The following is a 57,671-nucleotide window of genomic DNA, read 5'->3' as shown; positions in this document are numbered from 1 at the left end:
CGCACAGTGACTCACAATCCGTCGCCGGAATCTCTGGGAATCCATGAACCGGTTCCTCCCGAAGCCCTTTCCGGGAAGCACCGCAAAGGGTACTTCAACCGCCGTCGCCAGACCGACCCGCTGGGAGAAGGCGACCCGGACACGTGGCGATTACGATTCATCAAGGTGGCCGCTGAGGTGATCGTCAGCTCGCGCCGCGTGGTGGTGAAATTCTCCTCCAGCTGGCCCCACCTGCGTTACCTGACCGATGTGACAGGGCAAGTGCTGTCGTTCTCCCCGGATTGAGAATCTCTCCGGTCGTTGTGGTCATGGGGAACAGAGCAAAACGGCGATTGGGGAAGGGGAACTTGCGCCCCGAAGCCCTTCCCCAGGCATCCCAAGAAACCCGGTCACCAATAACACCACGGTGTGAATAATCCGGGCTAGCAGGTTGCTGAAGAAGTCGTGTTTCTCTGGTGAGCAGGGATATTTCTGGTGCGATGTTGTGTCATCGCAGTGTCCCTGTGTTTATTGGGCCCGGCTGAAAGCTCCGATTTCTTATCGAAATCGAGGCCCTCAGCCGGAACATCCCCTCAATTTGCCGGAACCAGACGCCTCATGCGTAACAGATTGTACGCCGCGGCTCTCAGTTCCAGTTGTTGTCTCAGTTTCCACCGACCCACGGTCCGGCACCGACCCAGACCCGCAATCTCTTTCAGCCAGCCGAAACATTCCTCAATCTTCTTCCGGCAACGCTGACTCATTTGATAGCCCTCTTCTTTCATTCTCTCCTTCATCCGATGGCGGGCCTGAACCCCGGGAATCCGGTTTTCGTGCCGCACCGTCGACACATCCACTGGAGGTTTCACCAAGGGAATGTGCGGCACGATCTCACGCGCTTCCAGTGCCTGAAAAAAGGTGCCGTCGTCATAACCTTTGTCGGCTCCCAGCGTGGCAGGGACAAGACCGTGCCGGCTCCGCAACTCATCCAGCATCTCACAGGTCGCCTCACGTTCAGCCGTGCCATTCGCTTCGCTGGCGGTGATCCCCAGGATCAGGCCATGTCGGTTCTCATTGAGAATATGCCCCATGTGAGCCAGTTTCGCCTCTTTTCCCCGCCCTTTACGATACAGCTTCGCTTCCGGATCTGTCCGACTGGCGTGAGTCTCATTGGTTCTCTTCTGACCATGAAAATCGACGTCCGGGTTGCTGGGCTTGAAGTCGTTGGTATCCTCGGGAACATCTCCTTTGGGACGAAAGCTCTTGGCTGAAGCGAAGCTTTCAATCAGCGTGCCATCGACCGAAAAATGCTCGCTGCACAGCCCTTGGGTTAAGGCTTCAAAGACGACCGCATCAAAGAAGGCCCGACTCAGGCCATGCGCTTCCAGACGCTGGCGGTTCTTGGTGAAAGTGGTGGCATCGAACGCTGTGTCTCCTGGCTGCAAATCCAGAAACCAGCGGTACAGCAGGTTGAGGTCAATCTGTTCACAGAGTTGCCGCTCGCTGCGAATGGAGTAGTGAAGTAGACCCCGTTCTTTGGACCACGGGGCGGGTGGATTAGGAGAGAGGCCGGGGCCGGGTGAGGTGGCCCGTGCGGTAGACTTCGGCGGGGGTTTGACGGTCCAGAGAACTGTGTTTCCGTTCCGTCGAATAGTACTTCAAATAAGTTCTCAGCCCCTGATTGAGATCGGCTGTGGTCTGATACTCCTTGAGATAGATCTCCTCATATTTCAAAGTCCGCCAAAGTCGTTCAATCATCACATTGTCGATCGCTCTTCCGCGCCCATCCATGCTGATCGCCACCTCATGATCCAGCAGCAGATTCGTAAACTGCCGACTGGTGAACTGCGACCCCTGATCCGTGTTCATGATCTCTGGCCTGGCCCGTTGAAAGGCTTCTTCCATCGCTTCCAGGCAGAAGTCCACATCCATGCTGTTCGACAATCGCCACGACAGAACATGACGACTGAACCAGTCCATCACCGCCACCAGATACATATACCCTCTGGCCATCGGGATGTATGTAATATCACTGCACCAGACCTGGTTGGGACGTTCAATCTACAACCCCCGCAGCAGATAGGGATAGACTCGATACCCCGCCACGGACAGTGTGGTGCGACGCTTCGGAGAAATCCCCTCCAGGCCCATTTGACGCATCAAACGCTGGGTTTTCTTACGATTGATGGGCCAGCCAAGCGTTGCCAGATGATCTGTCATCTGGCGAGAACCCCGAGCAGGATGACGTAAATGTTCTTCATCAATCAGACGCATCAGGTGCAGGTTGTCAGCAGATTCCGGGACCGGCTCGTAGTAGAGACTACTTCGATGCAGACCGAGGAGTTGGCATTGCCTGCGAATGCTCAGATCAGGATGGCCAGGCTCAATCCACAAGCGTGCTTCAGAGACTTTCGTCGGCCACTTTTTTTTGAGCCACTCCAGTTCCACTTTCAGTCGACCAATCTGCTCATAGAGTTCCGCCGCTTGTGGTTGATCGGAATCATCCGTGCTGACTTTTTTGGTGCGACCATCTTCAAAGAGGACTTCGACCCCTTCCAGCAGTTGCTTCTTCCAGAGGTTGATTTGAGTTGGGTGACGTTTGTGCTTTTGAGCGATTTCGTTGATCGTCTTGAGCTCACGGATCGCCTCTAAGGCCACCTTGGCCTTAAAAGAGGACGTGAATGATCGGCGTTTGCGTGTCACAGCATTCCTTTGAAATGATGACTCCAGAAAACCGCCAGATTCTACCGCTTCAAAACCATTCCTCTCTCTTATTCCGTGGTCCAAAGAACGGGGTCCACTTCATTGATCCGTGGCTTTTGGGCTGGTGAGTATAAGGTAATTAGACCCGAAATCAGGTTGACCATAAAGCCTGTCCGGCTGTGGTGACGGGTATGTTCGACTTGGCTGATGTTTTTCAACTGATCATTGATAATCTCGATCAGCGATCGTTTATACGGCAAGCTCCACCGCGCGGCATTGATTAGGCATGAAATGACAGAAGCTCTTTCATCAATGGAATGACGACATTACCTATAAGATCTTCAGGCATTAAGAGTCATGAATTTCTTACCACAATGAAAGTGGCAGTCCCTCAAATCCCGTTGAAAAGTGCACCGAAATATTACCACTTGAAGAAAGTTGCGAAAAATGCGAAACTCTTTAATGCATTTCCCACAAAGGATTTCGCGTTTCTTGGCATAGACCTCGGAGCCCTCCGAAGCCGAAGGTTAGTGGTTCGAACCCACTCGGGGACATTTCTCCTACGCCCACCGATTGCTGGGACTGGTGTATCGGTCTGTTCTCGGTAAATGGTTTGCAGTGCAGCGAGAATGGCGGATTCAGATCCGTTTTCGGATCAATGTGGCGGCGTATGTCCGTCTTTGTCCTGAAAAGCATGGGGCTTTACGCCGCCAGTGCGCTACAGTTAAGAGGGGAATCGCTTTAGAATTCGCCGACTGGGACACCATCAGCTTTGGACAGAATATTTTGCCAGAGTGAATTGTTCATATTCTCAGAGAGAAAACGAACAGAGCCATCTGAGAACAGGGCATGCGCGCCGCCGGTGTGGGCTGACAGGATCTTTGTATTACGAGCGGCTGTCGTTGTATTACCCGTATCACCGAGTTCAAAGTTGATATTCACTCGAACTGTTGTGATGCCATGTGACCATTGATTTCCACCAGCAGAACCTCCATTCCAAAGACCGCCGGCATGGCCAAATGCCCGGCAATCCTTTGTGGTCGTTGTGCATGAAGGGTCAGCGCTTGATTGTTCTGCGACCATGACCGTGTTTGAAGTGCCGTCTGTGATCTTGGCAAGATTAACGGGAGGCTGAAGAACTGGAGTGGCATCAGTGCTCGAATTGCCATGGAATGCAGATGACAAAGTGATGACACCACTCCAGCTTTGCCACCCTCCGGTTGGTACTCCAAGCCAGTGAGATGGGGAGTGGCGGCTATTTGTCGCCGGATCCAGGACAGATCCCGAAATGCCTGCGTAATCTGAAATCTGAATTGACGCCGTCGTGGTGGTGGGTAGTGAGAGGGCAGCAGCTGTCACGCTGTTGACAGTATGTTGTTTTGTCGTAGGCAGAGGGTTCGACGGGCAATTCACTCCAGGAATGTGTGTGGTGGTCATGGTGACCCAATTTCTGGTCACACCGTCCTGGGTACTGAAATCATTGGTGTTGATAAAATCCAGTGAATTAAATGCTGGCCCCTGATCCAACATCGGCAGTATCCGAACCAGCCATGAGGTTGATCGGATCACAGCAGGCCCAGGAATGGGCGTCTGAGGGAAAGCGGCAAACGGGAACTGGCGACTGGTCTCGTGATAGTTATGTAGCGCCAGGCCAATCTGCTTGAGGTTGTTACGGCACTGGGTTCGTCTTGATGCCTCACGCGCCTGCTGCACCGCCGGAAGGAGCAGGGCGATCAGAATGGCAATAATCACAATGACGACCAGCAACTCAATCAATGTGAAGCCGCGATGCTTGCTGATCATGACCCAGTCTTTTAAGCCGTAGTGTTAATGAATATAAACACAGGAGTGTTCTGGTTGATGATGCTATGCGAGTGGCAAAGTCAATGCTAGTGGTTTATCGATATGATTTTGGCAGTTTTTGATTTTTCTATCATCACATCGATCGCTGGGAGTGATTCGGTGGGCCTGAAAACTTGTTTTATCGCATAGAATTCGGGGTGGTGTCTGGCTTGCCAGTGAAATCCGCGTTCGTTGACAAAGGGTCTCGGGGTCACGGCTACGAAGGCCCGGCTACGATTCACATCTCGGGAAGTTCCAGTTGTCATCTGAGCCGTACGATGAAGAAACGACGCCAGCGTCGCAGTGCGATTGAACCGAAGATCGGCCATTTGAAGCAGGATCATCGAATGGGCCGCTGTTTTCTGCGAGGACAGACAGGCGACGCGATCAACGCGGTGCTGGCGGGTGCGGGAAGCAACCTCCGCAAACTGCTGGGGCGGTTGTTTTTTGCCTGGATTTTGAACGTGTGGTGGGAGTTCACCAGCCGCATCCACCCCTTCGATTTGTGCCGCATGAGTTTTTGGATAACCTTCGGCATCACCAGCCACGCTCAACGCTCACCAAGTGCTCTCCGCAGGTCATGCACGGAGGCGGCGTTTGAGGGCTGTGTTTTTGTCATTGGTTAAACAGAGCGGAAGCCATTCGTGGAATCCCCGTTGCTTTCGGTGCGGTCGGGCGATAGCCTGTCAAGGGTCAAAAAGAATTTGTTTTAGTCAAGACAAGTCTTAGCGAGGGAGACGCGTTGGTTCTCCCGATCTGAATATGAATGAGGTAGTGCTCCCCGGATGGAGACAAAGACTGTTAGTTTTGAAGATATTGGGCTCAGTGAAATTACACTGGCGGCTGTCAGGAAAATGGGATTCGTCAATCCCAGCCCGATTCAGGCCGCCTTTGTTCCGATTGCGATGACGGGCAAAGATGTCATCGGTCAGGCACGCACCGGAACGGGGAAGACTGCCGCTTTCGTTCTTCCCATCCTTGAGCGGATCGATCACTATTCAGATCGCCCTCAAGCGCTGGTTCTCACTCCGACACGGGAATTGAGCCAGCAAGTCGCAGAGGAAGCTGGTCGCCTTTCATTGAAGCATCCGTTGCGATCTGTCTGTTGTGTGGGTGGGCGAAATATCCGACCACAAATCACGGAGTTGCGAAAAGGTTGCCAATTAGTCATTGGTACCCCTGGACGCATCATCGACCTGATGCAGCGCGGTGAACTTGATACCTCGAAGCTGAAAATGGTCGTTCTCGACGAAGCCGACCGGATGCTTGATATTGGGTTTCGTCCTGATATCGAGCGGATTTTGAGAAAGTGCCCAACGGAACGCCAGACATTGCTGCTTTCGGCAACGCTTCCTTCACCTGTCGCCCGGTTGGCCCAGAAGTATATGCAGTCCCCTGAGCGGGTGGATCTGTCAGAAGCCAGCGTCTCCCATAGTTCCATCGAGCAATACTATGTGCCGGTGGATCATGACAGGAAGTTCAGGACGTTAATTCGGCTCCTGGCTCAAGAGAAGCCGCAGCAGGTGCTGGTTTTCACACGCACCAAGCGTGGAGCTGAAGAAGTCTATCGAAAGTTCAATGGTCGCCTGCCGAGAATTGGCTTTATCCATGGTGACCTGTCACAGAACCTTCGCGAGGGCGTGCTCTCCCGGTTCCGAGATGGACGATTGCGTTTACTGATTGCCACCGACGTGATGGGCCGGGGGATCGATATCAGCGGGATTTCGCATATCATTAACTATGATGTCCCGCAAGATTGCGATGACTATGTCCATCGGATTGGCCGAACTGGACGGCTATCGTCCACTGAAAAAATTGGTTCGGCGATTACCTTCGTGACTCGAGAAGAAGGTGATCAACTGACGAACATAGAGATGCGAGTTAATAAAGAACTTGCTCGCTATGAAATTGATGGATTTGAAACTCAGCGACCACGCCAGGCGGCTCGCCATGTCAACGACTTTGTCTGAGACGAGCCACCTTATAAAATGGCGCGTTGAAAGTCGTCAAAAAATGCTTGCCCCAAAGCTGCAATCATGGCGCGCGGATCACTATTTCAAATGGGAATGCATCTGATTTCATGCCCGCTGGTTTAATACCAGCGGGACAGGTCGATTGGGCTATTCCTTTTTAGCACCGGCCAGAACCTTCAGCACTTTGACCCAGTTATTTCGCAATTCCTCTTCGCTGACTCCGCCAGAGTTATCGGCGTCGATCTTTTTGAGCATCTCACGATGTGGGCCCTGGACTTCTTCGAGATCAATCTGCCCGTTCTTATTTCGATCAAGCGTTTTGATCAGTTTTACCGGGCCTTGTTTGGCATCCAGCCAGTCAGTCATGAGATTTCCTTGACCTGCATTGGCTCGTGGAACGGCAATATCAAAATAGCCCAACAGCATTTCTTCCCAGGATTGATCACCCCAGACGACTGTTTTTGATGGGTCAGGATTAGCGAGGTTACCAGAAGAATTGTTGTAGGACGCGGTGCCATACAGCACAGTTCCTCTCGCGATCTTGATCGGCTGTTCGAGGCGATATTGTGTCTGCCAGTTGAAATCGTAGTGAGGGACGTTCAACACAACCTGCTTCTCGCGACCTGGTGCCTGAAGCTCATACTTGAATGACTTTCCTCGCAAGTGCATGTGAGGAGAAAATGACAGCAATTCAAGATCGACTGGGGCTGTCGTCGGGCGAGCTTCGATAATCTGATTATCTTTGTAAGGCTCCAGCCGCAATCGGAGTCCTGCGACACTTTCCGTCTTCACTTCATGGGTGACTTTTGATGGATCGGTGAAGACAAAACCCACTTTTGTGCGATCCTGTTGTGCTTCGCCATTGGGGGTGTAATGAATCTGAAAGATCAGCTTTGATCCCTTGGGGATCCTCTTGGCATATCCCTCGGGAAGCGACTTCAGACGCAAGCCGGGAACATAAGCCACAATAAACTGCTTGTCGTGGTCAAACTTCTTCCCGTCATCGCTCGCAAAGACAATCACGTGATGCACAACGGCTCGATTACCGGGCACAACTTCCGCGCCGGTAATCCACTTGTCTTCAGTAAACCCCGGATCTGCCGAGAAGTATTGATAACGAACCTCTCCCGTCTCTTTGACAGCAAAAGGCTTATCGCTCATCCAGGTGATCTGATCCGGCTGGCGCGATAACTGCCAGCCTTCGGTGAATTGCGGTACGGGAGGTCGGTCAGTGGGATTCCCCTGTGGTGTTCCTTCTTCGACCCACTTGCGTAAAACAGCCAGTTCATCCGGCTTCATTCGTCGTTCATTGAGAAATTTCCCATGCGCAGGATCGGCGTGCCAGGGTGGCATTCGCCCTTCGCTGGTCACTTCGACAATCATTTCCGCCCAGCCGGCGGCTTCCGCAAAATTAACCAGACTGAAAGGCCCGATTTCCCCGGGGCGATGACATTCCACACAATGCGTGTCCAGAATTGGTGCGACGTCTTTGGCCCAAGTGACTTGAGGAGAGCTTGAGGCTTTAGTGAGGCGTCCGATCAGACAACCGATGACTTCCGTTTTAGCCACAGCCACAGGCTTTCCCACAAGAATCTGCTCAATGGCGAGTGCCAGGTCTTCACGAAGCGGTGCCGGACGGGACTTGCCAATCCCATGCTGATCGTCAATTCGCCCGCTGTAACGGATCGAACGTTGAGCATCGAGCACAACGACTTGTGGTGTCCGGTCGGCGCCAAGAACATTCAGCCATTCCTGCCGAGTATCCTTGATCATGGGATAGCTGAGCTTTTGATTTCGGATTTGGGCCTGAATTTCCGTCAATGAATCCTGAGGATTCGCATTCACAGCCATGAAAGCGACCCCTCGTCCTTCATACCGCTTTTTGAGCGATTCGAGTGTTAATGCGTATTGCCGGGCGAGAGGGCATTCCGTTCCCAGAAAAGCCACCACAATGATCGGCTTTTCTGTTGAAAGAGGGGGCTTCCAGGACACTCCCCAGACATCCTTCCAAGGGCCGTCCACACCTTCGAGAAGCTTATCGATGGAGTGACTGGCGGAAGAAGAATTTGATCCAGTGGCTGGCAACACTTGGGCAACAGGTTTGTCGTTCGCACACAGCGGTGCCGCAGCGAACTGCCAAACCAGCAATGTGGCGACACACCCCCACAGAACACAACGACTTCCTGCCGGGTTACCTTCAAACAGGTTACCGGGAAGCTGTTGAAAAGCCGTACCCCATCCGTGGTCTTGTTGCCGCATTCCCGTTGCTCCCAAGAACAATGAATTGGGGATTCTGATTCAATAAGAGGCTTCTACCTGTACCCGGCCAGATTCCGCTCGGTTTCATGCTTTTACAGCACAATCGTCATCGATCCGTCAAGGCACGATGCTGGAAACGCATGAACAATACAACACTTCTGCAAAATCGTACCATGTCAGCTCATCGGTATTTTAGATACCTGTGTTTGGGCAAGGTGTCGACATCAATGCGATTGGCAGGAGACGTCGAGCAGTCGGCTTGCGGGAATCGGCTCAGCCTTCGTCTTCTGACATTGGGGATCGTTCGCCAGGATTCTGACTTGAAGTACCCGTGAGAAATTCAGGCCATGGCCGACCTTCCTTTTTGGCAATCGCCTGGAACAGACCATCCCAGGTGTAAGTCTCCGCTTCGGTAATAACATTCAAACCAACAGCGCGAGCGGCCTCTGCGGTCACGGGACTAATAGCCGCATATTTTAATGACTGACAGAGTTCAGACACGACAGCGGTGTCTCCAGCCGCATGAACCTCAAGTAGCCGTTTCCAATTGCGGGCCATCGAAGGGCTTCCCAACGGCACCCAATCGAGTTGCCTGCTGCGGACCAGTTCCCAGCCCTCGTCTGACCAGACCGCCACATCTTCGTTGCGATAAACGACTGCGGTTTGAACAGTCCAATTGGCTGCCTGTAGCCGCTCAATGATGACATCCCGCCCGCGGCTTGCACGTAGCCACAAGGCTTTTCCCGGTGAAAAGTGCACAGCCAGCTCATCAGCCAATGCTTCGCCACGATATTTTGTGGGAACAAAGTCAGCACGCAAATGCCATCTGGCCAGTTCAGCAGCCGTTGCTGGCCCAATGCAGGCGATGCGTGATCGCCCCAGTTTTCTGCTGTCCAACCCCAATTCCCACAAGCGGCCAAGAAACGCACTGACACCATTCGCGCTTGTGAAAATCAACCAGTCAAACTGATCCAGCTCATTGATCACCGGGTCAATCCCGGCCCAGTCGGTGACAGGCATGGTGGCAATGGTGGAAAGAATTGCTGCTGCGCCACCCAAGCGTTCGCAGGCCAAAGCCGTGGCTTCGGCCTGTGCCTGGGGGCGAGGGATTGCCAGTCGTAAGCCACGTAAGGGCCGATGCTCGAACCATCCCGGAGGTTGCCGCCATTTGACGGCGTCACCCACAATCGCCAACGAGGGAGCGACCAGTTGGGCATCTAATGCCAACTGCGCAATCGTTTGCAGTGTTCCTTCCACAACTTTCTGAAAGGGTGTCGTCGCACGACTGACGATTAAAACCGGTGTGGCGGGAGATTTTCCCGAAGTGATCAAGGCTTGAGAAATGCCCTCCAGTCGGTGCAGCCCCATATAGAACACCAATGTTCCGGGGAAACTGGCCAGTGCCGCATAATCGAGACGTTGTACGTCGCGACGAGGATCTTCGTGCCCCGTCACAAATGCCACTGCTGACGCACATTCACGGTGAGTGAGTGATAATCCGGCGTAGACGGCTGCTGCTGTGGCAGCGGTAATCCCCGGCACTACCTCATAGGGAATCCCGGCAGCTTCCAGGGCAGCGGCCTCTTCACTTCCACGACCGAAGATATAAGGATCACCACCTTTGAGCCGAACAACCGTCTGACCCGCACGGGCGGCTTCAATCAACCGGGCATTAATTTCGTTCTGAGGAACCCAACCGGGATGAGTGCTGATCGCTCCTTGAGTAGGCTCGCCAGGGAGAAGAGAACCAGGGCGCGGCGAGCCAGCGCGACAACTGCGAATCACTTCCCCTCGCGTCCAGGTCAGCAAGAGCGGGTTCGCTAAACCGTCGTATAAAACAAGGTCTGCTTCGCGGAGGCACTCCAGTCCTCGCACGGTCAGCAATCCCGCTTCACCGGGGCCTGCACCAACGAGATAGACTTTGCCGATTGCTGTGGCCATCAATCCTCAGTGTCCGTTTAATGAGTCAATGTCCATGTGATGAAGCAGCTTCTAGTCAAACAGTCTCCCATCAAAAGTCGCGGCGAAATTCAAATTTGCGTGGAATCCCACGAAACTTGCCAGAATCACCACTGAAATTGAGAGACCTCCAGGTGACCATTGCCATTCCTCACGTTATGGTAAACACTCCTCAGAATGGTGTCTGCTCAGAAGCATTTGATACTGCCACAGTCACAGAGATTTGTTCTTTCGCTGGATCACGCTTGTGAAGCAGAACATCTCATTTTGACCGTTCAACAGAGACACAGTCAAAAGAGACATGAGTGACAGTTCAGTGAGAGAATTCCAGTTCAATTAGAGAAATAGAGAAATAGTGCCGTTATTCCAGTGAATACGTTTGGCTGGCCACGGTACGAAAGAATCAATTCATGCCTGATCATGTGCCTCAGCGTCAATCTTCCGATCCTGTAGAAAATGACTCCGTCGAATCGGCCTGGGAAAAGGCACGCAGCGTCAGGCGAGGAGATGTTTCTCCCGGGAGTCACACAGGTTCGTCATTGCATGGCGAAAAAAGCTCGCGTTCAAGGACTTCGCGCCCGTCGACATCTTCTGATCGAAAAGAGTCGACCGGCAAAGAACCTTCTTTTCGTGGTGGCACAAGAAAGCGGGCCTCAGAACAAGGCCAGGGCATCGGCCCCAAGCCGCTTCACGGCAGAGCTTCTTCAGCACGCAAAAGTGGGGCGAAACCAAGCCGCAGGGAGGCAATCGAAGCAATCGATTCGATGAATGAGTCTCTCTCGCGATTGACAGCACCCCAGAATTTTCGGGAAGGTTCAAAAGCTTCTGCGAAAGGAAGTCTGGAACTGGCGCTGTCTCACTTCCGTGAATCGGTGAATCGATCCCCTTCTAATCTGCAGTATCGAAAAACATTGCGGGCCACAGCGTGCCGCAAGCATCGGCAGAATCTCGTAGGATCAGCGACAGCTTCCAGCGTGATTATCCGGCTCATGGTTCTGATTGCTGATGCTCGTCGGAAAAGCGAGTGGAACCGCCTGGATCGACTCGCTGAAGAGGGACTCGCGCTCAATCCCTGGCACGATGAACTTCATGCGGCTGCCGCAGAAGCGTGCCTGGAACGCCGTTACTATGAAGTGGCCCTGTTTCTCGCTGAGACTGCCTGCCTGTTGACTCCCGGCAACAGTCAGTATTCCGACCTATTGCAACGAATTCAGTCTTCCAAACGCAATGAAGTGGTTCCTGCCCAAGGGTCAACAAAAAAGAAAGTTGGCCCCAAGGCTGGCGTGTCAAAGACGACTCCTGCAAACAGTCACGTTGCAAAAAAGACGACAAAGAAAACGGCTAAACCCTTGCTCAAAAAAACGAGTGCTGTACGAGAGACTGCACCAAAAACAAAGTCTGGTAATTCGTCGGGTGCGCCGAAAAAATCAAAAAAATCCTGAGCTGGCGTCAGCGTGGGGCTTCTTCAGGCAAGCTTCTTGAGACCGGCCTGTTGGAAAGCTTATCCGACAACATCGCCAGTAATGAAGACACAGGCTTTAATGTGCGCGCTGGATGCATTTGATAAGAGTTTTCAGCACCCTCGCCAGTAGCATCTTTCGAGGCGTCAGGGAAATGTCTATGCTGACGCCGTCTCATCGGGTTGTGACAACATCTGTGTTGAGTTTGATACCACCATTGAAAAGGCCTGTGTGATGCGCGTGACTGATGTCGATCTGGCCTGCAAACCGTCAGTCTGCGGCAGAGAATCAACTGAATTGGCTCTCATGTCCCGCCCACAGATCAACAATTCCCTGGCCATGTCGCTGGCTTGGATGATTCTTATCGGTGGCCTGATATTTCAGTCTTCCGTGCAAGCAGAAGGCCCAGCGCCAGAAGCTCTCGTCAAGTTGGGAGAGTTGATCCCCGATACGGCCAATCTCGTCGCTGTGATCAGAGTTCAGGAACTTCATGAGAGTCCCATGGGGCGCTCGGCCAATTGGCGACAGGCACACACTTCTGCATTTTTGAACGGAGCAGTGACAGTCCCTTCTAACGCGACAATGCTGGTTCGTGCTGCCCATGTCCAGCCAGATCAGAACCGTGTGGTCTGGGCATTGGCGTTAGGCCAGATGCAAGGGACGTGGACACTGCGCACGCTCAGTCAGCCGACAGGCGGGGTCATTCAGCAGGTCAGTAATCATCCCGTGGTTGTCCTGGGGGCGGAAGCGATTGCCACACAATTGCCGGGCAATCGACTGGCCATTCTTTCACCAGCCTCTCGTCATGATCTTGGTCGATTTATTCGATCGGCAACCAACGTTCTTGCCGGTGGATCGACTGAGAAATCCTGGGCTGAAGAGATCATCAATGCGTCGACCAATCAGGTCGTTCTGGCCATTGATATGCGGGACTCATTTGATCCCGTGGTGGCAGCCAACTATCTGCAATCCACTCTCCCCTTTGCCGGCAAACCCAATGAAGCCCGGATTATGGGACAGATCCTTTCTGACTTACAAACGATTGAATTTGATGTGGATGCGACTAACCAACTGGACATGACGATCAAAATCAGTTTTTCTCGTACACCCACTCGCCCTGCCACTGAATTGCAACAAGTTTTCGTCAACTATCTGAATGATTACGGCTTCCATATCGATGAAATTGAAACGGCTAAGGCCGTACTCAATGGCCGCGAGCTTCGATTGACTAGTCCGATCAGTGACCCCAGCCTTCGCATGGTGTTGTCTCTGATTCAAGGGGTCGGAGCCGGCACACTGCTTCCAGAGGCCCAGTCATCACAGACACCAGAAGAAGCCACGCTGGCCGCTTCGATCGCTTACTTCCAGACGGTGAACCAGATGGTTGACGATCTGTACCGCCAGGCGTCGCGTGGCCACGATTTCCAGCGGGTTGCCTCCTGGTACGATAATTTTGCCCGCCGCATTGATGAGCTTCCGATCCGAAATGTTGACCCGGATCTGCTGCGGTATGGCCGCTCAGTGAGTGCGCGATTACGGCAGATCGGCATGTCACTTCGTGGTGTGAAGCTCGAAATGGGACGTGTGCAAAGTTATGCCGAATACCGGGTCGACGTTACGCCTCCCCATTATCAATGGAACGGCGGCTGGGGTGGTTGGGGATGGGGCGGTATCTGGATGACTCCAGGTTCGGTCAATGTGGAAACAAATTTCCCCGAGATTCGCGGAAAGCAGGCCGATGCGATTGCTCGTGGAACTGTTGAGCGGGAAACCATCTGGAAGTCACTTAACAATGATCGAAATGACGTCCGCCAGGACATGATGAAACGATTCAACGTCGATTTCCTGAACCCGCCACGCCGCTAACATAAACCTTCCCAGCGTCCCCTACCAACGAGCCGGAAGCGTCAGCGACGGACACTCACATTTGTGTTCTCACAATAGGGAGCCACCTGCAACACGAGGAAAGCCGCCTTACCAGCAGACGGACACTGCATTTGTGATCTCACAATAAGGAGCGAGATGGATTCACGAAAAACGTCGATTTCCTGAACCCGCTACGCCGTTAACATAAACTTTCCCAGGACATGCTATCGCAGTTGGTTACTGATAGGGATCGGGGATAAGAATCATTGATGTTGATCAGGTGGTCATAACGATGCTGTGACTTCAGCAAGACTTTCTTCAACGCTTCTGAGTAATTCCCGAACCAGTTCCAGCGGCATGGCAGGGGCGGGATAGATGACGACAGAGTCGCCCAGGTTACGAAGAAGAAGATTTCGTTTCCGGCAAGCGAGCGTCACCTGATGGCCCACACGGTGCTCACTTGCATAACGCTGATAAGGCTGTCGGGAAGCCACCAGATCGATAGCCGCCATGGTTCCCCGATGGCGAATTTCATGAACCTGGTTCATCCATCGAGGAAATTCAACTCGCCAGCGAACAAAGGTTAATCCAAGTAGTTTTTCAATCGCTTGTGCGTTCTCCAATACCCGATGAGTTCGGATTCGCTTGAGAGATGCAATCGCTGCCGCACAGGCTAAAGGGTTTCCTGTGTACGTGTGCCCGTGGTAGAAAGTTCTCCCCTTCCAGGGTGGGCCGGAGAACGCCTCAAAAATTGTTTCTGTTGCCAGTGTGGCTGCCAGAGGCAGATAACCTCCCGTCAAACCTTTGGACAGCACCAGAATATCGGGAACGACTTTTTCATGCTCACAGGCTAACAGTGTTCCCGTTCGTCCAAACCCCACCGCAATTTCATCAGCAATCAGTAACACGCCATGCCGCGACGTGATCTCGCGCAGTCCTTTCAGATATCCAGCAGGGTGGACAAGAATCCCTGCCGCACATTGAACCAGCGGCTCAACAATCACGGCTGCCAGTTGAGTGGCATGCTGTGAAATAACCTCTTCTGTTTGTGCCAGCAGATGGCTCAATGATTCCGTTTTATTGTCACCAAAAGAAGTCTTTGATAACACCGATGCTGGCGATGGGAGCTTGAGGCAAGGGAACGTCAGTCCGCCAAAAAGGCTATGAAACTGATCAATCCCCCCCACACTTACGGCTCCCACTGTGTCGCCGTGATAGCTTTGGTCGAGATAGCCAAAGAGTCGGCGATCTTCTGGCACGGCCTTTTGTCGATGATATTGCCAGGCCATCTTCAGCGCAGCTTCTACCCCCGCAGCACCGCAATCGGTGTAGAAAACCCGAGTCAGCCCCGCAGGCGCTAATTCGACCAGTGCTGCAGCAAGTTCAATCGAGCGATCGTTGGCAATTCCTAGCAACGTGGAGTGGGAAACTCTCCCGACCTGTTCGATGATGGCCTGATCGATCTCGGGAACCCGATGGCCATGAACATTGCACCACAGAGAGGAATGCCCATCGAGATAGCGGCGTCCCTCTTCATCAACAAGATGGAATCCCTCGCCTTCAACAATAATGGGTGCGTTCTCTTCGATGTAAGTCGTCATGGCGGTAAAGGGATGCCAGACATGCGCGTTATCGAGTTGTCGCAAAGAAGGCTCGGTCACCATTCGACGATTTCACCGGGAATTCAAAAGGCTGAGTCGTTCGTATCACAGAGCATTAAAGTCTATCAGGCAGGTGGGAAATTTGCCTGAATGTCTGACGAGCCTCTGTTGGGCGCTGGTACTTTTTTGCAAAGCGATCATTAATAAAAAATGCCGCCTGCCGCAGAACGACAGACAGCATTTCTGAGTTTGATCCAATCACCAACAGCGATTGGCTCGAAGATCGGCTCGAAACTTTTCCCGGTCAAGCGGCCTTAGAACTCGCCAGTCACTTCGTTTCCGGCGCGTGTTCCCAAAGCCCCCCAGATACCATGAGGGCTGGGGCCGCCAAATGTATTCGCTGTCGCGCCCAATGAACCCGAGTTGATGTTATCCGAGACAAATCGGACAGCGCCATCGGCCATCAGAGCATGCGCTCCCCCGGTATGGTAGCTGCTGACCGAGAGCACAGTGCTGGGAGCATCGGAGTTCCCCGTCCCATCGGAAGCGCAACTGGGTGAGTTAGGAGGCAGGATTGAGGTGAAGCCGACGTTTTCTGCTTGTCCATCCGTCCACACGGCGCTGAATCGGGTTTTCACGTTGGTTGAGGTTGTAAAACGGCGATTTGAACTGACAAGAGCCACTGAGCTGACGCAACTACCAGGGTTCGTGGTGATCGTGCCCACGCTTTGGAGTTGACCCAGGCGAATATCCAGATTAGCCGTTGAACTCGCGCTCACGCAACGTTCTGATAAAGCGAGCGTATTGCTGGTTCCGTCGGTAATGTCCCGAATCCCATAACAGGTGTCATAAGCGAACAAGCCGTTGCTGCGGCGTTCATTCAAGTTATTGGTGACCACGTCTCCCATGTTGAATGCGTAATTGCAAAGCCCGCGAGCCGGAGCAGTCCCCGGATCCGAAGGGCATCGCAGACCGGCATAGTTGAGATTGTACGCACTCCAACCGCCCCAGGGAGCCGCACCGCCACGAGGAATTGGAGGTGTCGCTCCCGCATCGCCCGCTTCAATGCGGTTGTAATAAGGGCCTTGATCCATGTATGGCATCAGCGAGATCATCCCCGAACGACGGTTGTAATTGCCGTCGTTTCGTGAGGTGTCACCACCGCCATTCGTCCCTCCTTTGCGGAAGACAAACGTTCCGTACACGTCATGATAATTGTGAAGAGCCAGACCTAACTGCTTCAAATTGTTGCGACACTGTGTCCGACGAGCCGCTTCCCGCGCTTGCTGGACAGCCGGAAGTAACAGAGCGATCAATATCGCAATAATGGCAATAACAACCAACAGTTCAATCAGTGTAAACCCGGATCTGCGGCGCATGGAAACGACCTTTCCAAAAACAAGATGGGATGAGAAGCGAGAGAAAACCAAGAGATGTGAAAGAGAAAACTTCATTGAATGCGGGTAATTACGTTTTAGAGATGTGGTGTAATTACCTACTGTCTCTTTTATCGACTTTTGCTTGTGCGTGCCAGCGGAATTCTCAACTTTGGGATCAAAAAAACTTCAATTGTGCACATCCACTGATCTGACTTAATCTTGCGTCTTGTGGAAAACGTTTTAGCCTTCAAACAGCATCAATGGGTTTTCCCGGAAATGCCAGAACAGTCCTGGTGCGTTTGAGTGCAAGGCATATCTGCACGGAAATCTTTAACAGTCAAACGCTTGTGTCGCTTGGTCAGAGTGAAGACATACCCATGAACGCCTCCTCTCCCGAGACTCCGGCCACACAACCGATTCTTTTTCCCATCGGGCAACTCTGGTTGCTGGCTATCGGAACGGTCTTTGCGCACCTGGCTATTATTTATTTGTGGGCAGGATCCCCTGAGGATTCCCCAGCGCGTCGCGCGAGAATTGCAGATGCGAGGTATGGCCTGACAAACTCTCTACATGATCAGACATTGATCCATGAGACCAACGCCAAAGGCCGGCGCTCTTCATCGCAATCCCATTCGGGTTTGAACGGGATTGGAGATGCCGTTCTGACTTCCACAGAGCCAGCCCCTTTTCGCCCGACAGAAACGCCATTACCGCTCGATGCCACCGACAGTACGGCGAATGGTGCGACAGAAAAGAAAAGTACCACCGACCCCTTGTTGGCAAATGATGCTGAAAACGCCCCTCAAACGAACTCGGTTCCCACCGAAGGCAAGGCCAATCGTTCTCTCTCTCCCAGGCAGCAGGCCGCTCGTCGTGATTTGCGAGAAGCCATTTTGAAGGAACTCCCCACTGCCAGCGAGGAAGAATTAGTGATCTGGATGGATCAGTTTGAAGACGTTCCCCTGCAAGCTGTCAGAGATCTGGTTCGTTTAAGGCAAGAGTTCCCTGTTGCGATGCCCAAACTGAGTAACGATCTGGGATCACCACTAAAAATACTGGAAACGCCTCAAGGTGATTCCGCGATCACACTGTCTCCGACAACTGATGATGCTGGAACTTCTGTCCCAATAGACACACCGGCATTGCCGCAATTGCCACCTCTCGATCCAGGACGAATACTCACTCAGGAGGCACCTGGGCACCTGGAACTGGAGGCCACATCCTCATCACCTTCCCAGGATGAGATGTTACGCACAGGTGACGTCATTGAGACCGTCTCACCAGAGATTCGCCTGTTGCGCCGTGCGCAGCAGATTTTGCGTTCCAACATGTCGCAGGCCACCTCTCTGGGATATCGTCGGCAAGTTGTTGTTCTTGAACCCTCGACAAACGACGAATCGTCGGGTGACCTGATGCCATCACGGCTTCGAATTTTGATCGATCCTTCCCCAGGAAAATGGGCGATCACCGAACGGGAATTGGATGTCGCTATTCAAGGGTATGGCTGGTTTGTTGTGCGCGACGGCGAACAACGCCTGCTGACCAGAAGAGGCCAACTGACTCTCAATGACGATCGGCAACTGTGTGTAATCGCAGGTGGTAAAAACTTGCCACTTGATCCTCCCGTGACGCTTCCCGAACAGAGCCAGCAGATTTTGATCGAAGAAACCGGAGCCGTAAGTTGCCGTGCCGCAGGTCATTCGGAACGAGTCGATGCAGGCCGCATTCAACTGGCAACAATTCGCGACGCCAGTTGGCTTAAACTTGTGCGTGCGGGATTTTTTCAGACCACAGCGGAATCGGGGGCTTTCACGCAAGATTCAGAGGACGCATCCCGGTCTGGAAAGCTGATCGCCGGCCGACTGGAGCTTTCCAATGTCGACCTGGAAACTGAGTTGGAGCGACATCGAGAGCTTGATGACCAGATTTCCGTCCTCCGCACCGCTTGGGAAGAATCACTCTCAAGATTGAACTGGCAGCGGTCACCATAGTGGTACGACCACTCTGTCCTGATCGGTTGTTGAGCTTGTCCGCAGGCTTGTTGGCCTGCTCGCCACTCCTGGCTTCACCTGCCAAATCAGAAGGGAAGCTTCAATAGTTTGCTGTGACCGATACTTCGTCGACATCCTGCAGTGTGCTTGCTCCTTGTGAATCCGAGAGAGCTGAGCCACACTGATGCTTTAGGCATCGATCAGCGATGTCTACTGACGTCGCTGCGCCTTAATGATCGTGGCGTGATCGGCAGTGATCATTCCTGAACCTTTTTGCCAGCCACGACTCTTTTTCTGAGAGATGTCGTCGCCTTCTGAATGGACTGTTTGTACATGGCGAAAAAGCCCAAGCCACAATTGCGGGCCGACCTGCTGAAAAACCGCAGTTCGCGGAGTCGGAAAAACGACTTCACCCGCGATATGGAGGTTGATGCTGATCGCGTGATGGACATGCGGGCCACCGAGCGGGTTCGTGGCCGCAATGAAATGAGCCGTAAACGGACTGTCCGCGGAGCTTCGATCCAGGGCGACCATATCGTTCTGGAGATTGATACTTCCAAAGCACTTTTCGGCCGGGTGCTTTCCTCTGTGGGTTCGACTCAATGCACGGTTCAGGTCGAAGATGGCCGTCGATTCATGTGCAGTGTCCGACGGATTGTCCGCACAATGGCGCGGGAAACGCGGAATGCCGTGGCTGCGGGTGATCGTGTCTGGATCACCACCTCTGATGAGAAGACCGGCGTGATTGAACGCGTGGAGCCACGACAGGGCGTTCTGTCACGTGGTCATCAAAATCGGCAGCATGTGCTTGTCGCAAATGTCACGCAGATGCTGATCGTTGGTTCGGCGTCCCAACCAAATCTCAAACCCGCGTTAATCGACCGGTTTCTGGTTAGTGCTGGCAAAGGTGATGTCCACCCGATCGTCTGCATCAATAAGATTGATCTGGTTGATCCCGTAGAATTACAACCAATCATCGGGTGGTATTCGCAGATTGGTTGTGACGTGGTCATCACCAGCGTCACCAATGGCTATGGGATTGATCGTCTCCGCTCGCTCCTTCAAGGAGAGCAAACTGTCTTTGCCGGGCAGAGTGGTGTAGGAAAATCCAGCCTGCTCAATGCTGTCCAGCCGGGGCTTTCACTCAGTACCGGCATCGTGAGCGACGTCACCCAGAAAGGAAAGCACACCACCCGCTACACGCAATTGCTGGCTCTGCATGGAGGCGGTTGGGTGGTTGATACTCCGGGTATCCGGCAAATGGAACTCTGGGATGTGCGTCCAGAGGAAATTGAAGGCTATTTTGTTGAGTTCCGCCCATTCGTTGCCTTATGCCGCTATCCCAATTGCCGGCATTATCGTGAAGAAGATTGCGCGATCCAGAGAGCCGTTCAAATGGATCTCATCCCACGACTCCGCTATGAGAGTTATCTGCGGATGATGCTTGGCGACGATGCCTGATCAGACAACGATGGCCTCGTCTCTGGTTTCCACAGCAATTGCCGGTTTTCAGAAAAATCGCAATCGGCAATAATCTCCAGAATGACATCCCGGAAAAGGTCGACAACTGACCTGAAAACTGCGACAACGGTGCGACTGCCAAAACATCGTATGTGTCATGTGGCACCTTTCTGAGAGAAACGCCCGCAAGCAGCACCATTGGGGCCTCCCTTTCTCTTCGTCAAATGCTCACTGACAACTGCGCTGATTCACTGACAATGCTGGTTCATTGACGATGACCGGTCATCAAGGATGACTGGGGAGAATTTGGAACATGTCACATTTCCGATCCAATCTGGAAGGCCCCCGTGCCATTCCTTTTCAGGCTCCCCAAGGTGACTTGGCCATTCTTGCAGGGACAGCGAATCCGCTTCTCGCTCAGCATGTCGCCACCGCATTGGGAGTCAGCTTGACCCCTTGCCGGGCACACGTCTTCAGCGAAGGGAATGTCTTTGTCCGCATCAAGGAAAATGTTCGCGGTAAAGACGCTTATATTATTCAGGGATGCCACTTCCCGGTGAACGACAATTTCATGGAACTCCTCTTCTGGATTGATGCCCTGCGCCGGGCCAGTGCCCAGAATGTGACAGCCGTGATCCCGTTCTTCAGTTATGCTCAAGGTGACAAGAAAGATGAGCCGCGGGTTTCGATCCGTGCCCGCGTGTGTGCAGATGCCATTGAGGCCGCAGGTGCTGATCGAGTTCTGACGATGGATTTGCACAGTCCTCAGATTCAGGGGTTTTTCCGTGTGCCGGTGGATCACCTCTATGGGCGACAGGTACTGGTTGAACATTTTCAGAAATTGAATGTTCCCGATCTGGTGGTTTGCAGCCCGGATGTGGGATTTGCCAAAGGCGCAGCGGCCTATGCCAACCTGCTGGGCACGCCGGTCGTCATCGGCAACAAGCAGAGGACGGACCATTCCGAAACTGTTGAAGTTCTGGAAGTCATCGGCGACGTGAAAGACAAGAACGTCCTGCTGGTCGATGATCTCGCGATTACCGGACGCTCACTGATCGCCATGGCCGAAACGCTGAAAAGGCGAGGGGCGAAAGACGTCTATGCGGCTGTCTCTCATGCCGTGCTCTCAAAGGGCGCCGGTGAACGTATCGCAGCCAGTCAGATCAAGCAGATGTTCGTGACCGACACTATTGAGAACTCCTTTGACCCGCTGCCGCCCAACGTCCAGGTCATCACCGTGGCACCACTGTTTGCTGAAGCCATTCGATCCATTCACGAACGCACCAGCATCAGCATGCTCTTTCCTGATGGAAAATCCTCCTGCCGCTAATCCCTGTTCCGGCGTATGTGACCGCGTATGGACAATGCTTGTCCGTCAACGAATGGAAAACTCTGCCGCCACACTGACCCGGAAACAGGTCTATTCATCCAGATCAATAACGGCCTTGATCGCACCGGTTTCGGGCCGGGTGAACTTCTCAAATTCGTTGATCACGTTGCTAAAGGGAACCGTGTGAGTAATCCACGGTCGCGTATCAATCTGACCCGCTTCGATATGACCAATAATGCGGCTGAAGTCTTTAGGCATGGCGTTGCGTGAACCCATAATCGTCATTTCCCGGCGGTGCATCAGCGGGTGAGCAAACGACAGCACATCCGTCGTAATTCCCACATAGACCAACCGCCCCGTATGTCCCACATACTGAAGCGCATGGGACATGGACTTGGCAGATCCAGTGGCATCGATGACAGCCATCGCCAGGTGGCCGTTGGTCAGTTCTTCCAGCTCTTTCAACTCTCGCCCATCTCCGGTTGCAAGAATCGTGTCATTGACGTTCATCACGTTTTTGCAGAAATCGAGCCGTTGGGCATTCATATCCATCACGATGGTTCGTGCCCCGGAAAGCTTCACAAATTCGATGACGGAAAGCCCAATCGGGCCGGCTCCAATCACCAGCACATCTTCTCCCGGCTGTGCCATTGACCGATCCACCGCATGGCAGCCAATCGCCAATGTCTCAACAAGTGCTAACTGCTCCCAGGATAATGTTTTGGCAGGATGAAGCTTCCGTGCAGGAACGATGAAACGCCGACGGAGTCCCCCATCGGTATGAACTCCCAGCACTTTGAGTTCTTCACAGCAGTTTCCCCGACCTCGTGAGCTGGCAAAGCTCTGGGGATTGTTGAGATATGGCTCGACAGAACACCGGTCTCCTGTCTGGATATTGGTCACTCCCTCACCGACCGCCAGAACCTGAACTCCCAGTTCGTGACCGGGAATACGTGGATAGGAAAAGAAGGGCATCTTCCCGAGATAACCGCTCAGATCGGTGCCGCAAATTCCCACGCGATGGACTTCAATAACAGCTTCGCCAGGAGCAGGTTCGGCAACCTCAGGGATTTCAATAAATCGAAATGACTTGGGTTCAGTCAGTTGAAGAGCGCGCATCTTCAGAATTCCCAATAGACTCTTGGTGATGATCACGTGGACATGGCAACGATTTCAGTGAACTTGAAAGCGTCAGAGATTGTCACTCCCTGTTAGACTACTGGAGCTTCAATTCTGATTTGACAGGTTAAGCAATAATCTGTGAGCAGGCCAATCACGTTTGTTGATCATTGCATTGAGGAATCATCATTTCATGGAAACATTGCCCGCCCTGGAATTGTTGGAAGCCATGCACACTTTTCCGTGTGTCTTCACCTTCAAGGTGATTGGCAAAGCCGAGGACGACTTCATCAACCGTGTTTTGGCTGCGGTTCAATCGGAACTGGATCACCCACATGTTCCCCAGCACTCAGTGCGCGAGACTAAACAGGGAAGACATATCTCGCTGACAGTCGAGCCACACGTAGGAAGCTCCTATCAAGTGCTCGCCATTTACCGAAAGATTCAGTCGGTCGAAGGGTTGGTCATGCTCTTTTGAGCACACCCGAAAGGACAACATCGCCAATGTCCATAAACATCTGACAAAACGGCTTGCGCAGATTTCAAGCGTGAAATGCTGCTCATCCAGCGGCATCAAAGGTTTTGTCAGAGCTTATTATCGTACCAGCCGATGGGCCAGAGGAACCGCAGGGTTCGGAATTGTTCGATTCGTCAGACCAGTAGTCTTCAAAGGAGAAACCGGCGACTGAGTCGCATTCTGCGGTTTTTCGTCCCACTCCCGTGCAACCCAGATAATAGCCGTGCCATCCCGGCTTCCCGTCAGAATCTGGCGGCCATCTGGTGAAAACGCGACACTGGTCACATCTTGTGTGTGCCGCGAAAGAGTGAGAATTTCGTTGGCTGTTCTTGTATCCCAAAGCTTAACCGATTCGTCCTGGCTTCCTGTCAGGAGTCGTGTGCCATCAGGAGAGATGTCAACGCTCGTTACAGGAGCCGTATGCCCCGCCAGTACGAAAAGCTCTTTTCCCGTAGCGAGTTCCCACAAGCGAGCCGACTTGTCTTCACTCCCGGTCAGCAACAGCTTGCCGGATTGACTGATTGCCGCTGTCAGAACGGGCCATTCATGCCCTTTGAATGTCTGGAGACACTTTCCAGTTTCCGTATCCCAAAGCCGTGCCGTCTTGTCGGAAGAAGTGGTCACAATTTTTGAGCCGTCACGACTGAAAATCGCCGATCGCACCCGACCTGTATGCTCAGCCAGCACTTTCACAACCTGAGGAGGCGTGGCCTTCCAGTTCCAAAGTTTAGCGGTTCCATCATCACTTGCCGTTAAAACAAATTGACCATCAGGAGAAAACTCGGCCATGTTCACAGCCGAAGTATGTCCTCCTTCCAGCCTCACGAAGGAAGCCCCAGTGGTAGCATTCCAGATCTTGACGGAGTTATCCCAGCTCCCCGTAACAATCCACTGGTTATCTCGTGAATAGCGAGCCGATGCCACAACACCATTCGGGCTGAACGTCATCATTTCCTGCCCATTGCGCAGGTTCCACAATCTGGCATCCGTCCCACCAATTGTCATCAGGGTTTCTGGTTGTGGGCCAAAAGCAGCCGCCCACAGCAGGCTACCATGACTCTTGAGATCAATCGCCATCCCTCCCATGCCTTCGGGGAGCAGTTTCATCGACGGAATTTCCAGCAATTCAGCCCGGCGTGTTTCCGAATTGGCAAGGGCCAGTAACTTTCCATCTCGTGAAATATCAAGCGAATTCACCACCCCCCGCGCAGGTTGATACTCACCCACAATTTGCGAGTTTGCCGTCGACCACAGTCGAATGACACGATCCGCAGCGCTGGTCGCCAATTGAAGACCATCCGCAGAAAGCGACATTGTGAGAACGCTTTCCGGATGCTTCATGACCGCCGTGCGAACTTCGGACATTGTCGCCAGATCCCAGACAGCCACCGTGTTGTCGGCACTCGCGCTATATGCTTTTCGGCCATCCGGAGAGAAAGCGATCTCCTGAACCCGGCGAGAGTGACCATCCAGCTTTCCCAGCACTGATCCATTATCGCGATCCCAAAGGATGATCTTGCCGCGAAGGTCACCGGAAAGCACCAATTTCCCATTAGGAGAAATGGCAATCGCAGAAGGTTCATGCTGATGGCCAGTCAGTTCTCTGACAATCGAATGATCTGTCAGACTCCACAGGCAAACCGCTTTGTGATCACTACCGGTTACCAGCCACTTCCCATCTTTAGAAACAGCCATGGCCGCACTCCGACCCGTATGTTCAAAGAGCTTTTGCTGTGTCCCTGTTTCGACTTCCCAAAGGCGTACGGTGTTATCAACCCCCGCTGTCGCCAGCCTTTTGCCCGCATCAAAGAAGATCGCGCGGGAAGCCAGAAACTCGTGGCCTTCCTTCAACTGCAATTGACGATGTCCCGTCGAGACATCCCAGGTGCGAGCCGTTCGATCTCGTCCGGCCGTCACAATGGATGCCTGATTGGGTGCCCATGCCGCAGACAGCACCGCGTCTTCGTGCCCTTCAAAGACACGCCCACTGAGGACCCGGAATTCCTCATATTTTTCCGTACTCCATTCGCAAACAGTCGAGTCGTAACTGGCCGTCAGAATACGGCGATCTCCTTCGCCAAACTCACTCGCACGAACCCACCCATCATGCCCGCGCAAGGTCAGTGAAAGCCGCCCTTGTGGCAGTTCCCAGAGCATGGCCGTGTTATCCTGCGCTCCGCTCAGCAGCAACGCCCCATCCTGGGAGAATCGCAGCGAACGGATGGCTCCCTGATGGCCTGTCAATATCTTGGAATTGGTCGCATTCTCGTTCACCGAAGATAAAACATCAGGTGTCTCGCTTGCGGCTGTTTCTTCTGCCGCTTTACGGAAGTCAAACGGCTTGATCGCCACGGGATCCCAGAACTGAATCTTCCGGTCGTAACCGCCACTGGCAATAAATCGGCCAGTAGGATCGAACGATGCGGTATAAACAGGCCCTTCGTGCCCGGTAAACGGAGGGAATTGCCGGCCAGACATCACATCCCACACCAGAACAATTCCATCCTGCCCCGCAGAAACAATTCGTTTTTCATCGGGAGAGAAGCGGGCCGACCAGACCCACCAGTTATGTCCATTATAAGTACGAATCAGACGGCCAGTCTCGACATCCCAGAGCTTGATCGACTTGTCGTACGATGAACTCAGTAATGATTTCCCATCTCGTGAAAACTGCACCGATAAAACACCATCTTCATGCCCGGAGAACGTTCTGACCGGATGCCCGGTTTCAATGTTCCAAAGCTGTAAATAAGCTCCGGCCTCACTTCCTCCCAGCGCCAGCATCGGACTGCCAGGCTGGAAAGCCACCGCATGGACATATTGCCCTTTTGTCTTGAAAACTTTCAGCGGCTGGCCATCTTTCAATTGAAAGATTCTGGCCGTTCCATCCCAGCCACCCGTTGCAAATCGCCCGTGAGAGTGGTCAATCGCCAGAGCATCCAGCGGCGATCCTGCCGAAATCTGCTGTGATTGCTGACTGCATAAGTGCATCAGCCGGCCCCACTCCCAGTTTCGCAAATAGACAGGGCAATCCAGCAGCAGCTGTTTAGCAGTTGCAAATGCGTTCTCGTTGATCTTGGCCGATGCCAGACCAATTCTGGCAATATAGGCTTCATATTCTTCGCTGGCTTTGGCCTTTTCAGCGGCAATTCGAGCCAACTCCGCTTTGGCACGCTCGCTCTCGGAAACAGCCTGAGCTTCACGGGCCTGCAATTCAGCCGTTTGGGCAGCCGTCCTCGCTGTAATGGCCTGTTCTTTCGCAAGTTCCGCCTCTTTGCGACGAACTTCCGCATCATCACGAGCCAGCTTGGCTTCCCCTTCGTTCTTGATTGCCACATCCCGCTGCTTCGTAGCATCAGCTTCAGCAAGCATCGCCCGATTGGCTTCAGCTCGAATCCAGAAAAACGCGATGGTCACAATAATTGCCACTGCGCCGGCTAATATCGAAGCCGTTCGCCGCAACAGACGAATGCGCTGTTGCCGTCCTTCCCGCTCAGCGACGGCTTCATCAATCAGTTTGATGAGTGGCTGATGGTCGGCATCCTTGGAGTGCAGTAACGATTTGGCGAGATCGTAGTCGCCTTTGTCGATGGAAAACTGGGCATAAGCCAATCGGGCTTTGCGTTCTCCCTGCTGAGCCGTCAGGTTGCCATTCCACAAGGCCACGGCTTCTTCAAAACCGAACAAAGCTTTGGCATAACCGTCATACCCACCCAGGCGATGGGCTTCGATCAGATCTTCCTCGGCACGAAGTGCCATCTGCACACTCTCAGAGTGCGAGAGATACTCTCGAATCGCCGACTGAAATTCTGTGACCGTCTGATGACGATCTTTTGTCTCAGTGGCCATGGCTTTACGAGCAATGTCGACGAGTTCGCCATCTTTTTCTGTCGCAACGATCTCATTTCGAGCCGCTGCCATCAGGCATTTCATGGCGGTCTTGCCAGCATGCGGCGGCAGCCCCGTCAAAATCTCGAAAAGAATCGCCCCCAGCAGATAGACATCACTTTGTGGTGTGACTTTAGTAATCGGGCCAGTTGCCATTTCCGGCGCCATATAGGCCGGTGTTCCGCCCATCGTCGTGTTTTCGACGATACTGTCCTTCCGGCGGAAAGCAGCCGATGGCTGGGCCAGACCCCAGTCCATCACCAGCACTTCACCGAATTCACCCAGCATCACGTTTTCGGGCTTAAGATCGCGATGAATCACCCCGCGTGCGTGAGCAAACGCCACTGCGTCTGCCACTTTCATCAGAATCTCAAGGTTCTCAAAAAGTGATTTCTTGCCGATCACCTTCAGCCAGGGGGTTCCCTGGACTTTTTTCATGGAATAAAACAGCGAGCCATCACGAGCCGAACCCACATCGTATATGGGCACAATATTAGGGTGTTCCAAATCCCCCGTGACCACAGCTTCTGCCAGAAACTTTTGACGCTGCCGCTCATTCTTGGCTGATTGCGCCTTCAGCATTTTCACAGCGACTTCGCGATCCACCGAAGTTTGCCGGGCTTCGTAAACGATGCCCATGCCCCCTTCGCCCAGCACCTTGATGACCTCGTATTCGGCCTGGTCATTCCCAACCTTTGGCCCTGGGCCATGAGTCAAAGCGCGATGCTTGATCACCAGCGTCTGTCGCGGGCCTGGAATGCGTTTGACATCCCGTCCTTTAAGCGTCATCCCTGGCCGGGCTTCAGGACTTTCCGGCTCATCTCCCCAGACCGAAGCCACAGTTTTAAGAATCGCCTCAGGAACCTCATCAGAGACAAACGTCGCAGCAGTATCTCCAGACTCCAGAGCATCCAGATCAGTCCCAACGATTGTCCGGCCAGCTTCTTCTCGTTGATCCAGAACCTCCTGCGCCTGATCATCAGCCACATACGTCGCCATGTAACTGTCAGCCTGCCCATCATCGTGCGACTCGATATTGGCCAGTGTCCGCGCGACTCCTGCTGCACTATCCCCTTCGGTCAGGAATTCTCCGGAAAAATCATCAGAGATCATTGTCTGGTCAGGAGGGCCAGAAAGATCCAGCCCCGCTTCTGTTTGCAACCGATCTTCTCTGCCGTTGCCCTCTTGACTATCTGCTCCTTGCTCAGATGATTCCTCACCTGAAAGAAAGGGGACAATATCATCTGAATCCGCGAAAAAGACAGAGCTGTCGGCAATCACCATTGTCCGTCCACCCTGATCAAGCTCATCAGGTGTCGGATAGCCGCTCACGGGAGGGCGGTTCAAGCTGCTATCGCTTGAATTTTCTTTAGGATTAACGGCCTGACTTTTCAGGGGTGGCAGTGTGTCTCGAGTCACAGGGACTGCAGCAGCTGATCGAGACAATTCTCCTTTTGCCGATAAACCCGTCGGGCCATCACCCGGCTTGTTCTGAACACCTGGTTTGTCGAAAGGGCCAGCGTTTTTCTCGGCTTCAGAGTCCTCTTGTGAGCCGGAACGTGACGATTCATCCACATCGGATTCAGCCATGCCAGGATCGGAGAGCATGGTGTCGAGAGTGTCGCTGTCCGTCTCCTCTCGATCCAGGTCAATGCTCAGTCGGTTATGACAGCGCGAACAGACCCCCGAGACGAGATCTTCGCCTGGCACGCGCGCATCACAAACCGGACATCTCAGCATGGCCCGACCAACCCCAACTGGTGATAATCACCAGTCATTACGCATCACCACCCCTCGACCGATGACACGTTCGTCAAAGAGGTGGCTTACTTTTTCAGAAATCTTCTTATAAGCCGCCGCCCGCGTGCCAGTGGAGAAACCTGTCCGGCCGCGGAATTCAGCCCTGTCATAGCAGCTAATACGATCGTACCGACAATAGCTGCTGGTGTGGTGACTCCCCTGAACAAAAATTCCGAGGAATTTACCGAGTCGGCCTTTTCATTACGATCGGCAAACTCACCGGATGTCTCCAGTTCTTCGCGACCGTTGAGGCAGTTCGCCCCAACCCCTTCCACAAGCGCCGATGAAGCCACCATATCCGTGGTAATTGTCCCAGTCCCTTCCTGTGGAATCATCCCTTCAATCGGTAGCGATTCCAGCGATGCCAGACGAACGCTCCAGGTTACGGAGTTGTTCTCCTCGCTGGCCAGTGCCGCGTCCACACGGGATTGCAACCATCGGGAACGATACCCCGACCCGATGTCAGACTCGGTCACCACGGGGCCGGCCTGAGCAGAAACCTGATCGTTGGAAACAGCAACTTCCTGCGGATCCATCCCATGCCCATCGTATTGAACAGATGAGCCTGGTGGAGGAATCGTCGTCTCGCGAGGTGGCCGATCCAGATCCAGTTCCTGCTCATTGACGATGCGACCCTGCCGCAATTCCAGTTCGAGAACCGTTCGTTCGATCGGTTCACCCGGTTCACGAACCACAATCCGATACTGACCATCTGGCAACTTCTTAAACAACTGCGGCAAGTCATCCAGGACATGCTCAGGAAGCACAACCTGCTGCAAAATTTCTCCGTCAGGGCCAAGCACAAGAATTACGACTTGAATCTCATCTTCCCCAACTTCTTCGGCTGCGCCCGTATCTTCAATCAAGGCGTCCGTCAGACTCAGTCCTGCCGTCTGCGATAGAGAAACATCGTCTATTCGAGTACGAACCTGCTCAGGGACTGGCTTAACAGGAGGCGTAAGATCAAACGGAATCCCGCCGGCCAACCCTTCACCGGGAACGCTGGCAAAACTGGTCACAGTCGTCGTGTTCTGTTCAACAGTTCTTGCCTCAAAGAAACGAATTTGTGGATCTTGCTCCACAGTCACCGTGATCGGAATCGGAGCAGCAGGATTCAACGGATCAGGATTACCGTTGTATTGATGGGTGAATACAAAATTCCCCGGCTGATCAAAGTAGAACGTTTCAACAGTTCCATCTCCCCAATCCACCGTGATAATAAAGTTCTTCTCACCAGGACGCCCAAACGTTCCTGAAACTTCCGCAGAGCCATCCGCCTGAACCTGTGGTGTTTGCACATCAATCAGCGAGGGTGGGACATCGGTGACCGCTCCTGTCTGGCTGACGACCTGCACGTTCGGTGCAAAATTGACATCACCACCAGCGACTCCGACAACTCGTCCCGTTCCTTGAACCAGAAGATCTGGCTGAGTCCCGGTATCGTTAAGATTGAGATCCTGATCAGCATCCAGCAGAATCGAACCGTTACCGCCAGTGGCAGCCAACCGCTGATTGACCGTCAGATTTCCAGTAAGCGAGGTCAGCTCAATCGTACCGCCAGCCGTATTGAAAATGGCTCCATTAATCAGAAGATCACCTGATGTCACCAGAGCGACCAACCCATTCGTACCCGCGTTAGCGATCCCGGTCAGACCATCCACCGTGCCAATGGTTAAACCTGTTCCAGTGGTATTGTCGATTTGAATTCCACCACTAGCTGTGTTCTGTGCAGCCAATGTCCCGACAGTCGTCTCCAGCGCATTGCCTGAACCAATCCCGTTAGCAGCTCGCATCACGAGAGTGCTCGCTTCAATATCCACTCCGCCACTGTCACCTGCGTCAACAATAGCCCCCTGACGCGAGGTAATAGAAACCGCAGTCCCTCCTGCGTTGGTTGTGATCAACCGGCTTAAGGCGATGTCGCCCGCGGCCGAGAGCGTGATCGTCCCTGTCCCCGCATTCACCACTGAACCATCCGCCAGCGTGATCGCGCCTGTGCCATTCACCTCACTGTCTGCCGCCAGAATCACATTCCCGCCCGACGTGCTCACTAAGGACGTCCCTGACACGAGAATGTCACCCGTCGCGGAAAGCGTGACCGCGCCCCCGCTGCTGGAAATCGACTGGTTCACGATGAGATCCGTCCCCGGATCACTGGAAGTCAGCGCAATCGCGCCTCCCTGGCTGCTGACACCGCTGCCTGTGGCCGTGACGGTCATCGTCCCGTTCGCCGTCACGGTGATGCTCCCGCTTCCCTGCTGGATCAGCCGCTCCACCAGCAGACCGCTGGCTTCCGTGATCTGAATGTTGCCACTGGTGGTGTTCACCGCCTCCAGACGCGCCACTCGCAGTTCCAGCGCATTGCCGCTGCCGATCCCCGTGACGGCAGCGAGGGTCACTAGCGCTCCCCCACTCTCCGCTTCAATATCCGCCCCGCCACTGTCCCCATTGTCGGTGATCGCTCCGCTGCGTGACGTGATCGAGACGGCGGCACTGGTGGCGTTGGTTGTGATCAACCGGCTTAAGGCGATGTCGCCCGCGGCCGAGAGCGTGATCGTCCCTGTCCCCGCATTCACCACTGAACCATCCGCCAGCGTGATCGCGCCTGTGCCATTCACCTCACTGTCTGCCGCCAGAATCACATTCCCGCCCGACGTGCTCACTAAGGACGTCCCTGACACGAGAATGTCACCCGTCGCGGAAAGCGTGACCGCGCCCCCGCTGCTGGAAATCGACTGGTTCACGATGAGATCCGTCCCCGGATCACTGGAAGTCAGCGCAATCGCGCCTCCCTGGCTGCTGACACCGCTGCCTGTGGCCGTGACGGTCATCGTCCCGTTCGCCGTCACGGTGATGCTCCCGCTTCCCTGCTGGATCAGCCGCTCCACCAGCAGACCGCTGGCTTCCGTGATCTGAATGTTGCCACTGGTGGTGTTCACCGCCTCCAGACGCGCCACTCGCAGTTCCAGCGCATTGCCGCTGCCGATCCCCGTGATGGCAGCGAGGGTCACCAGCGCTCCCCCACTCTCCGCTTCAATATCCGCCCCGCCACTGTCCCCATTGTCGGTGATCGCTCCGCTGCGTGACGTGATCGAGACGGCGGCACTGGTGGCGTTGGTTGTGATCAACCGGCTTAAGGCGATGTCGCCCGCAGCCGAGAGCGTGATCGTCCCCGCCCCTGCGTTCACCACCGAACCATCCGCCAGCGTGATCGCGCCTGTGCCATTCACATCACTGTCTGCCGCCAGAATCACATTCCCCGTCACACTCGTCACCAACCCTGTGCCTGACAAAGTGATGTCATCCGTCGCGTTCAGGGTCAGCGACCCATTCGTTGATGCCAGCGTCCCTTGCACATTCAAGTTACCACTGTTAACCAGCAAGGTGCTGCTGCCCAGCACCGTCAAAGATCCATTGACTGTGACTGTGCCCTGAGTCGTCAACTCCACCTGAGGCTGGGACAGCACAAGGGTCGCATTCGTCCTTACGGTGATACCTCCCGTGTTACTCGACGTCCCGATCACCAGTCGCTGCGAACTGATCGTATTCAGCTGAGCATTCGTGAAGTTCATCCCGATCGCATCATCTCCCAGTCCGATCGCTGTCCCAGCACTGCGCGTTTGCAGGAACACCGTGGCGCCCGTCGCCGTGATCCCCGTGCCAAGCAAATCAATGTCATTCGCCGTGAGAAGGACATTCTGACCACTCGAATTCACCGAACTCCCCACCGCCATCACAATCGCTTCCGCCGTGATGTCGACCCCATTCGCGGCCGTTGTCAGCACCTCTCCATTCAAGGTCACTGTGCCCGAACTGTCTTCCACCACCAACAGACGGGACGTCAGATCCTCCAGAGAGACATTTCCTGCCTGAGTAATCCGCAGATCTCGTAAGGCGGCGGTGTCCCCCACACTTTGCGTAAAGTTCACCAGTCCTGTGCCCGTGTTGATCGTCAGGTCTGAGGCAGACGCCAGCGAGCCATTCACCGTCCCGTGAAAGATCAGATCCCCGTTTTGCGTCTGGATGGTGACCGATTCGGTCAGTACCGCGTTTCCGTTGACTGTGATCGCGCCCCCATTCGTGGTGAGATCCGCACCGGAAGTCACCGCTCCCGTCAGCGTCAACGTCTCATCGACTCCATTCAGGCTGATGCTGCTGGCATCCGCCAGCACGATCGTCGGGCCGGTCAGATCCACGCTCCCGCTTGACACCGTCAGCGTGTTGCTCAACGTCAGCGTCGCACCCGACTCCAGTGCCACGTCACCCGTCACGGTCGTGGCTCCGTTCAGCGTCAGGTTACCTGCCGCCGTGATCGTCAGATCGCCGGTATCAACATCCACCGTTGACGCGAACTGCACGCTCCCGCTGGACACGATCTGCGTCGTTCCCCCCGAGCGGTAAGTCTCCTCGAACGTCACATCCCCACTGCTGATCGTGGCGGTGCTTCCCGTCTGGAAGGAGCCTTCCACCAGCAACGCGCCAACAGATGTCCACGTACTGGCCCCCGTCACGGTCACATCGTCGCGCAGCGTCAGGCTGCTCCCCGCATCCAGATCCAGCGTGCCGGACGTCAGCGTACCGCTGAATTCGATCAACCCGCCCGTAGTGACCGCCAGCAGAGCCGTCACTTGAGTCGCACCAGCGTTCCTGAAGTCGCCATCAAGCAGGAACGTTGCCGAATCGGCCACCAGACCAGCAGACCCGATCAGCACATCCCCCGTCACATCACCGGTCGCAAGGCCCACCACCACCGTCCCCACATTCAGGCTGCTGAAGCTGACATCCTGAGCCTGCTCCACCACCAGGCTACCAGCAGACCCCGAGACATCACCGGCTGTCACATCCCCCAATGTCCCAGCATCGATGGTCAGGGTCGATGTGGCCAGATCGATGTTCCCGTTGACCGTAACCGCCGCTCCCGTGTCGCTATCGGGCACGCCATCCGTATCGATCCGCAGATCTCCAGTCAGTAACACATCGCCATCAATGGTGATGGTTCCCCCATTGGTCAACAGATCCGCCGCACTGATCAGATCCCCTGTCAGCGCGATCGCACCGGTGGTCGAAGTGAGATTGGCAGCATCCTCCAATGTCATCGTCGCCAAGGCGTCCAGCGTGATGGCTCCACCAGCCGTTAAGGCCTGCACCAGACGGATACTGCTTCCGGTGGACGAGATACTGGCCGATCCCGCGACAGATTGCATTCCCTGAATATCGATGGCTCCCGCTGCGACGAGATCCAGCAGCCCCCCCACGGTGTTCTGACCTGTTTGTGTATAACTTCCGGCGCTCTGAATCAGCAGGTCTCCCGTGGTCACAACTGTCCCCACGGTCATATTTCCTGAAGCCAGAGTTTGCAGTGTGAGATCCCCTCCGTTGATGCTGGCGGTGGTGAGGGTCAGGGCGTCATCGGTGGTGAGGCTGGCGTTCCCGCTGCCGGTGGTCAGGGCCGTGACGATCAGGGACTGGCTGCCGGTCTGGGTGTAGTCGATGTCACCGCTGGTGAGAGCGGTGAGGCTGACACTGACGGGAGCGATCGCCGCGTTGTTCAGGAACAGGCCGCCGGTGGTGCTGCTGGCGGTGAGGCTGCCGGTCACCAGTTCCAGGCCATCCCCGCTGCTGCCGATCCCTGTGACGGCAGCCAGCGTCAGGAGCGGGGCGGTGAGCGTGCCGGATGTCCGGGTGATGGTGGTGAGGGTGGCGGTCAGCGCGGCACTGGTGGTGGCGGTGACGTTCCCATCCAGGATCAAGGCCGCACCACTGAGGGTCAGAACGTCAGCCGAGAGGGGACTGTCGACGGTCAGGGTGGCCTCGCTGGTCAGGCTGGCGGTGCCGGTGACGGTGACGCCGGAGCCACTGAGGAGCAGGTTCCCGGCAGCGTCGAGGGTCAGGTTCCCGTTGATGCTGGCGGTGGTGAGGGTCAGGGCGTCATCGGTGGTGAGGCTGGCGTTCCCGCTGCCGGTGGTCAGGGCCGTGACGGTCAGGGACTGGCTGCCGGTCTGGGTGTAGTCGATGTCACCGCCGGTGAGGGCGGTGAGGCTGACACTGACGGGAGCGCTGGCCGCGTTGCTCAGGAACAGGCCGCCGGTGGTGCTGCTGGCGGTGAGGCTGCTGGTCACCAGTTCCAGGCCATCCCCGCTGCTGCCGATCCCTGTGACGGCGGCCAGCGTCAGGAGCGGGGCGGTGAGGGTGCCGGAGGTCCGGGTGATGGTGGTGAGGGTGGCGGTCAGCGCGGCACTGGTGGTGGCGGTGACATCCCCATCCAGGATCAGGGCGTCGCCACTGAGGGTCAGGATGCTGGCCGAGAGGGGGCCGTCGACGGTCAGGGTGGCGTCGCTGGTCAGGCTGGCGGTGCCGGTGACGGTGACGCCGGGGCCACTGAGGAGGAGGTCCCCGGCAGCATCGAGGGTCAGGTTGCCGCTGATGCTGGCGGTGGTGAGGGTCAGGGTGCTGTCGGTGGTGAGGCTGGCGTTCCCGCTGCCGGTGGTCAGGGCCGTGACGATCAGGGACTGGCTGCCGGTCTGGGTGTAGTCAATGGCACCGCTGGTGAGAGCGGTGAGGCTGACGCTGACAGGAGCGAGGGCGTCGTTGTTCAGGAACAGGCCGCCGGTGGTGCTGCTGGCGGTGAGGCTGCTGGTCACCAGTTCCAGCGCATTGCCGCTGCCGATCCCCGTGACGGCAGCCAGCGTCAGGAGCGGGGCGGTGAGGGTGCCGGAGGTCTGGGTGATGCTGGTGAGGGTGGCGGTCAGCGCGGCACTGGTGGTGGCGGTGACATCCCCATCCAGGATCAGGGCGTCGCCACTGAGGGTCAGGATGTCGGCCGAGAGGGGGCCGTCGACGGTCAGGGTGGCATCGCTGGTCAGGCTGGCGGTGCCGGTGACGGTGACGCCGGAGCCACTGAGGAGGAGGTCCCCGGCAGCGTCCAGGGTCAGGTTGCCGCTGATGCTGGCGGTGGTGAGGGTCAGGGTGCTGTCGGTGGTGAGGCTGGCGTTCCCGCTGCCGGTGGTCAGGGCCGTGACGATCAGGGACTGGCTGCCGGTCTGGGTGTAGTCAATGGCACCGCTGGTGAGAGCGGTGAGGCTGACGCTGACAGGAGCGAGGGCGTCGTTGTTCAGGAACAGGCCGCCGGTGGTGCTGCTGGCGGTGAGGCTGCTGGTCACCAGTTCCAGCGCATTGCTGCTGCCGATCCCCGTGACGGCAGCGAGCGTCAGGAGCGGGGCGGTGAGGGTGCCGGAGGTCTGGGTGATGCTGGTGAGGGTGGCGGTCAGCGACGCACTGGTGGTGGCGGTGACCTCCCCATCCAGGATCAGGGCGTCGCCACTGAGGGTCAGGATGTTGGCCGATAACGGACTGTCGACGGTCAGGGTGGCCTCGCTGGTCAGGCTGGCGGTGCCGGTGACGGTGACGCCGGAGCCACTGAGGAGGAGGTCCCCGGCAGCGTCGAGGGTCAGGTTGCCGCTGATGCTGGCGGTGGTGAGGGTCAGGGTGCTGTCGGTGGTGAGGCTGGCGTTCCCGCTGCCGGTGGTCAGGGCCGTGACGGTCAGGGACTGGCTGCCGGTCTGGGTGTAGTCAATGTCGCCGCCGGTGAGGGCGGTGAGGCTGACACTGACGGGAGCGCTGGCCGCGTTGCTCAGGAACAGGCCGCCGGTGGTGCTGCTGGCGGTGAGGCTGCTGGTCACCAGCTCCAGGCCATCCCCGCTGCTGCCGATCCCCGTGACGGCAGCCAGCGTCAGGAGCGGGGCGGTGAGGGTGCCGGAGGTCTGGGTGATGCTGGTGAGGGTGGCGGTCAGCGCGGCACTGGTGGTGGCGGTGACATCCCCATCCAGGATCAGGGCGTCGCCACTGAGGGTCAGGATGTTGGCCGAGAGGGGGCCGTCGACGGTCAGGGTGGCCTCGCTGGTCAGGCTGGCGGTGCCGGTGACGGTGACGCCGGAGCCACTGAGGAGGAGGTGCCCCGGCGGCGTCCAGGGTCAGGTTGCCGCTGATGCTGGCGGTGGTGAGGGTCAGGGTGCTGTCGGTGGTGAGGCTGGCGTTCCCGCTGCCGGTGGTCAGGGCCGTGACGGTCAGGGACTGGCTGCCGGTCTGGGTGTAGTCGATGTCACCGCTGGTGAGAGCGGTGAGGCTGACACTGACGGGAGCGCTGGCCGCGTTGCTCAGGAACAGGCCGCCGGTGGTGCTGCTGGCGGTGAGGCTGCTGGTCACCAGCTCCAGGCCATCCCCGCTGCTGCCGATCCCTGTGACGGCAGCCAGCGTCAGGAGCGGCGCCGTGAGGGTGCCGGAGGTCTGGGTGATGCTGGTGAGGGTGGCGGTCAGCGACGCACTGGTGGTGGCGGTGACCTCCCCATCCAGGATCAGGGCGTCGCCACTGAGGGTCAGGATGCTGGCCGAGAGGGGGCCGTCGACGGTCAGGGTGGCCTCGCTGGTCAGGCTGGCGGTGCCGGTGACGGTGACGCCGGGGCCACTGAGGAGCAGGTTCCCGGCAGCGTCGAGGGTCAGGTTCCCGTTGATGCTGGCGGTGGTGAGGGTCAGGGCGTCATCGGTGGTGAGGCTGGCGTTCCCGCTGCCGGTGGTCAGGGCCGTGACGGTCAGGGACTGGCTGCCGGTCTGGGTGTAGTCGATGTCACCGCTGGTGAGGGCGGTGAGGCTGACGCTGACAGGAGCGAGGGCCGCGTTGTTCAGGAACAGGCCGCCGGTGGTGCTGCTGGCGGTGAGGCTGCCGGTCACCAGTTCCAGGCCATCCCCGCTGCTGCCGATCCCTGTGACGGCAGCCAGCGTCAGGAGCGGGGCGGTGAGCGTGCCGGAGGTCTGGGTGATGGTGGTGAGGGTGGCGGTCAGCGCGGCACTGGTGGTGGCGGTGACGTTCCCATCCAGGATCAGGGCCTCGCCACTGAGGGTCAGGATGCTGGCCGAGAGGGGGCCGTCGACGGTCAGGGTGGCCTCGCTGGTCAGGCTGGCGGTGCCGGTGACGGTGACGCCGGAGCCACTGAGGAGGAGGTCCCCGGCAGCGTCGAGGGTCAGGTTCCCGTTGATGCTGGCGGTGGTGAGGGTCAGGGCGTCATCGGTGGTGAGGCTGGCGTTCCCGCTGCCGGTGGTCAGGGCCGTGACGGTCAGGGACTGGCTGCCGGTCTGGGTGTAGTCAATGTCGCCGCCGGTGAGGGCGGTGAGGCTGACACTGACGGGAGCGCTGGCCGCGTTGCTCAGGAACAGGCCGCCGGTGGTGCTGCTGGCGGTGAGGCTGCTGGTCACCAGTTCCAGGCCATCCCCGCTGCTGCCGATCCCTGTGACGGCAGCGAGCGTCAGGAGCGGCGCCGTGAGGGTGCCGGAGGTCTGGGTGATGCTGGTGAGGGTGGCGGTCAGCGACGCACTGGTGGTGGCGGTGACCTCCCCATCCAGGATCAGGGCGTCGCCACTGAGGGTCAGGATGCTGGCCGATAACGGACTGTCGACGGTCAGGGTGGCATCGCTGGTCAGGCTGGCGGTGCCGGTGACGGTGACGCCGGAGCCACTGAGGAGGAGGTCCCCGGCGGCGTCCAGGGTCAGGTTGCCGCTGATGCTGGCGGTGGTGAGGGTCAGGGTGCTGTCGGTGGTGAGGCTGGCGTTCCCGCTGCCGGTGGTCAGGGCCGTGACGATCAGGGACTGGCTGCCGGTCTGGGTGTAGTCAATGGCACCGCTGGTGAGAGCGGTGAGGCTGACGCTGACAGGAGCGAGGGCGTCGTTGTTCAGGAACAGGCCGCCGGTGGTGCTGCTGGCGGTGAGGCTGCTGGTCACCAGTTCCAGCGCATTGCCGCTGCCGATCCCCGTGACGGCAGCCAGCGTCAGGAGCGGGGCGGTGAGGGTGCCGGAGGTCTGGGTGATGCTGGTGAGGGTGGCGGTCAGCGACGCACTGGTGGTGGCGGTGACCTCCCCATCCAGGATCAGGGCGTCGCCACTGAGGGTCAGGATGCTGGCCGAGAGGGGGCCGTCGACGGTCAGGGTGGCCTCGCTGGTCAGGCTGGCGGTGCCGGTGACGGTGACGCCGGAGCCACTGAGGAGGAGGTCCCCGGCAGCGTCGAGGGTCAGGTTCCCGTTGATGCTGGCGGTGGTGAGGGTCAGGGCGTCATCGGTGGTGAGGCTGGCGTTCCCGCTGCCGGTGGTCAGGGCCGTGACGATCAGGGACTGGCTGCCGGTCTGGGTATAGTCAATGTCGCCGCCGGTGAGGGCGGTGAGGCTGACACTGACGGGAGCGCTGGCGGCGTTGCTCAGGAACAGGCCGCCGGTGGTGCTGCTGGCGGTGAGGCTGCTGGTCACCAGCTCCAGGCCATCCCCGCTGCTGCCGATCCCTGTGACGGCAGCGAGCGTCAGGAGCGGGGCGGTGAGGGTGCCGGAGGTCTGGGTGATGCTGGTGAGGGTGGCGGTCAGCGACGCACTGGTGGTGGCGGTGACCTCCCCATCCAGGATCAGGGCGTCGCCACTGAGGGTCAGGATGTTGGCCGATAACGGACTGTCGACGGTCAGGGTGGCCTCGCTGGTCAGGCTGGCGGTGCCGGTGACGGTGACGCCGGAGCCACTGAGGAGGAGGTCCCCGGCAGCGTCGAGGGTCAGGTTGCCGCTGATGCTGGCGGTGGTGAGGGTCAGGGTGCTGTCGGTGGTGAGGCTGGCGTTCCCGCTGCCGGTGGTCAGGGCCGTGACGATCAGGGACTGGCTGCCGGTCTGGGTATAGTCAATGTCGCCGCCGGTGAGGGCGGTGAGGCTGACACTGACGGGAGCGCTGGCCGCGTTGCTCAGGAACAGGCCGCCGGTGGTGCTGCTGGCGGTGAGGCTGCTGGTCACCAGCTCCAGGCCATCCCCGCTGCTGCCGATCCCCGTGACGGCAGCCAGCGTCAGGAGCGGGGCGGTGAGGGTGCCGGAGGTCTGGGTGATGCTGGTGAGGGTGGCGGTCAGCGCGGCACTGGTGGTGGCGGTGACATCCCCATCCAGGATCAGGGCGTCGCCACTGAGGGTCAGGATGTTGGCCGATAACGGACTGTCGACGGTCAGGGTGGCCTCGCTGGTCAGGCTGGCGGTGCCGGTGACGGTGACGCCGGAGCCACTGAGGAGGAGGTCCCCGGCAGCGTCGAGGGTCAGGTTCCCGTTGATGCTGGCGGTGGTGAGGGTCAGGGCGTCATCGGTGGTGAGGCTGGCGTTCCCGCTGCCGGTGGTCAGGGCCGTGACGGTCAGGGACTGGCTGCCGGTCTGGGTGTAGTCGATGTCACCGCTGGTGAGAGCGGTGAGGCTGACACTGACGGGAGCGCTGGCCGCGTTGCTCAGGAACAGGCCGCCGGTGGTGCTGCTGGCGGTGAGGCTGCTGGTCACCAGCTCCAGGCCATCCCCGCTGCTGCCGATCCCTGTGACGGCAGCGAGCGTCAGGAGCGGCGCCGTGAGGGTGCCGGAGGTCTGGGTGATGCTGGTGAGGGTGGCGGTCAGCGACGCACTGGTGGTGGCGGTGACCTCCCCATCCAGGATCAGGGCGTCGCCACTGAGGGTCAGGATGCTGGCCGAGAGGGGGCCGTCGACGGTCAGGGTGGCCTCGCTGGTCAGGCTGGCGGTGCCGGTGACGGTGACGCCGGGGCCACTGAGGAGCAGGTTCCCGGCAGCGTCGAGGGTCAGGTTCCCGTTGATGCTGGCGGTGGTGAGGGTCAGGGCGTCATCGGTGGTGAGGCTGGCGTTCCCGCTGCCGGTGGTCAGGGCCGTGACGGTCAGGGACTGGCTGCCGGTCTGGGTGTAGTCGATGTCACCGCTGGTGAGGGCGGTGAGGCTGACGCTGACAGGAGCGAGGGCCGCGTTGTTCAGGAACAGGCCGCCGGTGGTGCTGCTGGCGGTGAGGCTGCCGGTCACCAGTTCCAGGCCATCCCCGCTGCTGCCGATCCCTGTGACGGCAGCCAGCGTCAGGAGCGGGGCGGTGAGCGTGCCGGAGGTCTGGGTGATGGTGGTGAGGGTGGCGGTCAGCGCGGCACTGGTGGTGGCGGTGACGTTCCCATCCAGGATCAGGGCCTCGCCACTGAGGGTCAGGATGCTGGCCGAGAGGGGGCCGTCGACGGTCAGGGTGTCGGCGCTGGTCAGGCTGGCGGTGCCGGTGACGGTGACGCCGGAGCCACTGAGGAGGAGGTGCCCCGGCAGCGTCGAGGGTCAGGTTCCCGTTGATGCTGGCGGTGGTGAGGGTCAGGGCGTCATCGGTGGTGAGGCTGGCGTTCCCGCTGCCGGTGGTCAGGGCGGTGACGGTCAGGGACTGGCTGCCGGTCTGGGTGTAGTCGATGTCACCGCTGGTGAGGGCGGTGAGGCTGACGCTGACGGGAGCGCTGGCCGCGTTGCTCAGGAACAGGCCGCCGGTGGTGCTGCTGGCGGTGAGGCTGCTGGTCACCAGTTCCAGGCCATCCCCGCTGCTGCCGATCCCTGTGACGGCAGCGAGCGTCAGGAGCGGCGCCGTGAGGGTGCCGGAGGTCTGGGTGATGCTGGTGAGGGTGGCGGTCAGCGACGCACTGGTGGTGGCGGTGACCTCCCCATCCAGGATCAGGGCGTCGCCACTGAGGGTCAGGATGCTGGCCGATAACGGACTGTCGACGGTCAGGGTGGCATCGCTGGTCAGGCTGGCGGTGCCGGTGACGGTGACGCCGGAGCCACTGAGGAGGAGGTCCCCGGCGGCGTCCAGGGTCAGGTTGCCGCTGATGCTGGCGGTGGTGAGGGTCAGGGTGCTGTCGGTGGTGAGGCTGGCGTTCCCGCTGCCGGTGGTCAGGGCCGTGACGATCAGGGACTGGCTGCCGGTCTGGGTGTAGTCAATGGCACCGCTGGTGAGAGCGGTGAGGCTGACGCTGACAGGAGCGAGGGCGTCGTTGTTCAGGAACAGGCCGCCGGTGGTGCTGCTGGCGGTGAGGCTGCTGGTCACCAGTTCCAGCGCATTGCCGCTGCCGATCCCCGTGACGGCAGCCAGCGTCAGGAGCGGGGCGGTGAGCGTGCCGGAGGTCCGGGTGATGCTGGTGAGGGTGGCGGTCAGCGACGCACTGGTGGTGGCGGTGACCTCCCCATCCAGGATCAGGGCGTCGCCACTGAGGGTCAGGATGTTGGCCGATAACGGACTGTCGACGGTCAGGGTGGCCTCGCTGGTCAGGCTGGCGGTGCCGGTGACGGTGACGCCGGAGCCACTGAGGAGGACTGGCCCCGGCAGCGTCGAGGGTCAGGTTCCCGTTGATGCTGGCGGTGGTGAGGGTCAGGGCGTCATCGGTGGTGAGGCTGGCGTTCCCGCTGCCGGTGGTCAGGGCCGTGACGATCAGGGACTGGCTGCCGGTCTGGGTATAGTCAATGTCGCCGCCGGTGAGGGCGGTGAGGCTGACACTGACGGGAGCGCTGGCCGCGTTGCTCAGGAACAGGCCGCCGGTGGTGCTGCTGGCGGTGAGGCTGCTGGTCACCAGCTCCAGGCCATCCCCGCTGCTGCCGATCCCTGTGACGGCAGCGAGCGTCAGGAGCGGGGCCGTGAGGGTGCCGGAGGTCTGGGTGATGCTGGTGAGGGTGGCGGTCAGCGACGCACTGGTGGTGGCGGTGACATCCCCATCCAGGATCAGGGCGTCGCCACTGAGGGTCAGGATGTTGGCCGATAACGGACTGTCGACGGTCAGGGTGGCCTCGCTGGTCAGGCTGGCGGTGCCGGTGACGGTGACGCCGGAGCCACTGAGGAGGAGGTCCCCGGCAGCGTCGAGGGTCAGGTTCCCGTTGATGCTGGCGGTGGTGAGGGTCAGGGCGTCATCGGTGGTGAGGCTGGCGTTCCCGCTGCCGGTGGTCAGGGCCGTGACGGTCAGGGACTGGCTGCCGGTCTGGGTGTAGTCAATGTCGCCGCCGGTGAGGGCGGTGAGGCTGACACTGACGGGAGCGCTGGCCGCGTTGCTCAGGAACAGGCCGCCGGTGGTGCTGCTGGCGGTGAGGCTGCTGGTCACCAGCTCCAGCGCATTGCCGCTGCCGATCCCCGTGACGGCAGCCAGCGTCAGGAGCGGGGCGGTGAGGGTGCCGGAGGTCTGGGTGATGCTGGTGAGGGTGGCGGTCAGCGACGCACTGGTGGTGGCGGTGACCTCCCCATCCAGGATCAGGGCGTCGCCACTGAGGGTCAGGATGCTGGCCGAGAGGGGGCCGTCGACGGTCAGGGTGGCCTCGCTGGTCAGGCTGGCGGTGCCGGTGACGGTGACGCCGGGGCCACTGAGGAGCAGGTTCCCGGCAGCGTCGAGGGTCAGGTTCCCGTTGATGCTGGCGGTGGTGAGGGTCAGGGCGTCATCGGTGGTGAGGCTGGCGTTCCCGCTGCCGGTGGTCAGGGCCGTGACGGTCAGGGACTGGCTGCCGGTCTGGGTGTAGTCGATGTCACCGCTGGTGAGAGCGGTGAGGCTGACACTGACGGGAGCGCTGGCCGCGTTGCTCAGGAACAGGCCGCCGGTGGTGCTGCTGGCGGTGAGGCTGCTGGTCACCAGTTCCAGGCCATCCCCGCTGCTGCCGATCCCTGTGACGGCAGCCAGCGTCAGGAGCGGGGCGGTGAGCGTGCCGGAGGTCCGGGTGATGGTGGTGAGGGTGGCGGTCAGCGCGGCACTGGTGGTGGCGGTGACGTTCCCATCCAGGATCAGGGCCTCGCCACTGAGGGTCAGGATGCTGGCCGAGAGGGGGCCGTCGACGGTCAGGGTGTCGGCGCTGGTCAGGCTGGCGGTGCCGGTGACGGTGACGCCGGGGCCACTGAGGAGCAGGTTCCCGGCAGCGTCGAGGGTCAGGTTCCCGTTGATGCTGGCGGTGGTGAGGGTCAGGGCGTCATCGGTGGTGAGGCTGGCGTTCCCGCTGCCGGTGGTCAGGGCCGTGACGATCAGGGACTGGCTGCCGGTCTGGGTGTAGTCGATGTCACCGCTGGTGAGAGCGGTGAGGCTGACACTGACGGGAGCGATCGCCGCGTTGTTCAGGAACAGGCCGCCGGTGGTGCTGCTGGCGGTGAGGCTGCCGGTCACCAGTTCCAGGCCATCCCCGCTGCTGCCGATCCCTGTGACGGCGGCCAGCGTCAGGAGCGGGGCGGTGAGGGTGCCGGAGGTCTGGGTGATGCTGGTGAGGGTGGCGGTCAGCGACGCACTGGTGGTGGCGGTGACCTCCCCATCCAGGATCAGGGCGTCGCCACTGAGGGTCAGGATGCTGGCCGATAACGGACTGTCGACGGTCAGGGTGGCATCGCTGGTCAGGCTGGCGGTGCCGGTGACGGTGACGCCGGAGCCACTGAGGAGGAGGTCCCCGGCGGCGTCCAGGGTCAGGTTGCCGCTGATGCTGGCGGTGGTGAGGGTCAGGGTGCTGTCGGTGGTGAGGCTGGCGTTCCCGCTGCCGGTGGTCAGGGCCGTGACGATCAGGGACTGGCTGCCGGTCTGGGTGTAGTCAATGGCACCGCTGGTGAGAGCGGTGAGGCTGACGCTGACAGGAGCGAGGGCGTCGTTGTTCAGGAACAGGCCGCCGGTGGTGCTGCTGGCGGTGAGGCTGCTGGTCACCAGTTCCAGCGCATTGCCGCTGCCGATCCCCGTGACGGCAGCCAGCGTCAGGAGCGGGGCGGTGAGGGTGCCGGAGGTCTGGGTGATGCTGGTGAGGGTGGCGGTCAGCGCGGCACTGGTGGTGGCGGTGACATCCCCATCCAGGATCAGGGCGTCGCCACTGAGGGTCAGGATGTCGGCCGAGAGGGGGCCGTCGACGGTCAGGGTGGCATCGCTGGTCAGGCTGGCGGTGCCGGTGACGGTGACGCCGGAGCCACTGAGGAGGAGGTCCCCGGCGGCGTCCAGGGTCAGGTTGCCGCTGATGCTGGCGGTGGTGAGGGTCAGGGTGCTGTCGGTGGTGAGGCTGGCGTTCCCGCTGCCGGTGGTCAGGGCCGTGACGATCAGGGACTGGCTGCCGGTCTGGGTGTAGTCAATGGCACCGCTGGTGAGAGCGGTGAGGCTGACGCTGACAGGAGCGAGGGCGTCGTTGTTCAGGAACAGGCCGCCGGTGGTGCTGCTGGCGGTGAGGCTGCTGGTCACCAGTTCCAGCGCATTGCCGCTGCCGATCCCTGTGACGGCAGCCAGCGTCAGGAGCGGGGCGGTGAGCGTGCCGGAGGTCCGGGTGATGCTGGTGAGGGTGGCGGTCAGCGACGCACTGGTGGTGGCGGTGACCTCCCCATCCAGGATCAGGGCGTCGCCACTGAGGGTCAGGATGTTGGCCGATAACGGACTGTCGACGGTCAGGGTGGCCTCGCTGGTCAGGCTGGCGGTGCCGGTGACGGTGACGCCGGAGCCACTGAGGAGGAGGTCCCCGGCAGCGTCGAGGGTCAGGTTCCCGTTGATGCTGGCGGTGGTGAGGGTCAGGGCGTCATCGGTGGTGAGGCTGGCGTTCCCGCTGCCGGTGGTCAGGGCCGTGACGATCAGGGACTGGCTGCCGGTCTGGGTATAGTCAATGTCGCCGCCGGTGAGGGCGGTGAGGCTGACACTGACGGGAGCGCTGGCCGCGTTGCTCAGGAACAGGCCGCCGGTGGTGCTGCTGGCGGTGAGGCTGCTGGTCACCAGCTCCAGGCCATCCCCGCTGCTGCCGATCCCCGTGACGGCAGCCAGCGTCAGGAGCGGGGCGGTGAGGGTGCCGGAGGTCTGGGTGATGCTGGTGAGGGTGGCGGTCAGCGCGGCACTGGTGGTGGCGGTGACATCCCCATCCAGGATCAGGGCGTCGCCACTGAGGGTCAGGATGTTGGCCGAGAGGGGGCCGTCGACGGTCAGGGTGGCCTCGCTGGTCAGGCTGGCGGTGCCGGTGACGGTGACGCCGGAGCCACTGAGGAGGAGGTCCCCGGCGGCGTCCAGGGTCAGGTTGCCGCTGATGCTGGCGGTGGTGAGGGTCAGGGTGCTGTCGGTGGTGAGGCTGGCGTTCCCGCTGCCGGTGGTCAGGGCCGTGACGGTCAGGGACTGGCTGCCGGTCTGGGTGTAGTCGATGTCACCGCTGGTGAGAGCGGTGAGGCTGACACTGACGGGAGCGCTGGCCGCGTTGCTCAGGAACAGGCCGCCGGTGGTGCTGCTGGCGGTGAGGCTGCTGGTCACCAGCTCCAGGCCATCCCCGCTGCTGCCGATCCCTGTGACGGCAGCCAGCGTCAGGAGCGGCGCCGTGAGGGTGCCGGAGGTCTGGGTGATGCTGGTGAGGGTGGCGGTCAGCGACGCACTGGTGGTGGCGGTGACCTCCCCATCCAGGATCAGGGCGTCGCCACTGAGGGTCAGGATGCTGGCCGAGAGGGGGCCGTCGACGGTCAGGGTGGCCTCGCTGGTCAGGCTGGCGGTGCCGGTGACGGTGACGCCGGGGCCACTGAGGAGCAGGTTCCCGGCAGCGTCGAGGGTCAGGTTCCCGTTGATGCTGGCGGTGGTGAGGGTCAGGGCGTCATCGGTGGTGAGGCTGGCGTTCCCGCTGCCGGTGGTCAGGGCCGTGACGGTCAGGGACTGGCTGCCGGTCTGGGTGTAGTCGATGTCACCGCTGGTGAGGGCGGTGAGGCTGACGCTGACAGGAGCGAGGGCCGCGTTGTTCAGGAACAGGCCGCCGGTGGTGCTGCTGGCGGTGAGGCTGCCGGTCACCAGTTCCAGGCCATCCCCGCTGCTGCCGATCCCTGTGACGGCAGCCAGCGTCAGGAGCGGGGCGGTGAGCGTGCCGGAGGTCTGGGTGATGGTGGTGAGGGTGGCGGTCAGCGCGGCACTGGTGGTGGCGGTGACGTTCCCATCCAGGATCAGGGCCTCGCCACTGAGGGTCAGGATGCTGGCCGAGAGGGGGCCGTCGACGGTCAGGGTGGCCTCGCTGGTCAGGCTGGCGGTGCCGGTGACGGTGACGCCGGAGCCACTGAGGAGGAGGTCCCCGGCAGCGTCGAGGGTCAGGTTCCCGTTGATGCTGGCGGTGGTGAGGGTCAGGGCGTCATCGGTGGTGAGGCTGGCGTTCCCGCTGCCGGTGGTCAGGGCCGTGACGGTCAGGGACTGGCTGCCGGTCTGGGTGTAGTCAATGTCGCCGCCGGTGAGGGCGGTGAGGCTGACACTGACGGGAGCGCTGGCCGCGTTGCTCAGGAACAGGCCGCCGGTGGTGCTGCTGGCGGTGAGGCTGCTGGTCACCAGTTCCAGGCCATCCCCGCTGCTGCCGATCCCCGTGATGGCAGCGAGGGTCACCAGCGCTCCCCCACTCTCCGCTTCAATATCCGCCCCGCCACTGTCCCCATTGTCGGTGATCGCTCCGCTGCGTGACGTGATCGAGACGGCGGCACTGGTGGCGTTGGTTGTGATCAACCGGCTTAAGGCGATGTCGCCCGCAGCCGAGAGCGTGATCGTCCCCGCCCCTGCGTTCACCACCGAACCATCCGCCAGCGTGATCGCGCCTGTGCCATTCACATCACTGTCTGCCGCCAGAATCACATTCCCCGTCACACTCGTCACCAACCCTGTGCCTGACAAAGTGATGTCATCCGTCGCGTTCAGGGTCAGCGACCCATTCGTTGATGCCAGCGTCCCTTGCACATTCAAGTTACCACTGTTAACCAGCAAGGTGCTGCTGCCCAGCACCGTCAAAGATCCATTGACTGTGACTGTGCCCTGAGTCGTCAACTCCACCTGAGGCTGGGACAGCACAAGGGTCGCATTCGTCCTTACGGTGATACCTCCCGTGTTACTCGACGTCCCGATCACCAGTCGCTGCGAACTGATCGTATTCAGCTGAGCATTCGTGAAGTTCATCCCGATCGCATCATCTCCCAGTCCGATCGCTGTCCCAGCACTGCGCGTTTGCAGGAACACCGTGGCGCCCGTCGCCGTGATCCCCGTGCCAAGCAAATCAATGTCATTCGCCGTGAGAAGGACATTCTGACCACTCGAATCCACCGAACTCCCCACCGCCATCACAATCGCTTCCGCCGTAATGTCGACCCCATTGACGGCTGTCGTCAGCACCTCTCCATTCAAGGTCACTGTGCCCGAACTGTCTTCCACCACCAACAGACGGGACGTCAGATCCTCCAGAGAGACATTTCCTGCCTGAGTAATCCGCAGATCTCGTAAGGCGGCGGTGTCCCCCACACTTTGCGTAAAGTTCACCAGTCCTGTGCCCGTGTTGATCGTCAGGTCTGAGGCATCCGCCAGCGAGCCATTCACCGTCCCGTGAAAGACCAGATCCCCGTCTTGTGTCTGAATGGTGACTGATTTGGTCAGTAACGTGTTCCCGTTGACTGTGATGTTCCCCCCATTGGTGGTGAGATTCGCACCGGACGTCACCGCTCCAGTCGCAGTCAGCGTCAACGACTCATCGACTCCATTCAGGCTGATGCTGCTGGCATCCGCCAGCACGATCGTCGGGCCGGTCAGATCCACGCTCCCGCTTGACACCGTCAGCGTGTTGTTCAACGTCAGCGTCGCACCCGACTCCAGTGCCACGTCACCCGTCACGGTCGTGGCTCCGTTCAGCGTCAGGCTGCTGCCGGCGTCGAGGTTGAGATCGCTCCCGACTAAAATGGTGCCACCGAGGGTGATACTGCCTGCGGTGGTGGCTGTTAAATGACTTCCCGCGTCCAGGCTTCCGTTGGCTGTGATATCGCCATCTGCGGCTGTGAGTGTGATGCTCTGACCGCTGGAAATCGTGGAATCCACATGAGTGGTAATCACAGGCCCGGAAGGAGTCAGGGCGGTGGATTCCAGAGAAATGTCCATTGTGCTGGAAAGATCAGCATTTGCTTCTACGGAAATGGTGTCGCTGACAACGATGTCAATTCCCGTTGCAGCGGAGAGTTCACCATTCAATGTGACAAATTCAACTTCGCCATTGATCTCCAGGTTGCCGGTCAGATTGATAGCAGCGTCGTTGTCAAAATTAACCGTCTGTGTGCCGCCGCTGGTGGCGTTAACTTCAATGGAGTTATACGAACCCAACGTGTCATCAATGGGAACCACATTATTCAGGCTGTCTGTAATGACGAGGTCACCATTGATGTCTGTGCTAATGGTTGCCGTTTCGCCATCACCATCGAGGAGAATCTGTAGCACCCCCCCGGCGTCGACCTCGGCAGTGACCGTGAAGACGCGGCGGTCTTCCAGAGGCTCAAAAGCCAACTGGACTGGGCGTGAGGGAGCCTGATGCAAAGACGGATTTTTTCCGCTTCGCGGCTTTTTTGCGACAAACCGTTGCAGCCATTGAGTCAACGACATGAACTTCCCCCAGGCCTGATGTTCGTATGAGCATCCTGCCCGTCACGAAACTGCTGGCCTCATTTTCCGTCACATGAAAAATCGAATTTTGCGGGATGCCGCTGGCAGGTTGTCGCGGAAACTTCACGATTTCCGGGATGATCACCACCGCCTGTGTCAGACCCTGTGTGTTCTGTCGATTGTGTCAATTACGACGAAACGTTCACTTTTCACGATCATGCGAGAATGCACTGTCCTGTTTTATCCATCCACATGCTTTGTTGCATTTTGCCCTATTTGCGCGGCACAGAGCGAGAAAAATCCGGTAACGCACGACCCGTACCAGAAAATTGCCTCCCTGAAAATTTCCCGAGAGAGGAACTGATCAAGCGGATATGTCTTTGAGAACTTTTTGATGGGCAATCATCATCACTGGAAAGTAAATATAGGAGGTCTGCAAAGAAGGCGAGAGGTGTGATTGACGAACTCTCAACCAGTTCATTGACAATTTCGATTCGACTTGAGCGGAAACCAAGGCAGAGACGACAACCCTGTGTGGTGGCCGGAATTGACTCTGGATTGTGAGGGCGACGCCCAGGACGGAGCGAGGTCGATGCGTCGCGATGTGCATCTCCCATCTGAATATGACCCTTCTTATCTCCGGGCTGTGCCACGGGGGAAGGATGCGTCATGTGATGATCGGCCTCATGGAACCGCTTTCAACAAGTGTCCCCGATTTTTCAAAGGGGCCAGAGCATTCGTGGTCACGTTGCTCTTGTGGAATAGCCTTACCGCCATGGCAGCCGAGACTTCCGCAGTCTCTGGGGATCTCTCCGCCAAACCCAAAATGTCTCCCGCTTTCGATTCCGTTGAAGCTGATCTCCCGCTCCCCGGAGCGAAAAAAGCTGCGATACCGGTTGTGACTGAGACGCTTGCGATTCAAGAAACACCATTTCTCAGGCCGGCATTTGATCCGGTGCCTGTGGCTCATGAGTCAAAGGTGCATGCGACAAGCCCTGCTGCTGAAGCCTTCCTGCTTATTCCAGATGACACTCATAAGTCAGTACCGGCATCGGATATTAAGAAAACATCTGACGAGACTGTCACTCAGGAATCGCCGACAGCCCTGCCGAAGTTCCCCTGGGATATTAATCAACGGCCGGTCGTTCGCATGCAAGCCAGCATAGCTCCCCCCGCCGGTGAGCTTCCGACCAATCGTGCCCGAGAGCTCTTCGCTCAAGAACCCTCCGAACTCATTGTCGCAGGTACCAGCCGTCCCTGGCTCTGGCAGGAAGTGGAGTGGGAGGCCGCTGCCACACGTCATCTGCCGCTCTATTTTGAAGAGCCGATGCTTGAACGGTTGGGTTACACGCATGGTTGGGGCCGAGAAAACTGTGACTATTGTGCAACCGATTGCGATCGACGGAAAGCAGAGGCTTTCCAGCCATTTGTATCGGCGGCAGCTTTCTTTGGCCGTGTGCCCATTCTCCCGTATGAGATGGGCGTTGATCTTCCATGGAAGCCTGTCTATACACTGGGACAACCGCTGCCTGGTTCTCCAGCTCCTTATGAAAAGCAGATGTTGCCACTGAGCTGGCGAGGAGCCCTCTTTCAAGCGGGAGCCGTGACAGGTGCAGCATTCATCATCCCCTGATCGATTGCTGATCGCTGAGCAATCTGCCCCGGAGAATTAGTGCCGTGTCACGGCTTTGTCTTCGTGTTGATGTCGCCGCAATGTCCTCCGTTGTCGGACTTAACAACAGAAGAGACCCGAATTTTATACTTTGATAATGCATTAGTAAGGCTTCAAGAATCCCTCTGCATCACTGTTTTTCAGCATCATTGAAGCCTTCCTGTCTCTCTCGGGAAGATGTTGTCTTCCCTTATCTCACGGATTGATGCCTTAACTCTGGTAGACATTGGCTCTCATCCGATGGAGAATGACGGGTGTTGCCGAGGCCAAGTTGTGAAACCGGTCTTCGGCTGAGAACAATGATTTGCGAAACAATCCCCTCAGAGATTCTTTCGCAATCTCTGCGAGTGCTGATTTTCCCAGGCATTTAGAGCGCTTCTCATAGGCACAACCCGTTGTGCCAGGCGTTCTTGGTAACAAGTTGACAGCGGTTTCTGTCCTGAGATTTCCCTACGTGAGCGATCTGTGAACATCCCTAATGACCACGCTGGCGGCTTTGATGACAATTGTATTTCCTCGCCGGGTGGTGAGGAGACACGGGATCAACATGAGTTTGAAGTTGTCCCGGCGTACTTATCTGGGGATGGAGAGATCTCCACGAAGGGCATCACAGGCAAAGCAACCGATCAGCCACCGGCTGTGCGTGAGATTTTACCAGAGCCGGATCTGCCAAGGATTCAACGGGCCGTCCGTGAGATTCTGATTGCGATTGGCGAGAACCCTGACCGGGAAGGGTTATTAGAAACACCTGCTCGTGTCGCGAGAATGTTTGCCGAGTTAACCTCAGGATTGCGGTGTGATCCAGCGCGTCATCTGGAACGCGTCTTTCCCGAGCAATACGATGAATTAGTTCTCGTCCGGGATATCAGCTTTAACAGCATGTGCGAGCACCACCTGCTCCCATTTATGGGAACAGCCCATATTGGATACCTCCCACGGGGTAAAGTTGTGGGGCTGAGTAAACTCGCGCGTATTGTCGACGAGATTTCGCATCAACCCCAGGTGCAGGAACGGATGACCCAGCAGATTGCGGATCTGATGCAAAACGTGCTTGACCCCAAGGGGGTCATTGTGGTGCTGGAAGCCACACACACCTGCATGACGATCCGCGGGATTCGCAAGCCCGGTTCATTGACAATCACCAGCGCAGTACGAGGGCTCTTTAAGACGAGCCATGCCAGCCGCGCCGAAGTGATGTCCTTAATACAGCAGCGACGCAGTTAATTTTGAAGATGCTGTTCTTACTTCACCTGTGCTAAATGGTGCGTGCAGCAGGAAGGTGAAGACCTTGCCGTGACAGGGCCTTTTGACGCTCCTCTTTGGTCAGATGCCAGACAGAGCGCAGCAATCGTTCTTGAGCGATGGTGAAATTCTGCCCGCGACGTGACATGGCAATCGCCGCTGTTTCCAGTGATGGTTCGAGCGTGGGAAGTTCCTGCAATTCACCGTGCCAGATACGGGCAAAGGAAGGAATATGCTTTGGCAATAATTCCCCAGCAGGAAGAATCATGCTCATCACACCGACGGCAGTGCCGGTGTTAAAGAGGCTTCCCAGTCCTGTTTTGACATGATCGGCCAGGAAGCAGCCGATTTTCTTCTCTCCGGTGGCTATCGATGTCCCGCCAATAGGAACGCTGACCGATGAGTAATCGTTTTTCAGGTCACTGTTGGTCGTGATCGCTCCGAGATTGACCCACGAACCGACATAACTATGACCAAGGAAACCGTCATGATATTTATTGGAATATCCCTGGAAGACTGAGTTTTCAATTTCGCCTCCCACTCGGCACATGGGGCCGAAACTGCTTCCGGCACGCAGATTGGTTCGGAAGAGTTGAGTGCCTGGCCCGACGTAACACGGCCCCTCAATGCGTGTGAACGCCTGAATCACAGCTTCGCGATCGATAAAGATCGGGCCACCAGTAGAGTCAAAGACGACAAACGGATCGACCTTGGCAGAGGGATCCACCCAGACATCTTTCGCTGGCCCGACAATGGTTAATGGAGAGGCGGGCTTAGCGGGATTTGGTGAAGCGTGCATCTGCCGGAAGGCATGATCCCACCGAAGTTGCTGATCGTTGTGCAGCACCAGATCCCACGGCCGCTTGATCAGGACGCCACTGGCGATAACTCGTTTTTTTGACTGTGCCAACCGAACAAGTGAATCATCCAGACGATGATCTGCCAGGAGACTGGCTTCCAGAGGATCGCAAACAATCCAGGCGATTTCCCCGTTGATGACCCCGACATTTTCGGAGCAAAAATCAGGGATCTCCGCAGGATTACAAAGCCAGCGGCCATTGATCAGGAGTGTGGGTTCACTGGCCAGCCAGCGGGTGTCGTTGACATAAGCATCCGGCGCCGATTCCCGGTAACTTTCGACAAGATGAGAGCGTACCAAGGCGCCCCATTCTTCGGGCTGAAGGGCTTTGAGCCATCGTTCGCGAAAAGAAAAATGACCCACCAACAGTTCGAAGACAGGACGAACCCACGAGACAGGCTCTAAGTCCTTGGCTCCGTCACCTTCAAAAAATGCCAGCCGCATTCCATGACTCCCTTCATGTCTGTACCTCATGGCTAAACCTTTGCCAGCACAGATTTCAGGATCCTATTTACGAGAATGCAGAGAGATGGTGAAGACGACTTTGAGGCACAGCAACAGAATTGCAACATTCCTTCAGGAATTTGTTCGCAATTCTGCCTTCTGCTTGATCAGATTGAGAAAAACCCCTTCATGAGCCAGCGGCACGTCTTGCCCAATGAGCAAATACTAAAAATTCTGTTTCGTCTCGAATTCCTTGCACCCTCGACACATCTCATGGGCTTGATCAATATGCCAGACCAAGCTCTGTCAATGAAAAACAGAAAGTCTTCCTTGATTCGCCGATCACAAGAGAACCGAACTATGATTCAAACAATGTCTTTGCGCACTCGAATTGTCGGTCAAGGTGGTTTGTTTCTCGGAGCGACCACCCAACTGCGGTCGGCATTGAAGATTTTCGTGCCGACACTGATTCTGGGCAACATGGCTCTTTCGACAGCCTTTGCACAAGGCCAGGCACCTGCGCGAATCCCTGGCAGACCCGCGCCCGTAGCTTCGCAGCCAGTTGCTCCAGTACCCGTAAATCCATTGCCCGCTGCTCCTGTACCAGTAGTACAGCCTGCCGCACCAACCGCTGCTTCGCCAGAGGATGAGGGGGCTTCTTCTCCCGCAGCCAAGTTCACTGAGTCTTATATTAGTGCCTATAACGCCCACAACGTTGAGGATCTTATTAAGCTCTGGCGGCAGGAAGGGGAATATGTTGATGTCACCGCCGGTGTGCGGCTCTCTGGAACCACGCAACTGAAAGAGGCTTTTGCAGAGGTTTTTAAGAACACTCCAGGAATTCGCCTGTCGATCAACCTGCAAGAGATTCGCCCGATCACAAAAGATGTGCACTTCATCACAGGATTGGCGAGCACGAGTTCTCCTGATTCAGAGCCGGACGTTGCCACCTTTGAAGCGGTGCTGGTGAAAGAGGCCTCCACTGACAAAGGGGAAGAAATCTGGCGGCTCGATTCTGTGAAAGAAACAACCGATGTCAGCGGCAAGTCCGTTTTGAAAAGTCTCGATTGGCTGGTCGGAAGCTGGAAAGATGAAAACGAGGGAGTCTCGATCGAAACCACTGTCCGCTGGTCAAGCCAGGAAGCCTTCCTGATCCGCTCCTATAAAGTACAAGTTGGTGATGAAGTTTCTCACGAAGGGAGCCAGATCATCGGTTGGGATGCTCATCGAAAGACGGTTCGTTCCTGGAACTTTGAATCCGATGGAAGCTTCGGCGAAGGGATCTGGACGCTCAATGATGGCGAATGGACAATTCGCAATACCATGACGCTGGCTGATGGGACCCGAGGGTCATCACGACAAATTCTGCGTCCGGAATCTGGGGATGCTTACACGATAGAAGCCGTGGGACGCGAGATTGCCAGTGTGCCACTCCCTTCGACAGGGGAAATTCGTGTTGTCCGGGTCAATGAAGAGATGGTGGATGTTCCTGCGTCCGAGGCAGTTCCCGCAAAGTGATGAATCGTTTTGAGAGCACTTCGATCGATCTCGTCATTTTCAGGAATTCATGAACATGAAAAAATACATCACATCTTTGCTCACGTTTTGTGCGGCTCTGGCAACGCTTGACCCTGCATTTGCGATTGGCGGCCGTGGTGGTGGAGGAGGAGGAGGCGGTGGTCGCCCCAATATTTCACGTCCATCAGGTGGTGGTGGAGCCAGGCCATCCATGCCGTCTCGCCCGAGCGCACCGGCAGCGAGGCCTTCTGCGCCGGCTGCACGTCCGTCGGCACCCGCTGCACGCCCTTCAGCTCCAGCCAATCGGCCCAATTCGCTACCTACAGCCGGGTTGAATCGTCCGAATGTCAGTCGGCCTTCCGCACCAGTCAATCGCCCCTCGATGCCAAGCCGGCCAACCACGCCAACGCTGCCCAATCGGCCGGTTACAGGTGGGAATGTGGCACAAAATCGCCCCAATCTCCCTCAAACTCGTCCCAGCGTGCCTCAAGCTCGCCCAACACCTCCAGGCAATATCACCGCCAACCGACCTGACCTTGGAGGAAATCGCCCCAACATTAACCAGCCCGGAGGAAATCGCCCAGGGGGAACCACGCCTGGGACATCGCTACCCGGAGGAATTGGAGGCATTAACCGCCCCGGCAATAACCTGCCGGGTGCCACACGTCCCAGCCTGCCGACAGCAGATAACTCGCGTCCAGGTATCAACCGTCCAGACTTGGGAGGGAACCGTCCAGATATCAACCGTCCAGACCTGGGGGGAAATCGCCCAGGAGTTAACCGGCCAGATCTCTCTCGTCCGGGCACTGGCCGACCAGATGTGACTCGCCCAGATATTTCCCGGCCAGGTATCACGCCGCCCGGTATCACGCGACCCGGTGACGGAGTGGCCACTGGCCGGCCTGGCCTTGGTGGGGGAGCGCGCCCTTCGCCTGGTGACTTAGGTGATTTTCTGGGCATGCAACGCCCCATTCGCCCCACAGACCCTCCTTCTCGCCCTGGAACAGGTAACCGTCCCGGCATTGGGGATCGCCCTGGCATTGGGGATCGTCCTGGCATTGGGGATCGTCCTGGCATCGGGGATCGTCCCGGCATCGGGGATCGTCCCGGCATCGGGGATCGTCCCGGTATTGGGGATCGTCCCGGCATCGGGGATCGCCCTGGCATCGGGGATCGTCCCGGTATTGGGGATCGTCCCGGCATTGGAGATCGTCCCGGCATTGGAGATCGTCCCGGCATTGGGGATCGTCCCGGCATTGGGGATCGTCCCGGCATTGGAGATCGACCCGGCATTGGAGATCGGCCCGGAACCGGTAATCGTCCTGGTATCGGAGATCGGCCCGGAAACCGTCCCGATTGGTCGCGTCCCGAAGATCGTCCCCGGCCCGGTCGACCTGGGAATATCAATATCAACAACCGGCCCAATTGGGTGAATATCAACAACAATCAAATCAACGTGATTCGGAATAATTGGGGGAACGCCATTCGTCCAGGGCCTAATCATCCTGGAATGGGGAACTGGCTGAATAACCATCCTCACCGCCGTGATTACTGGAATGGTTGGGGACGAGGAGTTCGTTCGTCGTGGCGATTCAACCACGTTCACCGTCATTGGTTTGGCCCGACATGGTGGGCGGGCCATCCCCACGCATGGGGTGGTTGGCATTTCCACCGTTGGAATACATGGCATAATCCCGGATTCTGGTGGCGAGTTCCGGTCTGGACAAGTTTTGCAACATGGTTTGCCTGGCGTCAGCCCCCTCCAGCTGTTGTGTGGGCGCAACCAGTCTTTTTCGATTACGGCACCAACGGGAATGTGGTGTTCACATCGAACAGTGTGGTCATCAACGGGCAAACTGTCGCGACGCCAGAGGAATTCGCTGAGAGCGCCGCGGTGCTGGCTACCGTTCCGCCTCCGGCCAATGATGAAGAGGCTGCAAACGTTGAATGGATGCCGCTGGGGACATTCGCAATCTCCACCAGTAAGGATGATACCTCAGGGGCTTGGAGCATCCAGCTGGCAGTCACTCGAACAGGTATTATCGGTGGCACTTTGTTTAATGCGGATACAGAAGAAGCAACAGCTGTTCAGGGACAAGTCGATTCAGAAACTCAGCGCGTGGCCTTCCGCATTGGCAGTACGGATGATCTTGTGATCGAAACGGGACTATACAATCTCACTCAAAGTGAAGTCCCCGTATTGGCCCATTTCGATACAAAAACGACTGAAAACTGGCTGTTCATTCGCCTCGATCCCCCTGAAGGCGAGGAGTACGACTGATCATGTTGCTCTCTCCAGGAATGACATGACCCACATGCTTATCTCATGGAGGCTTTGGCCTCACGATAAGAGCCAATGTTCGTTTGTGGTCATTGAGCAAGCGTCAGGTTCACCCTGCCGCTTGCTCGCGCCGCCGGACACGTATTGGACTTCCCCACGAGTGGTGGTCGCTGGGAGAAGACCTTGTTCTTGCCAGTGAGGAGGGCATTGCATGTCCCAGAGTCGTCATGATTTTACCGCCAAGTTCAAACGTGGGACGCTGCACATGACGCCGCGGTATCGTCATCAGGAGTGGGTCAAGTTCCTAAAGAAGATCGAAGCAGAAACTTCGTCACAATAACTGGA

The 57,671-nt window shown here is 57.6% G+C and carries 28 protein-coding genes and 2 pseudogenes (2 of these 30 running past the window's edge); 14 read left to right on the top strand and 16 right to left on the bottom strand.

The window, feature by feature from the left end; genetic code table 11:
- Nucleotides 1-285, top strand: the 3' portion of a protein-coding gene (locus tag SH287x_RS08705; RefSeq protein ID WP_479518308.1) for an IS1380 family transposase. The gene continues 1,158 nt to the left of window position 1, outside the view; 285 of the gene's 1,443 nt are visible here — the last part of the coding sequence; the start codon falls outside the window, past its left edge; the stop codon is at nt 283-285.
- A gap of 287 nt (nt 286-572) precedes the next feature.
- Here the strand turns inward: SH287x_RS08705 and SH287x_RS08700 are convergent, their stop codons facing one another.
- The 4 genes and pseudogenes from SH287x_RS08700 to SH287x_RS08685 form a co-directional block, all read right to left on the bottom strand.
- Nucleotides 573-1,490 carry an IS5 family transposase gene (locus SH287x_RS08700; protein ID WP_479518684.1) on the bottom strand — a complete coding sequence of 306 codons (918 nt, stop codon included), beginning with the start codon at nt 1,488-1,490 and terminating at the stop codon, nt 573-575.
- A gap of 46 nt (nt 1,491-1,536) precedes the next feature.
- Nucleotides 1,537-2,682: pseudogene (locus SH287x_RS08695) on the bottom strand (IS3 family transposase).
- Between the two features lie 68 nt (nt 2,683-2,750).
- Nucleotides 2,751-2,933: pseudogene (locus SH287x_RS08690) on the bottom strand (transposase); the annotation flags it as partial.
- Between the two features lie 490 nt (nt 2,934-3,423).
- The gene (locus SH287x_RS08685) at nt 3,424-4,485 is read right to left on the bottom strand and encodes a DUF1559 domain-containing protein (RefSeq protein WP_479518274.1); all 1,062 of its coding nucleotides are present in this window, start codon (nt 4,483-4,485) and stop codon (nt 3,424-3,426) included.
- Nucleotides 4,486-4,802: 317 nt separating this feature from the next.
- Between SH287x_RS08685 and SH287x_RS08680 the strand changes: the two genes are divergently transcribed.
- Entirely contained in the window at nt 4,803-5,150 is a 348-nt protein-coding gene (locus SH287x_RS08680) for a transposase (protein WP_479518307.1), read from the top strand.
- A gap of 228 nt (nt 5,151-5,378) precedes the next feature.
- Nucleotides 5,379-6,494: a DEAD/DEAH box helicase gene (locus SH287x_RS08675; RefSeq protein WP_479518306.1), complete on the top strand. Its 1,116-nt coding sequence runs from the start codon at nt 5,379-5,381 to the stop codon at nt 6,492-6,494.
- Nucleotides 6,495-6,644: 150 nt separating this feature from the next.
- Here SH287x_RS08675 and SH287x_RS08670 read toward each other — a convergent pair whose 3' ends face one another.
- Entirely contained in the window at nt 6,645-8,756 is a 2,112-nt protein-coding gene (locus SH287x_RS08670; protein ID WP_479518305.1) for a redoxin family protein, read from the bottom strand.
- A gap of 273 nt (nt 8,757-9,029) precedes the next feature.
- Nucleotides 9,030-10,697, bottom strand: coding sequence for a uroporphyrinogen-III C-methyltransferase (gene cobA / locus SH287x_RS08665; RefSeq protein WP_479518304.1), 1,668 nt, complete (start codon nt 10,695-10,697; stop codon nt 9,030-9,032).
- 428 nt (nt 10,698-11,125) lie between these two features.
- On the opposite strand from cobA, the gene SH287x_RS08660 reads away from it, so the two are divergent.
- On the top strand, nt 11,126-12,157 hold the full coding sequence (locus tag SH287x_RS08660) for a tetratricopeptide repeat protein (protein ID WP_479518303.1): 1,032 nt from the start codon (nt 11,126-11,128) through the stop codon (nt 12,155-12,157).
- Nucleotides 12,158-12,481: 324 nt separating this feature from the next.
- Nucleotides 12,482-14,041: a hypothetical protein gene (locus tag SH287x_RS08655; RefSeq protein WP_479518302.1), complete on the top strand. Its 1,560-nt coding sequence runs from the start codon at nt 12,482-12,484 to the stop codon at nt 14,039-14,041.
- A 284-nt stretch (nt 14,042-14,325) separates the two neighbouring features.
- Here the strand turns inward: SH287x_RS08655 and bioA are convergent, their stop codons facing one another.
- Together bioA and SH287x_RS08645 are read right to left on the bottom strand one after the other, a co-directional pair.
- A complete protein-coding gene (gene bioA, locus SH287x_RS08650) occupies nt 14,326-15,705 on the bottom strand; it encodes an adenosylmethionine--8-amino-7-oxononanoate transaminase (RefSeq protein WP_479518301.1) in 1,380 nt (459 codons plus the stop codon).
- A gap of 251 nt (nt 15,706-15,956) precedes the next feature.
- A complete protein-coding gene (locus SH287x_RS08645; protein WP_479518300.1) occupies nt 15,957-17,021 on the bottom strand; it encodes a DUF1559 domain-containing protein in 1,065 nt (354 codons plus the stop codon).
- Nucleotides 17,022-17,398: 377 nt separating this feature from the next.
- On the opposite strand from SH287x_RS08645, the gene SH287x_RS08640 reads away from it, so the two are divergent.
- The 3 genes from SH287x_RS08640 to SH287x_RS08630 all read left to right on the top strand — a co-directional run bounded on the left by SH287x_RS08640 (nt 17,399) and on the right by SH287x_RS08630 (nt 21,803).
- A complete protein-coding gene (locus tag SH287x_RS08640; RefSeq protein WP_479518299.1) occupies nt 17,399-19,012 on the top strand; it encodes a hypothetical protein in 1,614 nt (537 codons plus the stop codon).
- A 333-nt stretch (nt 19,013-19,345) separates the two neighbouring features.
- Entirely contained in the window at nt 19,346-20,473 is a 1,128-nt protein-coding gene (gene rsgA / locus SH287x_RS08635) for a ribosome small subunit-dependent GTPase A (protein ID WP_479518298.1), read from the top strand.
- Between the two features lie 313 nt (nt 20,474-20,786).
- A complete protein-coding gene (locus SH287x_RS08630; protein ID WP_479518297.1) occupies nt 20,787-21,803 on the top strand; it encodes a ribose-phosphate diphosphokinase in 1,017 nt (338 codons plus the stop codon).
- A gap of 90 nt (nt 21,804-21,893) precedes the next feature.
- Here SH287x_RS08630 and SH287x_RS08625 read toward each other — a convergent pair whose 3' ends face one another.
- Nucleotides 21,894-22,922: a zinc-binding alcohol dehydrogenase family protein gene (locus SH287x_RS08625; RefSeq protein ID WP_479518296.1), complete on the bottom strand. Its 1,029-nt coding sequence runs from the start codon at nt 22,920-22,922 to the stop codon at nt 21,894-21,896.
- 193 nt (nt 22,923-23,115) lie between these two features.
- On the opposite strand from SH287x_RS08625, the gene SH287x_RS08620 reads away from it, so the two are divergent.
- Nucleotides 23,116-23,400 carry a DUF493 domain-containing protein gene (locus SH287x_RS08620; protein WP_479518295.1) on the top strand — a complete coding sequence of 95 codons (285 nt, stop codon included), beginning with the start codon at nt 23,116-23,118 and terminating at the stop codon, nt 23,398-23,400.
- A 117-nt stretch (nt 23,401-23,517) separates the two neighbouring features.
- On the opposite strand, the gene SH287x_RS08615 is transcribed toward SH287x_RS08620, so the two are convergent.
- From SH287x_RS08615 to SH287x_RS08595, 5 genes are all read right to left on the bottom strand, one after another.
- Nucleotides 23,518-29,067, bottom strand: a complete 5,550-nt coding sequence (locus SH287x_RS08615; RefSeq protein ID WP_479518294.1) for a protein kinase domain-containing protein — start codon at nt 29,065-29,067, stop codon at nt 23,518-23,520.
- 86 nt (nt 29,068-29,153) lie between these two features.
- Nucleotides 29,154-36,806 (bottom strand): hypothetical protein, encoded by a 7,653-nt coding sequence (locus SH287x_RS08610; protein WP_479518293.1) that lies wholly within the window; start codon nt 36,804-36,806, stop codon nt 29,154-29,156.
- Nucleotides 36,697-40,980 (bottom strand): hypothetical protein, encoded by a 4,284-nt coding sequence (locus SH287x_RS08605; protein ID WP_479518291.1) that lies wholly within the window; start codon nt 40,978-40,980, stop codon nt 36,697-36,699. The genes SH287x_RS08610 and SH287x_RS08605 overlap by 110 nt, the downstream gene beginning before the upstream one ends.
- Nucleotides 40,877-42,025, bottom strand: coding sequence for an autotransporter outer membrane beta-barrel domain-containing protein (locus tag SH287x_RS08600; RefSeq protein ID WP_479518290.1), 1,149 nt, complete (start codon nt 42,023-42,025; stop codon nt 40,877-40,879). The genes SH287x_RS08605 and SH287x_RS08600 overlap by 104 nt, the downstream gene beginning before the upstream one ends.
- The gene (locus SH287x_RS08595; RefSeq protein ID WP_479518289.1) at nt 41,916-49,310 is read right to left on the bottom strand and encodes a hypothetical protein; all 7,395 of its coding nucleotides are present in this window, start codon (nt 49,308-49,310) and stop codon (nt 41,916-41,918) included. Before SH287x_RS08595 ends, SH287x_RS08600 begins: the two co-directional genes overlap by 110 nt.
- Before the next feature lie 592 nt (nt 49,311-49,902).
- On the opposite strand from SH287x_RS08595, the gene SH287x_RS08590 reads away from it, so the two are divergent.
- Nucleotides 49,903-50,943, top strand: coding sequence for a hypothetical protein (locus SH287x_RS08590; RefSeq protein ID WP_479518287.1), 1,041 nt, complete (start codon nt 49,903-49,905; stop codon nt 50,941-50,943).
- A gap of 678 nt (nt 50,944-51,621) precedes the next feature.
- The gene (gene folE / locus SH287x_RS08585; protein ID WP_488199494.1) at nt 51,622-52,206 is read left to right on the top strand and encodes a GTP cyclohydrolase I FolE; all 585 of its coding nucleotides are present in this window, start codon (nt 51,622-51,624) and stop codon (nt 52,204-52,206) included.
- Between the two features lie 31 nt (nt 52,207-52,237).
- Here folE and SH287x_RS08580 read toward each other — a convergent pair whose 3' ends face one another.
- Nucleotides 52,238-53,527, bottom strand: coding sequence for a putative sugar nucleotidyl transferase (locus tag SH287x_RS08580; RefSeq protein ID WP_479518286.1), 1,290 nt, complete (start codon nt 53,525-53,527; stop codon nt 52,238-52,240).
- Between the two features lie 372 nt (nt 53,528-53,899).
- Here SH287x_RS08580 and SH287x_RS08575 point away from each other — a divergent pair, with 372 nt between their 5' ends.
- The 3 genes from SH287x_RS08575 to SH287x_RS08565 all read left to right on the top strand — a co-directional run bounded on the left by SH287x_RS08575 (nt 53,900) and on the right by SH287x_RS08565 (nt 57,666).
- Nucleotides 53,900-55,045 (top strand): hypothetical protein, encoded by a 1,146-nt coding sequence (locus SH287x_RS08575; RefSeq protein WP_479518285.1) that lies wholly within the window; start codon nt 53,900-53,902, stop codon nt 55,043-55,045.
- A gap of 55 nt (nt 55,046-55,100) precedes the next feature.
- Nucleotides 55,101-57,326: a mu-protocadherin- cell-suface protein gene (locus SH287x_RS08570; protein ID WP_479518284.1), complete on the top strand. Its 2,226-nt coding sequence runs from the start codon at nt 55,101-55,103 to the stop codon at nt 57,324-57,326.
- A gap of 211 nt (nt 57,327-57,537) precedes the next feature.
- A complete protein-coding gene (locus SH287x_RS08565) occupies nt 57,538-57,666 on the top strand; it encodes a hypothetical protein (RefSeq protein WP_479518283.1) in 129 nt (42 codons plus the stop codon).
- Here the strand turns inward: SH287x_RS08565 and SH287x_RS08560 are convergent.
- Nucleotides 57,623-57,671, bottom strand: the 3' end of a protein-coding gene (locus tag SH287x_RS08560) for a DUF1232 domain-containing protein (RefSeq protein ID WP_479518682.1). The gene runs 422 nt beyond the window's last position; 49 of the gene's 471 nt are visible here — the last part of the coding sequence; the start codon falls outside the window, past its right edge; it ends in the stop codon at nt 57,623-57,625. The two genes, SH287x_RS08565 and SH287x_RS08560, sit on opposite strands and share 44 nt — an antisense overlap.

The organism is Planctopirus sp. SH287 (assembly GCF_056500625.1).
Note: the sequence above shows the minus strand (reverse complement) of the source record. Positions and strands in the feature narration are given on the sequence as shown.

Bases quoted from the DNA above. Each gene is read 5' to 3' on its own strand.
- SH287x_RS08620 (WP_479518295.1), top strand. From the start codon at position 23,116: ATGGAAACATTGCCCGCCCTGGAATTGTTGGAAGCCATGCACACTTTT.
- SH287x_RS08640 (WP_479518299.1), top strand. From the start codon at position 17,399: ATGAACGCCTCCTCTCCCGAGACTCCGGCCACACAACCGATTCTTTTT.
- SH287x_RS08645 (WP_479518300.1), bottom strand. From the start codon at position 17,021: ATGCGCCGCAGATCCGGGTTTACACTGATTGAACTGTTGGTTGTTATT.
- SH287x_RS08685 (WP_479518274.1), bottom strand. From the start codon at position 4,485: ATGATCAGCAAGCATCGCGGCTTCACATTGATTGAGTTGCTGGTCGTC.
- SH287x_RS08630 (WP_479518297.1), top strand. From the start codon at position 20,787: ATGTCACATTTCCGATCCAATCTGGAAGGCCCCCGTGCCATTCCTTTT.
- SH287x_RS08570 (WP_479518284.1), top strand. From the start codon at position 55,101: ATGAAAAAATACATCACATCTTTGCTCACGTTTTGTGCGGCTCTGGCA.
- cobA (WP_479518304.1), bottom strand. From the start codon at position 10,697: ATGGCCACAGCAATCGGCAAAGTCTATCTCGTTGGTGCAGGCCCCGGT.
- SH287x_RS08660 (WP_479518303.1), top strand. From the start codon at position 11,126: ATGCCTGATCATGTGCCTCAGCGTCAATCTTCCGATCCTGTAGAAAAT.
- SH287x_RS08625 (WP_479518296.1), bottom strand. From the start codon at position 22,922: ATGCGCGCTCTTCAACTGACTGAACCCAAGTCATTTCGATTTATTGAA.
- bioA (WP_479518301.1), bottom strand. From the start codon at position 15,705: ATGGTGACCGAGCCTTCTTTGCGACAACTCGATAACGCGCATGTCTGG.
- SH287x_RS08680 (WP_479518307.1), top strand. From the start codon at position 4,803: ATGAAGAAACGACGCCAGCGTCGCAGTGCGATTGAACCGAAGATCGGC.
- SH287x_RS08565 (WP_479518283.1), top strand. From the start codon at position 57,538: ATGTCCCAGAGTCGTCATGATTTTACCGCCAAGTTCAAACGTGGGACG.
- SH287x_RS08590 (WP_479518287.1), top strand. From the start codon at position 49,903: ATGCGTCGCGATGTGCATCTCCCATCTGAATATGACCCTTCTTATCTC.
- SH287x_RS08595 (WP_479518289.1), bottom strand. From the start codon at position 49,310: ATGTCGTTGACTCAATGGCTGCAACGGTTTGTCGCAAAAAAGCCGCGA.
- rsgA (WP_479518298.1), top strand. From the start codon at position 19,346: ATGGCGAAAAAGCCCAAGCCACAATTGCGGGCCGACCTGCTGAAAAAC.
- SH287x_RS08655 (WP_479518302.1), top strand. From the start codon at position 12,482: ATGTCCCGCCCACAGATCAACAATTCCCTGGCCATGTCGCTGGCTTGG.
- SH287x_RS08580 (WP_479518286.1), bottom strand. From the start codon at position 53,527: ATGCGGCTGGCATTTTTTGAAGGTGACGGAGCCAAGGACTTAGAGCCT.
- SH287x_RS08670 (WP_479518305.1), bottom strand. From the start codon at position 8,756: ATGCGGCAACAAGACCACGGATGGGGTACGGCTTTTCAACAGCTTCCC.
- SH287x_RS08675 (WP_479518306.1), top strand. From the start codon at position 5,379: ATGGGATTCGTCAATCCCAGCCCGATTCAGGCCGCCTTTGTTCCGATT.
- SH287x_RS08615 (WP_479518294.1), bottom strand. From the start codon at position 29,067: ATGCTGAGATGTCCGGTTTGTGATGCGCGCGTGCCAGGCGAAGATCTC.
- SH287x_RS08575 (WP_479518285.1), top strand. From the start codon at position 53,900: ATGTCTTTGCGCACTCGAATTGTCGGTCAAGGTGGTTTGTTTCTCGGA.